56 protein-coding genes (2 of these 56 running past the window's edge) are annotated in these 54,601 nt (G+C 70.4%); 27 read left to right on the top strand and 29 right to left on the bottom strand.

Features of this window, described 5'->3' with window-relative positions; genetic code table 11:
- The 9 genes from ACIP6U_RS10045 to ACIP6U_RS10085 form a co-directional block, all read left to right on the top strand.
- Nucleotides 1-352 carry the 3' end of an NAD(P)/FAD-dependent oxidoreductase gene (locus tag ACIP6U_RS10045; protein WP_401714696.1) on the top strand. The gene continues 860 nt to the left of window position 1, outside the view, so 352 of the gene's 1,212 nt are visible here — the last part of the coding sequence; the start codon falls outside the window, past its left edge; the stop codon is at nt 350-352.
- 12 nt (nt 353-364) lie between these two features.
- Nucleotides 365-1,177, top strand: a complete 813-nt coding sequence (locus tag ACIP6U_RS10050) for an acetoacetate decarboxylase family protein (RefSeq protein ID WP_401714698.1) — start codon at nt 365-367, stop codon at nt 1,175-1,177.
- 98 nt (nt 1,178-1,275) lie between these two features.
- Complete coding sequence (locus ACIP6U_RS10055; RefSeq protein ID WP_401714700.1) at nt 1,276-2,736, top strand: aldehyde dehydrogenase; 1,461 nt, start codon at nt 1,276-1,278, stop codon at nt 2,734-2,736.
- Nucleotides 2,729-3,664: a 3,4-dihydroxyphenylacetate 2,3-dioxygenase gene (locus tag ACIP6U_RS10060; RefSeq protein WP_401714702.1), complete on the top strand. Its 936-nt coding sequence runs from the start codon at nt 2,729-2,731 to the stop codon at nt 3,662-3,664. The genes ACIP6U_RS10055 and ACIP6U_RS10060 overlap by 8 nt, the downstream gene beginning before the upstream one ends.
- 9 nt (nt 3,665-3,673) lie before the next feature.
- Nucleotides 3,674-4,519 (top strand): fumarylacetoacetate hydrolase family protein, encoded by an 846-nt coding sequence (locus ACIP6U_RS10065; RefSeq protein ID WP_401714703.1) that lies wholly within the window; start codon nt 3,674-3,676, stop codon nt 4,517-4,519.
- 28 nt (nt 4,520-4,547) lie between these two features.
- A complete protein-coding gene (locus ACIP6U_RS10070) occupies nt 4,548-5,144 on the top strand; it encodes a TetR/AcrR family transcriptional regulator (RefSeq protein WP_401714705.1) in 597 nt (198 codons plus the stop codon).
- A gap of 193 nt (nt 5,145-5,337) precedes the next feature.
- Complete coding sequence (locus ACIP6U_RS10075; RefSeq protein WP_401714706.1) at nt 5,338-6,798, top strand: APC family permease; 1,461 nt, start codon at nt 5,338-5,340, stop codon at nt 6,796-6,798.
- A 223-nt stretch (nt 6,799-7,021) separates the two neighbouring features.
- The gene (locus tag ACIP6U_RS10080) at nt 7,022-8,512 is read left to right on the top strand and encodes an aldehyde dehydrogenase (protein ID WP_401714708.1); all 1,491 of its coding nucleotides are present in this window, start codon (nt 7,022-7,024) and stop codon (nt 8,510-8,512) included.
- 20 nt (nt 8,513-8,532) lie between these two features.
- Nucleotides 8,533-9,288, top strand: coding sequence for a gamma-glutamyl-gamma-aminobutyrate hydrolase family protein (locus ACIP6U_RS10085; RefSeq protein ID WP_401714709.1), 756 nt, complete (start codon nt 8,533-8,535; stop codon nt 9,286-9,288).
- Between the two features lie 27 nt (nt 9,289-9,315).
- On the opposite strand, the gene ACIP6U_RS10090 is transcribed toward ACIP6U_RS10085, so the two are convergent.
- Both ACIP6U_RS10090 and ACIP6U_RS10095 read right to left on the bottom strand, forming a co-directional pair.
- Entirely contained in the window at nt 9,316-9,888 is a 573-nt protein-coding gene (locus tag ACIP6U_RS10090) for a MarR family winged helix-turn-helix transcriptional regulator (protein ID WP_401714710.1), read from the bottom strand.
- Nucleotides 9,889-10,040: 152 nt separating this feature from the next.
- The gene (locus ACIP6U_RS10095) at nt 10,041-11,189 is read right to left on the bottom strand and encodes an epoxide hydrolase family protein (RefSeq protein WP_401714712.1); all 1,149 of its coding nucleotides are present in this window, start codon (nt 11,187-11,189) and stop codon (nt 10,041-10,043) included.
- 63 nt (nt 11,190-11,252) lie between these two features.
- Here ACIP6U_RS10095 and ACIP6U_RS10100 point away from each other — a divergent pair, with 63 nt between their 5' ends.
- The 6 genes from ACIP6U_RS10100 (at nt 11,253) to ACIP6U_RS10125 (ending at nt 15,447) form a co-directional block, all read left to right on the top strand.
- Nucleotides 11,253-12,221, top strand: a complete 969-nt coding sequence (locus ACIP6U_RS10100; protein ID WP_401714713.1) for a helix-turn-helix transcriptional regulator — start codon at nt 11,253-11,255, stop codon at nt 12,219-12,221.
- 79 nt (nt 12,222-12,300) lie between these two features.
- Nucleotides 12,301-12,642 carry an ArsR/SmtB family transcription factor gene (locus ACIP6U_RS10105; protein ID WP_401714714.1) on the top strand — a complete coding sequence of 114 codons (342 nt, stop codon included), beginning with the start codon at nt 12,301-12,303 and terminating at the stop codon, nt 12,640-12,642.
- Between the two features lie 3 nt (nt 12,643-12,645).
- Entirely contained in the window at nt 12,646-13,146 is a 501-nt protein-coding gene (locus ACIP6U_RS10110) for an SRPBCC family protein (RefSeq protein ID WP_401714716.1), read from the top strand.
- Complete coding sequence (locus ACIP6U_RS10115; protein ID WP_401714718.1) at nt 13,146-13,814, top strand: dihydrofolate reductase family protein; 669 nt, start codon at nt 13,146-13,148, stop codon at nt 13,812-13,814. Before ACIP6U_RS10110 ends, ACIP6U_RS10115 begins: the two co-directional genes overlap by 1 nt.
- Nucleotides 13,815-13,911: 97 nt before the next feature.
- Entirely contained in the window at nt 13,912-14,754 is an 843-nt protein-coding gene (locus tag ACIP6U_RS10120) for a helix-turn-helix domain-containing protein (protein WP_401714720.1), read from the top strand.
- Nucleotides 14,755-14,835: 81 nt separating this feature from the next.
- Nucleotides 14,836-15,447: a dihydrofolate reductase family protein gene (locus ACIP6U_RS10125; RefSeq protein WP_401714722.1), complete on the top strand. Its 612-nt coding sequence runs from the start codon at nt 14,836-14,838 to the stop codon at nt 15,445-15,447.
- Between the two features lie 23 nt (nt 15,448-15,470).
- Here the strand turns inward: ACIP6U_RS10125 and ACIP6U_RS10130 are convergent, their stop codons facing one another.
- Nucleotides 15,471-17,000 carry a CoA transferase gene (locus tag ACIP6U_RS10130; protein WP_401714723.1) on the bottom strand — a complete coding sequence of 510 codons (1,530 nt, stop codon included), beginning with the start codon at nt 16,998-17,000 and terminating at the stop codon, nt 15,471-15,473.
- Between the two features lie 174 nt (nt 17,001-17,174).
- Here ACIP6U_RS10130 and ACIP6U_RS10135 point away from each other — a divergent pair, with 174 nt between their 5' ends.
- The 3 genes from ACIP6U_RS10135 to ACIP6U_RS10145 all read left to right on the top strand — a co-directional run bounded on the left by ACIP6U_RS10135 (nt 17,175) and on the right by ACIP6U_RS10145 (nt 20,651).
- Complete coding sequence (locus ACIP6U_RS10135; RefSeq protein ID WP_401714725.1) at nt 17,175-17,618, top strand: HEAT repeat domain-containing protein; 444 nt, start codon at nt 17,175-17,177, stop codon at nt 17,616-17,618.
- Between the two features lie 143 nt (nt 17,619-17,761).
- Nucleotides 17,762-18,310 carry a hypothetical protein gene (locus tag ACIP6U_RS10140; protein WP_401714727.1) on the top strand — a complete coding sequence of 183 codons (549 nt, stop codon included), beginning with the start codon at nt 17,762-17,764 and terminating at the stop codon, nt 18,308-18,310.
- Nucleotides 18,311-18,560: 250 nt separating this feature from the next.
- Nucleotides 18,561-20,651 (top strand): NPCBM/NEW2 domain-containing protein, encoded by a 2,091-nt coding sequence (locus tag ACIP6U_RS10145; RefSeq protein ID WP_401714729.1) that lies wholly within the window; start codon nt 18,561-18,563, stop codon nt 20,649-20,651.
- A gap of 72 nt (nt 20,652-20,723) precedes the next feature.
- Here ACIP6U_RS10145 and ACIP6U_RS10150 read toward each other — a convergent pair whose 3' ends face one another.
- The 4 genes from ACIP6U_RS10150 to ACIP6U_RS10165 form a co-directional block, all read right to left on the bottom strand.
- Entirely contained in the window at nt 20,724-22,232 is a 1,509-nt protein-coding gene (locus ACIP6U_RS10150; RefSeq protein ID WP_401714731.1) for a discoidin domain-containing protein, read from the bottom strand.
- 57 nt (nt 22,233-22,289) lie between these two features.
- The gene (locus ACIP6U_RS10155; RefSeq protein WP_401714733.1) at nt 22,290-23,168 is read right to left on the bottom strand and encodes a GyrI-like domain-containing protein; all 879 of its coding nucleotides are present in this window, start codon (nt 23,166-23,168) and stop codon (nt 22,290-22,292) included.
- Between the two features lie 63 nt (nt 23,169-23,231).
- The gene (locus tag ACIP6U_RS10160) at nt 23,232-24,044 is read right to left on the bottom strand and encodes a phytanoyl-CoA dioxygenase family protein (protein WP_401714735.1); all 813 of its coding nucleotides are present in this window, start codon (nt 24,042-24,044) and stop codon (nt 23,232-23,234) included.
- A gap of 157 nt (nt 24,045-24,201) precedes the next feature.
- Nucleotides 24,202-24,876, bottom strand: a complete 675-nt coding sequence (locus ACIP6U_RS10165) for a GntR family transcriptional regulator (protein WP_401714737.1) — start codon at nt 24,874-24,876, stop codon at nt 24,202-24,204.
- 88 nt (nt 24,877-24,964) lie between these two features.
- Here ACIP6U_RS10165 and ACIP6U_RS10170 point away from each other — a divergent pair, with 88 nt between their 5' ends.
- The gene (locus tag ACIP6U_RS10170; protein ID WP_401714739.1) at nt 24,965-25,702 is read left to right on the top strand and encodes an SDR family NAD(P)-dependent oxidoreductase; all 738 of its coding nucleotides are present in this window, start codon (nt 24,965-24,967) and stop codon (nt 25,700-25,702) included.
- Nucleotides 25,703-25,786: 84 nt separating this feature from the next.
- Here ACIP6U_RS10170 and ACIP6U_RS10175 read toward each other — a convergent pair whose 3' ends face one another.
- Both ACIP6U_RS10175 and ACIP6U_RS10180 read right to left on the bottom strand, forming a co-directional pair.
- A complete protein-coding gene (locus ACIP6U_RS10175; RefSeq protein WP_401715521.1) occupies nt 25,787-26,560 on the bottom strand; it encodes a glycoside hydrolase family 3 C-terminal domain-containing protein in 774 nt (257 codons plus the stop codon).
- Nucleotides 26,482-27,513 carry a glycoside hydrolase family 3 N-terminal domain-containing protein gene (locus ACIP6U_RS10180; RefSeq protein ID WP_401714741.1) on the bottom strand — a complete coding sequence of 344 codons (1,032 nt, stop codon included), beginning with the start codon at nt 27,511-27,513 and terminating at the stop codon, nt 26,482-26,484. The genes ACIP6U_RS10175 and ACIP6U_RS10180 overlap by 79 nt, the downstream gene beginning before the upstream one ends.
- Nucleotides 27,514-27,667: 154 nt before the next feature.
- On the opposite strand from ACIP6U_RS10180, the gene ACIP6U_RS10185 reads away from it, so the two are divergent.
- Nucleotides 27,668-28,147, top strand: coding sequence for a hypothetical protein (locus ACIP6U_RS10185; protein ID WP_401714742.1), 480 nt, complete (start codon nt 27,668-27,670; stop codon nt 28,145-28,147).
- Complete coding sequence (locus tag ACIP6U_RS10190) at nt 28,111-28,989, top strand: histidine kinase dimerization/phosphoacceptor domain-containing protein (protein ID WP_401714744.1); 879 nt, start codon at nt 28,111-28,113, stop codon at nt 28,987-28,989. Before ACIP6U_RS10185 ends, ACIP6U_RS10190 begins: the two co-directional genes overlap by 37 nt.
- Here ACIP6U_RS10190 and ACIP6U_RS10195 read toward each other — a convergent pair.
- The 10 genes from ACIP6U_RS10195 to ACIP6U_RS10240 all read right to left on the bottom strand — a co-directional run bounded on the left by ACIP6U_RS10195 (nt 28,986) and on the right by ACIP6U_RS10240 (nt 39,008).
- Complete coding sequence (locus ACIP6U_RS10195; protein WP_401714746.1) at nt 28,986-29,321, bottom strand: cupin domain-containing protein; 336 nt, start codon at nt 29,319-29,321, stop codon at nt 28,986-28,988. The genes ACIP6U_RS10190 and ACIP6U_RS10195 overlap by 4 nt on opposite strands.
- 9 nt (nt 29,322-29,330) lie before the next feature.
- A complete protein-coding gene (locus tag ACIP6U_RS10200; RefSeq protein ID WP_401714748.1) occupies nt 29,331-30,572 on the bottom strand; it encodes an MFS transporter in 1,242 nt (413 codons plus the stop codon).
- Entirely contained in the window at nt 30,572-31,579 is a 1,008-nt protein-coding gene (locus ACIP6U_RS10205) for an ABC transporter substrate-binding protein (protein WP_401714750.1), read from the bottom strand. The genes ACIP6U_RS10200 and ACIP6U_RS10205 overlap by 1 nt, the downstream gene beginning before the upstream one ends.
- Nucleotides 31,576-32,385, bottom strand: coding sequence for an ABC transporter ATP-binding protein (locus ACIP6U_RS10210; RefSeq protein WP_401714752.1), 810 nt, complete (start codon nt 32,383-32,385; stop codon nt 31,576-31,578). The genes ACIP6U_RS10205 and ACIP6U_RS10210 overlap by 4 nt, the downstream gene beginning before the upstream one ends.
- Complete coding sequence (locus tag ACIP6U_RS10215) at nt 32,385-33,422, bottom strand: FecCD family ABC transporter permease (RefSeq protein ID WP_401714754.1); 1,038 nt, start codon at nt 33,420-33,422, stop codon at nt 32,385-32,387. Before ACIP6U_RS10215 ends, ACIP6U_RS10210 begins: the two co-directional genes overlap by 1 nt.
- Nucleotides 33,423-33,591: 169 nt before the next feature.
- Nucleotides 33,592-34,923 (bottom strand): YcaO-like family protein, encoded by a 1,332-nt coding sequence (locus ACIP6U_RS10220; protein ID WP_401714756.1) that lies wholly within the window; start codon nt 34,921-34,923, stop codon nt 33,592-33,594.
- Nucleotides 34,924-34,935: 12 nt separating this feature from the next.
- A complete protein-coding gene (locus ACIP6U_RS10225; RefSeq protein WP_401714757.1) occupies nt 34,936-36,363 on the bottom strand; it encodes a YcaO-like family protein in 1,428 nt (475 codons plus the stop codon).
- Entirely contained in the window at nt 36,360-37,940 is a 1,581-nt protein-coding gene (locus tag ACIP6U_RS10230) for a CocE/NonD family hydrolase (protein ID WP_401714759.1), read from the bottom strand. The genes ACIP6U_RS10225 and ACIP6U_RS10230 overlap by 4 nt, the downstream gene beginning before the upstream one ends.
- Nucleotides 37,937-38,749, bottom strand: a complete 813-nt coding sequence (locus ACIP6U_RS10235; protein WP_401714761.1) for a hypothetical protein — start codon at nt 38,747-38,749, stop codon at nt 37,937-37,939. The genes ACIP6U_RS10230 and ACIP6U_RS10235 overlap by 4 nt, the downstream gene beginning before the upstream one ends.
- Nucleotides 38,750-38,819: 70 nt before the next feature.
- Complete coding sequence (locus tag ACIP6U_RS10240) at nt 38,820-39,008, bottom strand: streptamidine-related RiPP repeat protein (RefSeq protein WP_124003198.1); 189 nt, start codon at nt 39,006-39,008, stop codon at nt 38,820-38,822.
- A gap of 117 nt (nt 39,009-39,125) precedes the next feature.
- Here ACIP6U_RS10240 and ACIP6U_RS10245 point away from each other — a divergent pair, with 117 nt between their 5' ends.
- Together ACIP6U_RS10245 and ACIP6U_RS10250 are read left to right on the top strand one after the other, a co-directional pair.
- A complete protein-coding gene (locus ACIP6U_RS10245; protein ID WP_401714763.1) occupies nt 39,126-39,560 on the top strand; it encodes an ankyrin repeat domain-containing protein in 435 nt (144 codons plus the stop codon).
- A 226-nt stretch (nt 39,561-39,786) separates the two neighbouring features.
- Entirely contained in the window at nt 39,787-40,665 is an 879-nt protein-coding gene (locus tag ACIP6U_RS10250; protein ID WP_401714765.1) for a hypothetical protein, read from the top strand.
- Nucleotides 40,666-40,717: 52 nt separating this feature from the next.
- Here ACIP6U_RS10250 and ACIP6U_RS10255 read toward each other — a convergent pair whose 3' ends face one another.
- The gene (locus ACIP6U_RS10255) at nt 40,718-41,362 is read right to left on the bottom strand and encodes a response regulator (protein WP_401715523.1); all 645 of its coding nucleotides are present in this window, start codon (nt 41,360-41,362) and stop codon (nt 40,718-40,720) included.
- A 71-nt stretch (nt 41,363-41,433) separates the two neighbouring features.
- Nucleotides 41,434-42,792 (bottom strand): sensor domain-containing protein, encoded by a 1,359-nt coding sequence (locus ACIP6U_RS10260; protein ID WP_401714766.1) that lies wholly within the window; start codon nt 42,790-42,792, stop codon nt 41,434-41,436.
- Nucleotides 42,793-42,899: 107 nt separating this feature from the next.
- On the opposite strand from ACIP6U_RS10260, the gene ACIP6U_RS10265 reads away from it, so the two are divergent.
- Entirely contained in the window at nt 42,900-43,352 is a 453-nt protein-coding gene (locus tag ACIP6U_RS10265; RefSeq protein WP_401714767.1) for a nitroreductase family deazaflavin-dependent oxidoreductase, read from the top strand.
- Between the two features lie 3 nt (nt 43,353-43,355).
- Here ACIP6U_RS10265 and ACIP6U_RS10270 read toward each other — a convergent pair whose 3' ends face one another.
- From ACIP6U_RS10270 to ACIP6U_RS10280, 3 genes are all read right to left on the bottom strand, one after another.
- The gene (locus ACIP6U_RS10270; protein WP_401714769.1) at nt 43,356-43,754 is read right to left on the bottom strand and encodes a hypothetical protein; all 399 of its coding nucleotides are present in this window, start codon (nt 43,752-43,754) and stop codon (nt 43,356-43,358) included.
- A 53-nt stretch (nt 43,755-43,807) separates the two neighbouring features.
- Nucleotides 43,808-45,784, bottom strand: a complete 1,977-nt coding sequence (locus ACIP6U_RS10275) for a protein-arginine deiminase family protein (protein ID WP_401714771.1) — start codon at nt 45,782-45,784, stop codon at nt 43,808-43,810.
- Between the two features lie 253 nt (nt 45,785-46,037).
- Entirely contained in the window at nt 46,038-47,642 is a 1,605-nt protein-coding gene (locus tag ACIP6U_RS10280) for an MFS transporter (RefSeq protein WP_401714773.1), read from the bottom strand.
- Between the two features lie 47 nt (nt 47,643-47,689).
- Here ACIP6U_RS10280 and ACIP6U_RS10285 point away from each other — a divergent pair, with 47 nt between their 5' ends.
- Nucleotides 47,690-48,298, top strand: coding sequence for a helix-turn-helix domain-containing protein (locus ACIP6U_RS10285; RefSeq protein WP_401714775.1), 609 nt, complete (start codon nt 47,690-47,692; stop codon nt 48,296-48,298).
- 63 nt (nt 48,299-48,361) lie between these two features.
- Here the strand turns inward: ACIP6U_RS10285 and ACIP6U_RS10290 are convergent, their stop codons facing one another.
- The 3 genes from ACIP6U_RS10290 to ACIP6U_RS10300 are packed head-to-tail and all read right to left on the bottom strand — an operon-like array spanning nt 48,362 to nt 50,716.
- Nucleotides 48,362-49,012 (bottom strand): nucleoside/nucleotide kinase family protein, encoded by a 651-nt coding sequence (locus ACIP6U_RS10290; protein WP_401714776.1) that lies wholly within the window; start codon nt 49,010-49,012, stop codon nt 48,362-48,364.
- Nucleotides 49,009-49,956: a sugar phosphate isomerase/epimerase family protein gene (locus ACIP6U_RS10295; protein WP_401714778.1), complete on the bottom strand. Its 948-nt coding sequence runs from the start codon at nt 49,954-49,956 to the stop codon at nt 49,009-49,011. The genes ACIP6U_RS10290 and ACIP6U_RS10295 overlap by 4 nt, the downstream gene beginning before the upstream one ends.
- A 13-nt stretch (nt 49,957-49,969) precedes the next feature.
- On the bottom strand, nt 49,970-50,716 hold the full coding sequence (locus tag ACIP6U_RS10300) for an ATP-binding cassette domain-containing protein (RefSeq protein WP_401715525.1): 747 nt from the start codon (nt 50,714-50,716) through the stop codon (nt 49,970-49,972).
- 251 nt (nt 50,717-50,967) lie between these two features.
- Between ACIP6U_RS10300 and ACIP6U_RS10305 the strand changes: the two genes are divergently transcribed.
- Nucleotides 50,968-52,179 carry an RNA-guided endonuclease InsQ/TnpB family protein gene (locus tag ACIP6U_RS10305; protein ID WP_401714779.1) on the top strand — a complete coding sequence of 404 codons (1,212 nt, stop codon included), beginning with the start codon at nt 50,968-50,970 and terminating at the stop codon, nt 52,177-52,179.
- A 10-nt stretch (nt 52,180-52,189) separates the two neighbouring features.
- On the opposite strand, the gene ACIP6U_RS10310 is transcribed toward ACIP6U_RS10305, so the two are convergent.
- On the bottom strand, nt 52,190-53,221 hold the full coding sequence (locus ACIP6U_RS10310) for an ABC transporter permease (RefSeq protein ID WP_401714780.1): 1,032 nt from the start codon (nt 53,219-53,221) through the stop codon (nt 52,190-52,192).
- Nucleotides 53,222-53,255: 34 nt separating this feature from the next.
- Complete coding sequence (locus ACIP6U_RS10315) at nt 53,256-54,293, bottom strand: substrate-binding domain-containing protein (protein ID WP_401714782.1); 1,038 nt, start codon at nt 54,291-54,293, stop codon at nt 53,256-53,258.
- Between the two features lie 167 nt (nt 54,294-54,460).
- Here ACIP6U_RS10315 and ACIP6U_RS10320 point away from each other — a divergent pair, with 167 nt between their 5' ends.
- Nucleotides 54,461-54,601 carry the 5' portion of an ROK family protein gene (locus tag ACIP6U_RS10320; protein WP_401714784.1) on the top strand. Its footprint extends 1,065 nt past the window's final position, so the window shows 141 of its 1,206 coding nt (coding positions 1-141); it begins with the start codon at nt 54,461-54,463; its stop codon lies beyond the right edge, outside the window.

The raw sequence follows: 54,601 nt of genomic DNA on the forward strand, positions 1-54,601 counted from the left end.
CGGGGTACCGCGCCGGGTCGAGCACTGGTCCATCCCGACAGACAGCGCCAAGCACGCGGCCAGGAGCCTGGTGGCCCATCTCAGCTGCTCCCAGGGCGAGTTGGCGGCCTTCGCGCCGCTGCCCACCTTCTGGAGCGACCAGCACGACTTCCGCCTGCAGTCCTTCGGTTCGCCCCTGCTCGGCCTCGGTGACGTCCGGGTCCTGGACGGCGATCCGGACGGAGACGTCATCGTCGGCTACCACCGCGAGGGCCTGCTCGTCGGCGTCGTCGCGCTCGGCGCTCCCACGACGGCCGCGCGGGCCGCCCGCTACCGCACCGCGCTGCTCCAACAGCCCGCCCTCACCGCGTAAGGAACCAACGTCATGGCCAGCGTCCGTGGTTACTTCCACCCCAAGACAGCGAGCGGTTCGTCGTCGCTGATCCCCGCGCCGCCCTGGCGCTACTCGGGCGACCTGCTCACCGTCGAGTACCGCACGGATCCCGCACGGGTGCGTGAACTGCTGCCGGAGCCGCTGGAGTTGGCGGACGAGGACCCGGGTGCGGTCGCCCTGATCTGGGCCGACTGGCAGTCCTGCGCGCAGGCGGGGGACGAACTTCTCGACCCCGTACGGGCCCAGTACAAGGAGACGTTCGCGGTCGTGCGCTGCTCGTTCCGGGGCCGTACGTACTCGCGGTGCGTGTACATCTGGGTCGACAAGGACTTCGCGATCGCGCGCGGGCTGCACCAGGGGTATCCGAAGAAGCTCGGGTCCATTCATCAGACGCGGCCGCATCCTTATGGGCCAGCGCCCCGCATAGAGGCGGGCGCCCGCTTCGGCGCGACTCTCGCCGCGGCCGACCGGCGGCTCGCCGAGGCCGTGGTGACCCTGCGCGAGCCCGCGGAGACGAACGGGTTCGTGAACGCCCACCCCATGGCCCATCACCGCTGGCTCCCCTCCATAGAGAAGGGCAAGGGCCTGGCACTCGACGAACTGATCGAGACGGGCGCGGCCGACTTCGAGGGCGGTCAACCGTGGGTCGGGGACGCCGAGTTGGCGCTGTTCGAGGCACCCACTGAGGAGTTGGATCGGCTGGAGGTTCGTGAGCCGATTGCCGCGTATTACCGGCAGGTCGGGGTGGTTTGGGATGGTGGGCGGCTTCTGGAAGCAGGTACGTCCGGAGCGTCTGCCGGGTGAGGCGTGTGGGCGGGTGCGGCGCCATTGTGGCTTGTCGCGCAGTACCCCGCGCCCCTAGGTGAGTGACCTCTCTCCCTGTTCAAGAAGGAGCCCTTCCCATGTCTGAGAAAATCGTCGTCGCCGGAGTCCCCGTCGACACCCGGCACTTCATCGGCGGCCGACGCGTCGCCTCCGCCTCGACCTTCGACGACGTCTCCCCCATCGACGGCCGCGTCCTCGGCCCGATCGCCCGCGGCGGCCCCGTCGAGGCCGAAGCCGCGGTCGCCGCCGCCCGCGAGGCGTTCCCCGCCTGGGCCGCCACCCCTCGTGCCGAGCGCGCCCGCATCCTGCACGCCATAGCCGACGGCGTGGAGAAGCACATCGAGGAGCTCGCGATCGTCGAGACCCACGACAACGGCGCTCTGCTGCGCTCCCACCGCCGGGGCGTCATGCCCCGTGTCGCGCACAACTTCCGGTTCTTCGCCGACTGGTTGCTCGGCCTCGGACACGAGGACTTCGACACCCGCGGCCACACCAACCACGTCAGCTGGGATCCGGCCGGCCCGAGCGTGCTGATCACGCCGTGGAACGCCCCCTTGATGCTGGCCACTTGGAAGGTCGCCCCGGCGCTCGCGGCCGGGAACACCGTCGTCCTCAAGCCCGCCGAGTGGTCGCCGCTGACCGCCTCACTGCTCGCCGACATCGCCACCGAGGCCGGACTGCCCGCCGGTGTCCTCAACGTCGTGCAGGGCTACGGCGCGGAGATCGGCGACGCACTCACCTCGCACCCGGACGTACGCCGCATCAGCTTCACCGGCTCGGTACCCACCGCCAAGCGGATCGCCGCGTCGGCCGCCGCCAACCTCACCCCGCTCAGCCTCGAACTCGGTGGCAAGTCACCGCTGTTGGTCTTCGCGGACGCGGACCTCGATCTCGCGGTCGACCTCGCCGTCGAGCAGTACGACAACGCCGGACAGGTGTGTCTGGCCGCCACCCGCATCCTCGTAGAAGAGTCGGTCGCCGAGGAGTTCACTCGACGGTTCACGGCGAAGGCCGCCGCCCTGGTCCAGGGCGATCCGCGGGACGAGGCGACCGACATCGGGCCGAACATCCATCCCCGCCAGCTGGAGAAGATCGACGGGTTCGTGCGGCGCGCGGTCGAGGCGGGTGCGCGCGCGGTCATCGGCGGGCACCCCGCGGACGGCCAGTTCTACGCGCCGACCCTGCTCGCCGACGTCGCCCAGGACTCGGAGATCGTCCAGGAGGAGGTCTTCGGACCGGTCCTGACCCTCCAGACCTTCACCACCGAGGACGAGGCCGTCCGACTCGCCAACGACACGCGCTTCGGCCTGGCCGCCACGCTCGCCACCGGCGACCACGAGCGAGCCGACCGCGTCACCGCCCGGCTCGTCGCCGGCACGGTCTGGGTCAACTGCTTCTTCGTACGCGACCTCCAGGCCCCCTTCGGCGGCTCGCGCCTGTCCGGTGTCGGCCGCGAGGGCGGCACCTGGAGCTTCGACTTCTACTGCGACCTCAAGAACACCGTCACCGCCCCCAACGGATGGAACAACCATGGGTGAGATCGTCGGGGCCGGCCTGCTGGCTCATGTGCCCACCATCGTCCTGCCCGAGGCCGACCGCCTCGAACTCAACGAGGGCAAGGAGATCACCCTCGTCACCGGCCTCCGTCAGCTCCGCGAGGACGTCTTCGCACGCGACGACTACGACACCGTCGTCGTCCTCGACTCGCACTGGGCGACCACCGTCGAGTTCGTCGTCGCCGCCCAGCGGCGCCGCGCTGGCCTGTTCACCTCCGAGGAGCTGCCGCGCGGCATGTGCCGCATGCCCTACGACTACCCGGGCGACCCCGAACTCGCCCACAACATCGCCGAGTTCGCCGACCGGCACGGCACCTGGATCACCCCGATCGAGGACGACCACCTGCCGGTGTACTACGCCACCATCAACCTCTGGAAGTTCCTCGGCGAAGGGCTGCCGGACAAGCGGTGGGTGACCATCGGCGTCTGTCAGACCGGGGACATGGAGGACCATCTGCGCCTGGGCCGCGCGCTCGCCGACGGCATCGCGGCCACCCCCGGCCGCCGGGTCCTGCTCATCGCCTCCGGTGCCCTCTCGCACACCTTCTGGCCGCTGCGCGAGATACGCGACCACGAGGCCAGCGACCCCGCGCACATTCGTACCCCCGAGGCCCGCGAGGCCGACTACGAGCGGATCGCGTGGTTCAAGGAGGGCCGGCACGACAAGGTCCTCGACACCATGGACGAGTTCTGGAAGCACAAGCCCGAGGCGAAGTTTTTCCACTACCTGATGATGGCCGGCGCCCTGGGCGAACAGGCCTGCACCGCCCGGGCCCGTCAGTACGGGGAGTACGAGAACTCCGTCGGCACCGGCCAGGTCCACCTCTGGTTCGACCGGCCGGCCGAGGGCTGGACCGGTGACGACCTGCCCGCACCTGCCTCCCCTCGTACCCCGCACAGCCGCGCCTAGGAGAACCTCATGCCCGAGTACCGCCGCATTCTGCTGGACGGCGCCACCGTCGAGGTCACCGTCGACGGCGACGAACTCGTCGCCGGGGACGGCCGACGCGTCAAGACCGAGGAGGCGCTGCACCTGCCTCCGGTCGTGCCGTCCAAGGTGATCGCCGTCCACCTCAACCACCGCAGCCGCGTCGACGAGTTCCGCATCCAACTGCCCGACACACCCACGTACTTCCACAAGCCGACCTCCTCCCTCAACTCCCACAAGGGCGCGATCGTCCGCCCCGAGGGCTGCAAGTGGCTCAACTACGAGGGCGAGGTCGCCATCGTCATCGGGAGGACCGCGCGGAACATCTCCCCGGCCGAGGCGGGCGACCACATCGCCGGCTACACCATCGCCAACGACTACGGCCTGCACGACTTCCGCGACACCGACGCCGGCTCCATGCTCCGCGTCAAGGGCTCCGACACCCTCTGCCCGCTCGGCCCCGGTCTCGTCACCGACTGGGACTTCCACGGCAAGCGGCTGCGCACCTACGTCAACGGCCACGTCGTACAGGACGGTTCGACCGACGAGATGAAGTGGGACATGCACTACCTCGTCGCCGACATCGCCCGCACCATCACCCTGTACCCCGGGGACGTGCTGCTGTCCGGCACGCCCGCCAACTCCCGTCCCGTCCAGCCGGGGGACGTCGTCGAGGTCGAGGTCGAGGGGCTGGGCAGACTCACCAACCACGTCGTCACCGGGCCCACCGCCATCCGTGCCGACGTCGGCGCCCAGCCGACCGAGTCCGAGGAGGTCCTGTCCACCGCGCTCGGCGGTGACTGGGAGTTCCGGGGCGTTCGTGCGCCGCGTCGCTGACGGCCCCGGCGCAGGTAGGGTCGCCTGCATGACCGAGCCCGCCGACCGCCCCCGCAAGCGCGTCACCTACGGCGCGGGCCGCGAGGCGCTGCTGGACGCCGCGGTGCGCGTGGTGGCACGCGGCGGACTGCGCAGACTCACCTACCGCGCCGTCGCGGAGGAGGCGGGGGTCACCCACGGGCTCGTGGTGCACCACTTCGGGACGCGTGACGCGCTCATCGAGGCGGCGCTCACCCACGCCATCCGCTCCTCCCTCAGCAGCAGCGACCTCGAACCCGGCACCGGAAAGCCCGAGGACTTCTCGCTCGGCCTGACCGAGATGGTGGCGTCGAGGCCGGACCTCCAGGCCTTCCAGTACGAACTGCTCCTGGAGTCCCGGCGCAGGCCGGAGCTGCTGTCCCACCTCCGTGCGCTCTACGACGAGTACTTCGCCGCCACCCGGCGCGAGCTGACCCAGATGCTGCCCGGACCGGTCGACGAGGGCCTGTCCCGGATGGTGTTCGCCACCCTGGAGGGCCTGGTCCTGCACCAGCTCGTCTTCGGCGAGCGCGAAATCATCGAGGACGCCCTCGACGAGCTGCGGCGCGTCCTGCGGTTGCTCGCGCGGGAGCGCGACGGGCACTGAACGCCCCGCCCTCACCTACGGATCACGGCCCCTCCCCCACTGGTCACGACTCCCCTGATCACAGCCGCGTAAGAAATCCGTGTCGGACACGGATTCTCCGTGCCACCCCCTTGCCAAACGGATAGTTCCGCCCCACGATGAGGCAACTCGTTTGGCCTGAAACGACCCTTCCCTTTCATGGCAGGTGATCCGAGTGGACAGTCAGGCGGTCGCATCCCAGCGGTCCGTGCGGGACGAACCCACGGCAGGCACGCTCAAACCCAACGCGCTCGGCGTGCTGGGCATCCTCTTCCTCGTTCTGTCCGCCCAGGCGCCGCTCACCGGCATCGCCGGAGCGGTCCCGATCTCCGTCGGTATCGGCAACGGTCCCGGCACGGCCGGCGCGTATCTGCTGGTCGGCCTGGTGACCCTGCTCTTCTCGGTCGGCTTCGTCACCATGGGCCGGCACGTCGTGGACGCCGGCGCGTTCTACACGTACATCGGCACGGGCCTCGGCCGGACCGCCGGGGCTGGCAGCGCGAGCGTGGCGCTCTTCGCGTACTGCGCCATCCAGGCCGCCATGTACGGGCTGTACGGCTCCATCGTCAGCGGTCTGGTCGACGCGCACACGGGCCTCGACCTGCCGTGGTGGGTGTGGTCGCTGGTGACCATGGCCGTCGTGCAGGCGCTCGGCGCCACCGGGATCGACATGGGCGCCAAGCTGCTGGCCGTGTTCGTCCTGGCGGAGTTCAGCATCCTGCTGGTCTTCAGCCTCGTCACCCTCTTCAAGGGCGGCGGTCCGGAAGGCCTCGGCTTCTCGCGGTCCTTCTCACCGAGCGCCGTGACCCAGGGCGCGCCGGGCGTGGCCGTGATGTTCGCCGTCGCGTCCATGTTCGGCTTCGAGGCCACCGCGATCTACGGCGAGGAGGCGCGCGAGCCGAAGAAGACCGTCCCTCGGGCCACGTACCTCGCGGTCGTGGTGGTCGTGGGCTTCTTCGCGCTGACCTCGTGGATGCTGGTTTCCGCGTACGGCCCGTCCAAGGCCGTCGACGCGGCGGGCAAGGCGCTGTCCAGCGGGGACTCGACGGCGTTCGTCTTCGCGCCGATCGCCGCGCAGTTCGGCGGCTGGGTCAACGACGTCCTGCCCGTCCTGCTGGCCACCTCCCTTTTCGCCGGCCTGCTCACCTTCCACAACTCGGCCAACCGCTACCTGTTCTCGCTGGGCCGCGACGGGCTGCTGCCCCGCCGCCTGTGCACCCTCAACACCCGGCACGCGCCCTGGACCGCGGGATGTGTGCAGACCTTCGTCGCGGTGGCCCTGGTGGTGCCGTTCGCGGTCGCGGGCAAGGACCCGGTCCTGACGCTCTTCTCCTGGTTCAGCGGGGTCGCCGTCCTGGCGATGATGCTGCTCTACCTGCTGACCTCGGTGTCCGTGGTGGTCTTCTTCCGCCGCGAGCGGCTGGAGGTGCGGCTGTGGAACACGCTGATCGCCCCGGTTCTGGCCACGATCGCGGTCGCGGGTGCCGTCTGGCTCATCCTCGCCAACTTCACCACCCTCATCGGCGGCGAGCGCGGCACCGCCGTGTGGCTCGCCCTGTCGGTCCCGGTGGTCATGGCGCTGGGCGTCGTTGCGGCGCGGTTGACCGGCCGGGCACCGGCGACCGCCGACGGCTGACCGGTTTCCCTCCCCAGACGGCTGACCGGTTCCCCTCTGCGGACGGCTGACCGGTTCCCCTCTGCGGACGGCCGACCGCTTTCCCTCTGCCGACGGCTGACCGATACCCGCTCCCCCGGTGCGCGTGCGACGACACGACGAGCGCGCACCGGCGGGACGGACGGCACCCGCCGCGGGCACGTGATCCGCACTCCCCCACCCGATGACGAAGTGGAGATCCCCCATGCCGGCCGTCACGCATGACGAATGGCTCCGCCGCGCCAAGGCGTTCCAGGTGCGCGGCGCCCATCACATCGACGGCGCCGACGAACCCGGAGCGGGCGGCACCTTCCGGGTCGTCTCGCCCCGCGACGGACAGGTGGTCGCCGACGTCGCCGACGGCGGCCCCGCCGAGGTGGACGCGGCCGTGGCCGCCGCCCGCCGCGCCTTCGACACCGGCCCGTGGCCGCGCCTGGCCCCCGCCGAACGCGGCCGGGTCCTGCTCCGCCTCGCCGAACTCCTCGAAGAACAACGGGAGTCGCTCGCCCTCGCGGTGAGCCTGGAGATGGGCAAGCCGATCACGGACGCCCACGACATCGAGCTGCGCGCGGCCATCAACACCTTCCGCTGGTACGGGCAGTTGACCGACAAGCTGACGGACGAGTCCCCGCACACCGCATCCGACGCGCTCGCCCTCGTCACCCGCGAACCCGCCGGTGTCGTGGGAGCCGTCGTCCCCTGGAACTTCCCCCTGACGCTGGCGAGTTGGAAGGTGGCACCGGCACTCGCGGCCGGCTGCACGGTCGTACTCAAGCCGTCCGAGAACTCACCGCTGTCCGCCCTGCTGCTCGGCCGGCTCGCGACGGAGGCCGGGTTGCCGCCGGGCGTCCTCAACGTGGTCACCGGGGACGGGCCAACTGCCGGTCGCTCGCTGGGACTTCACCCTGACGTGGACGTCCTCGCCTTCACCGGCTCCACCGCAGTCGGCCGGCACTTCCTGCGCTACTCCGCCGACTCCAACCTCAAGCGGGTCTGGCTGGAGCTGGGCGGGAAGTCGCCCAACATCATCCTCCCGGACGCCCCCGACCTGGAGAAGGCCGCCGCCACGGCCGCATGGGGCATCTTCTTCAACCAGGGCGAGATGTGCACTGCTCCCTCCCGGCTGCTCGTGCACTCCTCCGTCGCCGAGCAGGTCACCGAGGCCGTCGTCGCACAGGCCCGGGAGCTGCGGGTGGGCGATCCCCTGGACCCGGCGACCGAGATGGGCGCGCTGGTCGGCGAGGGGCACCTGGAGCGCGTACTGGGCCATGTGCGGCGCGGTGTCGACGAGGGCGCCCGGCTGAGGGCGGGTGGCGCGCGCACCCGTGCCGACAGTGGTGGCAGCTTCGTCGAGCCGACCGTGTTCGACCGGGTCGAGGCGGGCGGAGGGCTGGCCCGCGAGGAGATCTTCGGGCCCGTCCTGTCCATCATCTCCTTCAACACCCTTGAGGAAGCGGTGGAGTTGGCCAACGCCACCGAGTACGGCCTGGCCGCCGGTCTGTGGACCTCCGACCTGAGTACCGCCCACCGGGTCTCCCGGGCTCTCAAGGCGGGCACGGTCTGGGTGAACTGCTACGAGGAGGGTGATCTGACCGTGCCCTTCGGCGGGATGAAGCAGTCGGGCAACGGCCGCGACAAGTCCGCGCACGCCCTGGAGAAGTACACCGAGCTCAAGACGACCTGGATCCAGCTGTGACCGTGCTACCGGATGCAGGTGTGACCGTCGCGCCGGATCCAAGTCTGACCGCCCCGGCGCGTCCGTTGATCGCCCTGCCCGCCCGCTTCTCCGCCACCACCTCCGCGCTGCGGTACGCGGCCGAGGTCAACGCCCGGGCCCTCGTGGAGGCGGTGTGGCGGGCCGGCGGCGAACCCGCGACCATCCACCCGCACGCCCCCGACGGCACCGCCGACCCCGCGGAGGTCGCCGCCCGCCTCGCCCGGTTCGACGGGGTGCTGCTGCCCGGCGGTGGGGACCTCGCACCGTACCGCTACGGAGTGGGCGCGACCCACGAGAGCGTGTACGACGTCGACGACCGTCAGGACGGCTTCGATCTCGAAGTCGCCCGGCAGGCACTGAAGTCGGGGCTGCCGCTGCTGGCCGTCTGCCGTGGACTCCAGGTCGTCAACGTGGCGCTCGGCGGCACCCTGGAGCAGGACATGGGAGGCCCGGACCGCGAACACCGGCACGTCGTGCACCCCGTGGCCCTGGAGCCGGGATCGCTCCTCGCGCGGGCGACGGGAGCGGAGAAGGTGGACGCCTCCTGCTATCACCACCAGCGCGTCGACCGCCTGGGCGGCGGACTCCGGGTGACCGCTCGGGCCGCCGACGGAACCGTCGAGGGGCTCGAACTCCCCGGCGCCCGCGGCTGGTTCGCGGCGGTGCAGTGGCATCCCGAGGACACCGCGCATGTGGAGGAGGCGCAGCAGGGCTTGTTCGGAGCTCTCGTGCGGGAGGCTCGGCGGGCCAGCTGACCCGCTGAGGCTCAGGCCCGCTGAGACTCAGGCCCTGGGTCGGCGTCCGCTGCGGCGAGGCGCCGGCGCGGCCCCGTCCAGCAGGGACTGTCGGCGCTCCTCACCGTGGTCCTCGATCTGGAGCACGACACGTCGCAGCATGTCCGCGAGGCCGCGGCACTCGTCGTCGGTGAGCTGTCCGGTGACGAAGGCCTCCTCCTCGTTGAACTCCGGGAACAGCCGCTGCATCAGCTGCTCGCCCTCGTCCGTGAGACTCAGCAGAACCAGCCTGCCGTCCGACGGATGACCGGCCCGCTTGAGCAGCCCGCGCGACTCCAGCGTGCGCGCCACACCCGTCAGCGTCCCCTTGGAGATCCCCACTTCTTCCGCGACATGCCGGGTCTCCGACTCGTCCCAGACCCAGACGACCCACAGGACGACGAAGGCGGTCCAGGTCAGGTCGGAGCCCCGCAGCACGGAGTTCTCCAGATGCTGGCGCGCCGCCGCCGCGGCCCGGTGGATGTTGGCGACCGCCGCCATCTGATCCCGGCGTATCGGGAAACCGCCGAGCCTCTGCGCGGCGAGTTTCTCGGCTTCGGTAATGGATCGATGGCCGGGCACGGGCGCTCCCTCTCTCACTGACACAGGTCGTTCGGGATCAAATTGTACGGAGCCCTGCCCCAGGGTTCACCAGGGCAGGGGACTCCATGGTCCGGCGGTCGGTCCTTGCGGCAGGGCGTCCTGCCGCAAGGACCGACCGCCAACCGCAGGTGTCAGGCGCCGAGCGTCCGGAAGAAGGCGCGGACGTCGGCGACGAACGCCTCCGGCTGCTCTAGTGCGAGGAAGTTGCCGCCGTGCTCCAGCTCGCTCCAGTAGGTGACGTTGTGGTCCCGCTCGGCGAAGCGGCGGATGGCGATGTCGGTGTGCAGGGCGACGACGACACCGGTCGGGACGGTGCCGCGCGGCTTCGGGGCCCAGGCGCCGGCGTCGTGACCTGCCTCGTAGTACAGGTTCGCCGAGGAGCCCGCCGTGCCGCTGAACCAGTAGACGCTGATGTTGGTCAGCAGCCGGTCGCGGCCCACGGCGTCCTCGGGGAGTTCGGCGGCGGGGTCGGTCCACTCCTTGAACTTCTCGGCGATCCAGGCGAGTTGGCCGACCGGCGAGTCGTGCAGGCCGAAGGCGAGGGTCTGCGGGCGGGTGGACTGGATGGCGTTGAAGCCCATCTTGTCCTGCTGGAAGTTCTCCAGCCGGGCCAGCCGCTCGGTCTCGGGCCCGGTCAGGCCTTCGAACTCGGCAGGGTCCCCGGAGGGGAAGGTGACCAGGCCGTTGACGTGAATGCCGACGATCCGCTCGGGTGCCTGACGCCCCATCTCGCCGGCTATCCAGGCGCCGCCGCCCGTGCCGTGAACGCCGTAGGAGGTGTAGCCGAGCCGGTCCATCAGCCCGACGAACGCGCCCGCGATGCGGCCGTTGTTCCAGCCGGCCTCGCCGAGCGGACCGGAGAAGCCGGTGCCGGGCGTGGAGGTCACGATGACGTGGAAGTCCTGCGTCAGCGGGCGGATGACCTCGACGAACTCGACGAACGAGCAGGGCCAGTCGTGCACCAGGAGCAGCGGGAGCGCCTCCGCGTTCTGCGAACGGGCGTGCAGGAAGTGGATGTTCTGGCCGTCGATCTCGGTGGTGAACTGGGGGAACTCATTGAGTTCCGCCTCCGCCTTGCGCCAGTCGAAACCGTCGGCCCAGTACGCGGCCAGGGTCTTGAGGTAGTCGGTGGGCACACCCCGGCTCCAGCCTGCGTCGGGGATCTCACTGCCCCAGCGGGTACGTGCGAGCCGGCCACGCAGGTCGTCGAGTTCGTCCTGCGCGACGGCGATGCGGTAGGGGCGGATCCGGTCGTCGGTGTTGCTGCTGCTGGTCTCCATGGGTAAGACAGTATTCTCGATATAGGCACGGTACGTTCCTAATAGCACCTCAGGCTGGACTTCATGCTGGATACCTCCGCACGTTTGCTGCGTCTGCTCTCCCTGTTGCAGACCCGGCGGGACTGGCCGGGATCCGAACTGGCCGAGCGACTGGGAGTGAGCGGCCGTACCGTCCGCAACGACATCGACCGACTGCGCGAACTCGGCTACCCCGTGGACGCCACACGCGGAGCCACCGGCGGCTACCGGCTGGGCGCCGGCGCGGCGATGCCCCCGCTGCTGCTCGACGACGAGGAGGCGGTCGCGGTGACGATCGCGCTGCGCACCGCGACGCAGGGCGCCGTCCCCGGCACCGAGGAGACCTCACTTCAGGCGCTGGCCAAGCTGGAGCAGGTGCTGCCCTCGCGGCTGCGCCGACGGGTGCGGACACTCCAGGCCTACACCGTGGCCGTGCCGGCCGACCGCCCGGCGCCGACCGTCTCCGCGGACGTGCTCACCGCCGTGGTCTCCGCCTGCCGCGACCGGGAACGGCTGCGCTTCGACTACCTGGACCACGCCGGGTCGCCCACCCGCCGTGTGGTGGAGCCGTATCGGGCGGTGAACTGGGGACGGCGCTGGTACCTGGTGGCGTGGGACGTCGAGCGCGAGGACTGGCGGACCTTCAGGATCGACCGGATCCAGCCCCGCACCCCGACCGGACCGCGCTTCCCCCCGCGCGAACCGCCCGGCGGCGACATCACGGCGTACGTCTCCCGACGGGTGTCCAGTGCGGCCTGGCGCCACCACGCGCGGGTGACCGTCCATGCGCCGGCGACAGCGGTGATCGAGCAGATCAACCCCGCGGTCGGCACTGTCGAAGCGCTCGACGCCGACAGCTGCGTCCTGATCACCGGTGCGGACACGGTGCAGACCCTCGCCGTCCACCTGGGCATGCTCGACTTCGACTTCACCGTCACCGAGCCCGCGGAACTGGTCACGTATCTCCGTCGGCTGGCCGACCGTTACGCCCGCTCCACTCCCCCCGATCGCTGAGCGGATCCACCTCGCCGTCCTCGCTCGGCTCGTTCCCGAACGGCTTGACGTATGCCTATATGGGAATATGATCGTGGCCATGGCACGAGCAGCCACGACGTCAGACGTCTTCAACGCGATCGCCGAGCCGCAGCGCCGGGACATCCTGGCGCTGCTGCGGCGGGGCGAACGGCCGGTGACCGATCTGGCCCAGGAGCTGGGGATGACCCAGCCGGGGGCGTCCAAGCATCTACGGGTGCTCCGGGAAGTGGGGCTGGTGAAGGTCCGCGGGGCGGGCAGGCAGCGCCTCTACGGCCTGGACGCCCGCGGGCTGCGGCCGGTCCATGAGTGGGTCGGCGGATTCGAGGAGTTCTGGAACGACAGTTTCGACCGCCTTGACACCTATGTGCAGGACCTCAAGCAGGCACGGCAGGAGGAATGACCGATGGCATCAGGAAGGCAGGAAACGGGCGCGGTGACGGCCGACCGGGAGATCGTGGTCTCCCGGGTCATCGACGCCCCTCGGGAGCTGGTGTTCGAGGCGTTCACCGAGGTTCGGCACCTGGCGCGGTGGTGGGGTCCGGAGGGGTTCACCACCACCACGCGGTCCTTCGAGTTCCGCGCCGGCGGGGTGTGGGACTTCGTGATGCACGGACCGGACGGGACCGACTACCAGGAGTGGATCTCCTGGACCGAGATCGCCCCGCCGGAGCGGATCGCGCTCCTGCACGGTGAGTCCCGCGACGACCCGAACGCCTTCCGGTCGGTCCTCACGTTCGCGCTGGACGGCGCCGCGACCCGGATCGAGTTGCGCACGGTGTTCCCCACCAAGGAACTGCGCGACGAGGCGGTCGAGAAGTACCACGCGATCGAGGGCGGGCAGCAGACCCTGAGCGGTCTGGCCGCCTACGTCGCCGACCTCGTGCGGAAGGGGGCGCAGGGCTGATGGCCGGGAAGGTGTTCTTCAGCGTGTCGATGTCGCTGGACGGGTTCGTCGCGCCCGAGCCCGTGCCCGCCCAGGGCGAGCTCTTCGCGCCCGACAGGCAGGACGACCCGGATGTCCGGCGCTGGATGGCGCAGTGGGCGGAGTTGCAGCAGTGGGTGTTCCCGCTGCGGTTCTTCCGGGAGAACCTGAAGCTGGGCGAGGGCGGCGAGGAGGGCCTCGACAACGACATGGCAAGGACGACGTTCGAGCGCACCGGCGCGAGCGTCATGGGCAAGCGCATGTTCGACCTCGGCGAGCAGTCGTGGCCGGAGGAGGCGCCCTTCCACACCCCGGTCCTCGTCGTGACGCACACCAAGCGTGACCCGTGGGAGCGGCCCGGCGGCACCACGTTCCACTTCGTCGACGACGGCATCGAGACCGCGCTCGACCAGGCCCGCGCGGCGGCCGGCGACCGCGACGTCCGCATCGCCGGCGGCGGCACGACGATCCTGGAGTATCTGAACGCCGGCCTGGTCGACGAGTTCTCGATCACGCTGTCGCCGGTGCTTTTCGGCGCCGGTACCCGCCTGTTCGACGGCATCGACGCGTCCAAGGTCGCGCTGGAGCCGGTCCGTTCGCAGGCGTCGGCACGGGTGACGCATCTGACGTACGCCGTGCACTCACGGTAGTCGCCCCACCGCTTCACCCGGCGCCCCGGCAGCGCGGCCCAGGCCTGCGACGACCCCGACCTCGCGGACGGAGCGGTCGGCTGGCCACACTGGGGCCATGGAATACGTCGGCAGGGTGCCCGCGCCGCCGCTGGACCGGTTCATCGACGACATCTACTGCCTGACCGGGGTGCCGGACCACCGGCTGATGAGCGTCCCGCCGATGCCGTCGGCGCACTTGTTCCTGCACCTGGACGGGCCCGTCCGGCTGTGGGACTCCGACCCTTCGACGCCGTCGGCCGTGTTCACGGACGGGTGGTTCATGGGCGTATGGACCAGGCGTTTCCTCTTCGAGTACCCCGCGCATGTGCGGCTCCTCGGCGTGCACTTCAAGCCCTGGGGCATGGCGCCGTTCATCGACATGCCCGCGTCGGAGCTGCGCGACCGGTGGGTGCCGGTCGATGCCGTCTGGCAACGGTCCATGGACCGGATGCGCGACTGGGTCGGCGAGTTCACGTCGGCCGCCGAGATGTTGCGGGTGCTGGAGGAGGAACTGCGATCGCGACTCGCCGACGCCCCGGCACGCGGCCTCGACCTGGTCCAGTACACGGGCGGGCGGCTGGAGGTCACGCACGGCACGATCCCGGTCGGTGCGCTGGCCGAGGCCGCCGGGGTGAGCGGCAACCACCTGGCCAACCTCTTCAAGGCACATGTCGGGGTCACCCCGAAACGGGTGGCGCGGATCTACCGCTTCGCGCGGCTGATGGTGTCCGTGGACGCCCTGGGCCCGGTCGACTGGGCCGAACTTGCCCAGACGGCGGGCTACTTCGACCACGCCCACTTCAGCAGGGAGTTCAAGGACTTCACCGGACACACCCCGACGGAGTACCTGGCCCTGCGCCGCCGGTTCCCCGTCGAGCGGCGGGATCCGCAGGACATCGGGCCGATGCCCGCCGATTGATTTCTTACATGCCCGGATCCCCGCGAAGCGCGAGCATGGCGGCGAACGCGCAAGGAGACATCAAGACATGGAGGACGACCCGTGGGCACGGTGATCATGCAGAGCGTGGTGTCGGTGGACGGCTTCATCGCCGACGACAAGGGCGATGTCAGGTCCCTCCACGAGTGGTACTTCAGCGGGGACGTCCCGATCGTCGTAGGCGAGGAGGGGCCGTACGACCATTCCGGAACCGGAAACGGCATCAGGGTCTCGCACGCGTCGGCGGACTACGTCCGGTCGGTGTGGGAGTCGATCGGCACGATCGTGATGGGACGCAACCTGTTCGACCAGGTCAACGGCTGGGAGGGCAGTCCACCCGCGGGCGATCACGTGGTCGTGGTGTCCCACCGGCCCAAGCCCGAGGGTTGGCACCCCGAGGCGTCCTACCACTTCGTCGACGGAGTGACGGCCGCGATCGCCAAGGCCCAGGAACTCGCCGGTGACCGGATCGTCGCCGTGAACGCCGGCGATGCGGGCGCCCAGATCCTCGCGGCCGGCCTCGTGGACGAGGTGGCCATGGACCTGGTCCCGGTGGTGTTCGGGTCGGGTATTCGCTTCTTCGGCGGGATCGACGGGCAGCAGCTGCTGGAGGACCCGCACGTGGTCATCCAGGGCGAAAGGGTCCTGCACCTGAGGTTCAAGGTGCGCCGCTAGAGATCGACGACGGTTGCGGCAGGTCAGTTGTCGCGGGCGAGCCAGACAGGAGCGCTGCTGCCGCGGGGAACCAGGACATCACGGAAGCGGCCGGGGGTTTTGGACAGGATCACCTGGTCGGTGACGCCCTGGTAGTGGCCGCAGGGGGTGTCGGCGGTGAAGGTGTCGGGGTCGAGGTAGGCGTGCGGGGAACCGGGGTCCGGGTCGAGGGCGGTCCGGTGGGCGTGCGTGCGGTCGAAGAGGCCGAGACTGAGGATCCAGGTGGCGATGCGGGTGAGGTTGAGGGTGACGCGGTAGCTGCCGCCCTCGGTGGCGCGGCGCATCAGGGCGGCGAGTGCGCCGGTGGTGGCCAGCCATGAGAGGACGTAGTCGTTGACCACGTTGATGTACGGGAGGGCCGGCTTGCTGGTCGGCCGGGCGGCGATGCCGTCCTCGCCCTCCATGAGCATGATGCCGGTGAGAGCTCCGGCGGTCTGGTCAAAGCCGACGCGGTGGGCCCATGGACCGGTCTCGCCCGCGAGGGTGATGCTGATGTGGACGATGCCGGGGCGCACGGCCGCGACCGCCTCGGCGCTCAGGCCGATCTTCTCCAGGTAGCCGGGGCGGCGGTTGGCGTAGAAGAAGTCGGCGTCGCGCAGCAGGTCGTGGATCTTCGTATGTCCCTCGGCGCTGTAGGGGTCGAGTGTGGTGGAGCGGACGCCGACGTTGGCGGTGTTGTAGGTGGAGTCGTGCTCCAGTTCGTCGGGGCGCCAGATGTTCAGCACGTCGGCGCCGTGTTGGGCCAGGTCCCGGCCAATGCCGGCGCCGGCGATGACGTGGCCCATCCCCAGGGCGCGTACTCCGGAGAGCGGTTGGTCGGCTGCGGCAGGGAGGGGTTCGGGCCGGCTGTCGCCGATCTTCTCGATCCTGATGAGTGGTTCCCGGGCGATGTACTCGTACGCCGGATGCCGCAGGAACTCCTCGGTGGTGCGCAGCATCGGCATGACCACGCCTGCCTCGTCACCGGCCTGCTCCAGGTCGGCGGCGTCCCACTGGGCGACGGCGTCCGCGACGGCCTGGTCCTCGGGCCAGGTCCGCAGCAGCTTGTAGACGGCGTTCCTGATCTTCGGGTAGGGGTTGAGCGGCATGACCCAACGGCCGTCGCGGGTCCGGTAGAAGCCGAAGCTGAGGGGGCTGGCCGGATCCGCGGAGTTGCCGCCCGGGTAGCCGTTCAGCAGCTCCCACTTCTTGTCGTAGAAGGGGCAGAGCCGGTGCGGGGCTTTGCGCAGGTCCATCGTGATGTCCTGGCCCTCGCCGCCGCGCAGCCGCCAGAGCGCGGCCAGGGCGACGGACTTGGCGGTCAGGCCCAGCGCGGGGACGGCGCCCAGGCGCATGACGCTCGGGACGATCGGATCGCTGCCGATGAACGTGATCCTTCCGCCGCTGTCCTCCGGACGCAGGCCGACCGGGACGAGGACGTCACGCAGGGCGCGGTGGATGTCGAAGCCTGCGTCGCTGGTCAGCGGATGGGCGATGGCCTCGTGGATGCGGGCGGTGAGTTCGGCGGCGGTCATGGTTGCGGCGACCTCTGCTTCGTGGTGGGAGTGGCGGCGTTACGGCTCTGTGCCAGGCGGTACGGCTCTGTGGCACGCATTCCCAAATGCTGACGAATCTATCGTTATGAGTGCGTTCGGCGTGCGTCGGCACAACCCCTTGTCGGTTCGGCAGTCCTACTTCCCGGGGTGCGGATGACGACAGGACACCAGGTCGCCTTCTTCCTGAGGGAGTTGGAGACGGGCGAAACATGCCGCAAGGCGGCAGCGGCGAAGGGCCTCGGCAAGCTCGGCGGCGCCGAGCACGCCGCGGTGCTCGTACGGGCGGCTGCCGACTCCGACGTCGTGGAGGCCTATGGGCGGTTGCTCAGCGATCCTGACCATCACGTGCGCATCAACGCGTTGGAGGCGCTCTACGAGCTGGACGTGCCTGGTGATGTTTCCGCGCTCGTCCGGCTGTTGGGGGATCCAACACAGCGCATCTCGGATCTCGCTTCGACCATGGTCTGGGGCTCCCTGAAGGACCCGGACGTCAAGGCGGAGTTGGCCCGTACCGCCCAGTGGGGCGAGCACAACTGTTGTTCCTGCTTGCGCGATCGGGTGATGAGCGACTGCTGGATCCGGCCACGCGCCGGCTGAGCGACGAACAGGCCGGCGCGTCGGCCGCCGCCGCCCTCGGGTCTGTCGGAGGCACGGTTGCCACGAGGCTTCTGCGGGCTGTCCTGACCGACCCGAGGGCGGCGGCCGGCACACTCACGGCAGCGGCCACGACGTACGCGGAGATGGGGAGACGGGACGCCGTGCGGCTGCTGCTCCCCCTGCTGGACCATGCCGCACCCGGCGTGTATCAGGGTGCGCTGCGCGGCCTGGGCACCCTGACCGAGACCGGGTTCCGGCCGGGGGAACAAGCGGCGGTCGCCCGGGAGTTGGTGACCCGTCTCCGCCCTGACCTGTACCTGGTCGTGGTGGCGAAGAAGGTCCTCGCGGGCTCGGCGGAAGCTCTGCCCGGCATGCGAGAACTGGTCGACCGGACTTCCTCCCCCATTCTCCGAGCCGCCGCGTTGTCGCTCCTGGACCCGCACAAGGCGACGGACGCCGACACCCCGCACGATCTGCCGCTCTTCGTCCGGCACTTGGACGACACGGACAGGTGGGTGAGCATGGCCGCCGCAGCGGGCCTCGCCCACTCGGTGCAGGAGACGGGCACCCTCCCGGTGGACGAGGAGAGGGTGCGCGCCCGGCTCGCCGTCCTGGCCTCGGACCCCGCGGGTCCCGTCCGCGAGGCGGCGACCGAGGCTATTCGGGTCCTGGAAGACCACCGGAACAGCTGACGGCACAGGGGTGCCGGCGGCGGCAGCCGTCGTACCTCCGGCCACATTCCGCCTCACACACGGCCGTTGGGTACCGAACGACCCGCGCCCACCTAACTCCTAATTTAGGAATTAATATTGACGCGCGTCGGCGACCGCTGCAAGATCCTGGGCACCAACCCGCAGACGATCGGGCGCTGACTGGCAGCGGTACCTCGGGCACACGACCGGGACGGGCCTGCACGCGTGATCGGACAGTGAAGGACCCGCTGTGAAACGACATCTCACCGTCCTGTTTGCCCTCCTGATCTCCTTGCTTGCCGTGCAGGCGCCCGCCCATGCCGCCCCTGCGGCGAGCAGTTCCGGCCGTGCCGACGCCACGGCAGCCGCCTCGAAGCAGTCGCTCGGCCAGACGCCCTACATGGGCTGGAACACCTACTACGCGCTGGGCGGCGATCCGACCGAGGCGGAGATCAGATCAGTGGCCGACTTCCTGGTCAGCAGCGGTCTGCGTGACTCCGGCTACCAGTACGTCTGGATCGACGGCAACTGGGCGGCGCCGACCCCGCGCAGCGCGGCCGGTGATCTGGTACCGAACCCGGCCCAGTTCCCGAACGGGCTGAAGCCGCTGGTCGACTACATCCACAGCAAGGGCCTCAAGGCGGGCATCTACACGGACGCCGGCCCCTACATCCCGGGCAAGTGCGGCCTCGGCAGCCACGGTTACTACCAGCGCGACGCGAACCAGTTCGCCGCCTGGAAGTTCGACGCCGTCAAGGTGGACTACCTCTGCGGGATCGCCGCGGACCTCGACCCCAAGACCGTCTACACCGAGTTCGCCAAGGCGCTGCGGAACAACTCCAGCGGACGCCCCATGATCTTCAACCTCTGCAACCCGGTGACCTCTCCGGACTGGGGCAACTACCCGGAGTCACAGCAGTCGACGAACTCCTGGTCCTACGCGCCCGCGATCGCGCAGTCCTGGCGGACGTACACCGACGTCGGTTTCGTCGGCGAGATCAAGTTCAAGGACGTCCTGCGGAACTACGACGCGAACGCGCGGCATCCCGAGGTCGCCGGGCCGGGGCACTTCAACGACCCGGACTACCTCGGACCCGAACTGGGGATGAGCGACGAGGAGTTCCGTACGCAGATGACGCTCTGGTCGGTGGCGGCCGCGCCGCTGGTGATCGGCAGCGACGTCCGTAAGCTCAGCAAGACCTCGCTCGGCATCCTTGAGGACCGGGACGTCCTCGCGATCAACCAGGACTCCGCCGGCGTCCAGGCCGTCCGCGTCGGTCCTGCCGGTACGACGGAGACCTGGGTCAAGCGGCTGGCCAACGGGAACCGGGCCGTGGTGCTGCTGAACCGGGGGGACACCCCGGCGACGCTGACCACGACCGCCAAGTCGGTCGGGCTGTCCGGGGGGCGGTTCACCCTGAAGAACGCCTGGACCAACCAGGTCACCGAGAGCGGTGGAACCATCAGTGCGGCCGTCCCGGCTCACGGCTCGGCCCTGCTCCGGGTCGGCCGGGCGACGGGCAAGCCCGGTGTGCCGCACGTCGTCGCCGGCCTGCCGCAGGTGACGAAGGTCGGCAGCGACGCGGTCACGGCGGGCGTGGCCCCGGTGGCCGCCGGCGGCGATGAGGCTCAGGTAGAGGTCAACGTCCGTAACGACGGGACGCGTTCGGTGAACGACCCGCGGGTCGAGCTGAAGGTGCCCGCCGGGTGGACGGTCCGTGCGGCCGGCAGGACACCGAAGGTGCTGAAGCCGAACCGCTCCGCGAACGTGGCCTTCACCGTGACCCTCCCGGCCACCGCCGCACCCGGCAGCGCCGATCTGACCGCCACCACCTCGTACGAGGTGCCTGGCAAGGGGCGGCTGCGTCAGCAGACGACCACGGCGTTGGTCGTGGCACCGGCGGCACCGACCGGCGACGTCGTCCTGTCCCACCACGACTGGATCAGCGCCACCAGTGGATGGATGAGCCCGACGGTCGACCGGAGCGTCGGAGGCTGGACGCCGATCAGCATGCTCGGACAGGAGTACCCGACCGGCATCGGAGTCGCCTCGCCGTCCACGATCCGCTACTACCTCGGCGACCGGTGCACCCGGCTGACCACGACCGTCGGCATCGACGACGCGGTGCGCAACGTCGGCCCGGAGGGCGGCACTTCGACCTTCCAGGTCATCGGTGACGGCAAGGTGCTGTACGACAGCGGTGTGCTCGGCCGCGACGACGTCCGCCAGGCCGACATCGACTTGACCGGCGTCCGCGTGCTCGACCTGGTGGTCGGCGACGCCGGCGACGGCGGCTACAACGACCGCGCCAACTGGGCGGGCCTGAACGCCAGTTGCTGATTCGGCTCCGCCGCACCCACGTGAAAACTCACGTGGGTGCGGCGGATTCGCTGTGCGGTTGTCGGGACAGGGCTAGGGCGTGACGGTGATGTTCGTCAGGCCCTTGCGGGCATTGGTGACGGTGTTCGAGGAATACACGACGTTGGGGTTGGCCGCGCACTTGGAGGCCGACGACACGTAGATCGCGTACTCGCCCACACCGCCGAGGTCGGACTTGTTGTTGCGCCAGACGTTGCCGCAGCCGTAGCCGTCGAGCAGGTTGTGGGTCTCGTAGCCGTTGGCGAAGGTGCCCGGCGAGGAGAAGGTGCCCGTGTTGTTCTCGATGAGGTAGTTGTTGCCCTTGGCGTCGATCCACGAATCGCCGGAGTTCTGGCCGGTGATGCCCGTTCCGTTGAAGGTGTTGCCGCGGATCACCCCGCCCGTGGCGCCCTCCTTGATGTCGATGCCCTCCGCGGCCACGTTCGGGCCGATGCGGTTGCCGATCACCTGCACGCGGTGGGAGGCGTCCACACCCGTGGAGTCGGCGTAGCAGGCGAAGTTGGAGTTCGAGGAACCGATGTAGACGCCTTCTCCGTATCCCGGCTGGACGAGACCGGTCTTCTCGACCGTCGAGTTGCGGATCACGCCGTCGGCCGAGGAGCGGCGGAAGTGCACTCCTTCCTCGTCGATGTCGTGGACGTACACGTTGTCGATGACGACCTTGGTCGCGGTGTCGAAGACGATGCCCTTCTTGGACTCGGCCACGGTGAAGCCGGACAGATTCCAGTTGCTCGCCTTGAACAACCACAGGCCGTAGCCGGAGTCGTAGCCGTCGGCGGGGGCGGGGCAGCTTCCGGTGGGCTCGCCGGCCGGCCCGTCGTTGATGAGCACGGCGTTGCGCGGACCGATGAGGGTGATGGGCTGGGACGCGGTGCCGGACCGCTGGGCCACGAACGAACCCCGGTAGGTGCCGGCGGCGAGGTTGATGGTCTGCCCCGGACCGGCCGCGGCGAGAGCGGACTTGAGCTGGGCGGCCGTGGAGACGTTCACCACGGGGCCGCTGGGCGGAGGGTCGGTCGGCGGATCGGTGGGTGTGGTGCCGCCGTCGGCGTACGCCTCGACCTCGAAGAGCGAGTATCCCCAGGCCGTGGCCCGCTTGGTTCCCTGGACGCGCAGATAGCGACCGGTACCGGTGACGGACACGTCGTCGGTTCCCCCGTCACCGGCGGTCGTGCTGTACAGCTGCCGCCAGGTGCTGCCGTTGTCGGACAGTTCGAGGCGATAGCCGGAGGCGTAGGCGGCCTCCCACTTCAGCACCACCCGGGAGACCGAGGTGTTCGCGCCCAGGTCGACCTGGAGCCACTGGCTGTCGGAACCCTCCAGGCTTGCCCAGCGGGTGGCGGCCGAGCCGTCGACGGCTCGGCCGCCGCCGAGTTCGCCGGTCTCGGACGAGGAGACGGTCACCGGGCGATCGAGCGCCAGGTTCGGGGCGGCTGCGGGGAGAGCGGAGACCGAGGAGGCCTCGCCGATACCGACTAAGAGGCCGCCGGTCAGGGTTGCCGCGCAGAGGGCGGCCCAGGGTTTTGTGAGTGAGGGGGGCATGACATGGATGGTGGGCGGCGGGGAAGCGAGCGTCAAGACGTATGTTAGGAAACTTTACTATCTAACGTCGGCCCGCCCCTCCGGCTCCACCGGGAGCCACAGTTCGGCGTCGGCTTCGCCGGTCCGCGGGGAGAAGCGGGTGCGCAGGATCTCCGGGCCGCTGCGGGTGCGGTACGGGTTCGACGGGAACCACTCGGTGAAGACGTCACGCCACAGGTTCTGGATGGCGTGCGGAGCCGGCCCGGAGGTGGTGAAGACCACCCAGGCGCCGGCCGGGACGACCAACGTGGTTGAACCCTCGTAGGCGGACACGGAGGTGATCACGCCTTGGTAGTAGTCGAGTTCGGTGCCCTCGGCGCGGCTCGGGTCCAGATCGTCGCAGACCGCGACGATGCCCTCCGGTTCCTGGTCGGACAGCAGTTCCAAGCGCTTCAGGGTCTGCGGGTCGATCCCACGGACGAATTCCATGATCGCCTTGTTCGGTCCTGTATGCACCAGCGGTACTCGCACCTTGAGCCCGACGACGGTGAAGTCCGTCTTGTCCACGACGCGGTATCGCATGCTGCCGCTGCCTTCGACGGTGAGCCGGAAGGCCATCCGGGACTGGGAGTTGAGCGCGGCGCCGGTACGCCGGGCCTCGCCGGGTCCGATGCCGTGCATGGCACGGAACGCCCGAGCGAACGCCTCGCCGGATCCGTAGCCGTAGCGCACCGCGATCTCCAGCAGGGTGTCGCGCCCCGCGAGTACCTCGGCGCCCGCGAGGGTGAGCCGGCGGCGCCGGATGTACTCCGACAGCGGCATGCCGGCGAGCGCGGAGAACATCCGGCGCAGGTGGTACTCCGAGGTGGCCGCGAGGCGTGCCAGTTCCTCCACGTCGACAGCCTGGTCGAGATGGTCCTCGATGTGCTCCATGGCCCGGTTGAGACGCTCCAGCACCCTCGTCCTCTTTCCTGTTCCCTTCCACGACCTCACCTGGCCGGCGATGGTCGTGGAGCACGTCTATCCGGCTCCGCGGTCGGTGCCGGCCCCGTCCGGACCGGGGGTCTCCTGCCCCAAGCCCCGACGGATCGCGATCTCCACGGGTGAGTACGCTCCGTCGGCCCGGTCCAGCTCGTACGGCGCGGCCGGCATCAGTGGCGGTTGGGCCATGAAGCGCGGCCGTACCCCATGGTGCGGTTGCGCCGCGTGCAAGAGGAACGGATGGCACAGGAAGACGTCGCCCGGGGACCCGGTGGCGAGAGCGAGCGGCCGGTGGTCGGACGCGGCGACCAGATCGGGGGCGAGGGTCAGCCCGCTCGCCCCGTCCTCCCCGTACTTCTCCAGCACTTTCGGCGCGTCGAGGTGTGAGCCGACCCGGATCCGGGTCGGGGCGTCCTCCACACCGACCTCGCTGAACAGGAACAGCATCAGCAGCGCCCGGCCCGCGGAGCGCAGGTTGGTGAAGTACCAGCTCTCGCCCTCCGGCAGATAGCTGCCCTCGATGTGCCAGCCCGCGTCGTCCGGCTCGTCCTCGTGCGGGAAGCGCAGCGGGAACGTACCCAGCGAGTAGCGCGGCTCCCAGCGTCCCGCGCCGACGAGCAGGTCGTACGCGTGATGCAGGGACGGGGAGTTGGGCGCGGCGGCGAACGGCCCTTGCGCCATGCCGGTCACCCAGTGCACGGGCTGTGTCCACGTCGAAGGGTCGTCCGGGTCGCAGCCCGTCTCCCGCCACAGCAGCCGGGCGCAGTCCGCGGCCACGCGCGGCGCGACGGCGCTCTCCAACTTCACGTAGCCGTCGCGGAGGAAGCGGCTCACCAAGATCGTGTCGTCCATGCCCTCATCGTGCGACGGCAGCGGCTCCGATCACCCGACATTCCCCGCACCGCCTTTGTCGGGTGATCGCGAGCTGCTTCCCGCCTCTCCGTGAGCCTCAACTGCCGTTCCCTGAAGGGCGGACGGCTGAGGGGAGGCGGGTGCGGCGGTGTGCGGCTCACGACGTGGCGCGTGAGGCCACGATCAACGTGGTGGTCAGCTCGATGTGGGCCGCCAGTGCGGCCACGGCGGAGTCCGCGTCGCCGTCGAGCGTGTGCCGGCAGATCGTGGCGTGCTCCTGTGCGGGGTCGCGGGCGGCGTCGAACGGGTCGATCGCTTCCTGCCAACGGCGGTAGAGGCAGGCGCTGTTCCGCAGTGCAGTCGCGATCGCGTAGAGCCGTGGGCTGCCGGCCCCGGCGAGCAGCGCGTCGTGGAAGTCCGCGTGGGCGGCTTCCCACGCCGGGGTGACGCGGGTCGGGGCGGACGCGTCGCGGCGAGGTGTGTCCGCGAGAGTGAAGTGGGTCGCGACGATCCGGGCACGCCACGCTCGGTCGCCCCGCTCGATGCCCCGCCGCAGGGCCAGGCACTCGATGTCCGTCCGTGTCCGGGTCAGGTCGAGCAGGTCGTCGACGGAGATCGGCATGACCTGGAAACCGACCTGCGGATTGGCCAGTACGAGTCCCTGTTCGGCCAGCCGGCTGAGCACCTCCCGGATCAGCCCGACGCTGGCGTCGTACGCCTGGCACAGCGGCGTGAACTTGAGCCGCTCGCCCGGTGCGAAACGCCCGGCGAGGATGTCGGCCCGCAACCGGGTGTGCACCTCGTCGGTACGGGTCTTCGCACTGGTGGACATGCGGAGCAGGATACACAGATTCGATACAGGCCAAGATATTCGAATATCCATTGACACCTCGAACACCTTGAGTTCAGACTTCCGGCTCATGACCTCTACGACGAAGCGCACTGTCGTCATCACCGGTGGTGGCACCGGCATCGGCGCCGCCACCGCGGAACTGTTCGCCAAAGCCGGCCACGACGTCACGATCACAGGCCGCCGTGCCGACGTACTCGCCACCACCGCCGAGCGGTTGGGCGTGGCCCACGTCGCGTTCGACGCGGCCGACCCGGCCGCCGTGCAGGCGGCGCTCGACCAATTGCCGGACGCCGTCGACGTGTTGGTCAACAACGCCGGCGGCAACACCGACCGGCGCCGCCCGCCGGCCGCCGAGGGCGACCTCGCCGGCGTGGCCGACGCGTGGCGGGCCAACTTCGAGGCCAACGTGCTCACCACGGTCCTCGTCACCGAGGCGCTCAAGCCGCGGCTGACGGACGGGGCGCGCGTCGTCACCGTCGGATCGATCGCGGCCAAGCAGGGATCCGGTTCGTACGGCGCGGCCAAGTCCGCCCTGGAGGCATGGAACGTCGGCCTCGCGAAGACGCTGGGTTCCCGCGGGATCACCGCCAACGTGGTGGCGCCGGGCGTCACCGCGGATACCGAGTTCTTCGCCGGCACCGTGTCGGAGGAGTGGATCGCGGCACGCGTCTCCACCGCGTTCAACCGCCGGCCCGGCACCCCGGAGGAGGTCGCGGAGGCGATCTTCTTCCTCGGCCGACCCGACTCCGGCCATCTGACCGGCCAGGTGATCCACCTCAACGGCGGCGCCCACGCCGCGAGATGACCACTTGCCGCACCGGTCCGTCGTACGGGTCGCCGACGGCGGGAGCGCGTCGGCGACCCTTTCGGACGCTGCCGAGGAGGACCGTCAGGCCGTCACCTCCAGCTGTCCGGTCAGTTCGATCGAGCGGCAGGAGCGGCCTACGAGCACGTCGAACAGGCCCGGTTCGACGGTGGTCCGCATCCGCTGGTCCACCAGGGCGAGTTCGCGCGGGGAGAGGGTCATCGCGACCGTGGTCCTCTCGCCCGGGGCGAGGTCGACCTTGGCGTAACCGCGCAGCATGCGTTCGGGCAGGGACACCGACGCGAGGCGGTCGCGCAGGTAGAGCTGGACCACCTCCTGGCCGCGCCGGTCACCGGTGTTGGTGACGTCCACCCGGACCACCGTGCTCTGGTCCGCCCGGATGCGGGGGCGGGAGATCCGCAGGCGGGCGTAGGAGAAGGTGGTGTAGCTGAGACCGAAGCCGAACTCGTACAGCGGCGAGGCGCTGAGTCCGACATAGTCGCCTGCCTGGGCCCGCATGCGCTTCTGGTCGTAGGTGAGCGGCAGTTGACCGACTCCGCGTGGCACAGTCACCGGCAGCCGTCCGCTCGGACTGACCCTGCCGAACAGCACCTCGGCGACGGCCCTCCCGCCGAACTCCCCCGGCAGGAACGCCTCGACGATCGCCGGCACGTGCTCGGCGGCCCAGTTCACCGCGAGGGCGCGACCGTTGACGAGAACGAGCACGACGGGCGCGCCGGTGGCGTGGACGGCCTTCAGCAACTCCTCCTGCACGCCGGTCAGTTCGAGATCCGCCGCATCCCTCGACTCGCCGTCCGTACTGTCCGCACGGGTGAAGGATGTAGGCCGCTCCCCCAGGACGAGGACAGCGACGTCCGCGGCGCGGGCAGCGCGCGTTCACCGATCTCGACCGAACTCCCCTCCAGGCCGCCGACGTTGGGCGTCTGCGCCGGGAAGTGGCAGAGGGAGGCGGCGGCCCGGCCGGACCCGGCGGGGTCGGTGCCCTGCACCCCCTGCACGACGGCCGCGACCAGGCTCGCCCCATGGAAGGGGTCCTCCCCGAAGAACTCGCACACCCGCCCCAGCCGCGGGTCGCGGGTCAGTTCGGCGGGCAGGGTGTTCAGCACGTGGACGCCGACGCTGCGGGCCTCGGCGGCGACGCAGGCGTACACCTGCCGTACGAGGGCGGGGTTCCAGGTGGCGCCCATGCCGGGGCCCTCGGGGAAGATCGTCGCGCCGGGGGCGCTGAAGCCGTTGGTGCCCTCGGCGATCTGGAGCAGCGGGATGCCCAGACGGGTGCGGGCGGCGAACTCCTGGAGACGGTTGGTGAGTTCGGCCTGCTGCCGGGGAGTACGGGGGTGTTCGACCGCGATCATGCCGCTCACGGTCTCGTTCATCAGCCCGAGGAAGCCGCCGCCCGGACCGAGGAAGTCCCGCCAGGTCCCGGCGACGAAACGGGCCCGGTCCTCGTCGCTGGTGACCGGGGAGCCGGGCGGGACCAGACCGGCGGGCAGCACCTGGGGGATGTTCAGCTGCGCGATCTTCTCGGGGAGGGTCATGCGGGCGAGGAGGGGTCTGACTCCGGGGTGCCAGCGGGATTCTTCGTCGGTGGCCGCGGAGCCGGTCGCCGTGGCGGCGGAGCCGGTCGCCGTGGCAACGGCCGCCGCGCCAGTGGTAGCAGCTACGGCGGTGGTGGCCTGGGCGGTCCGGGCCGGCCCCGCTGCGGTCGCGCCTGCCGCGGCGACGACCGCCGAACCGAGCAGGCGGCGACGGCTGAGTTCGCTCCGGGCGGGCTCGGTGCTGTCGGTCATGACGTCCTCCTGTGCGGGTTTCGTCCGGCGAGCGTAGGAATCGGGTCCGTCGCCGGGACACGGCCGGAGGTGGCTGACGGCATCGACCAAAGTCGTACTCACCGAAGACCTTGCGCCGATGCGCACGCGCAGGGCGTCGCCGCAGGCTGGGACCATGAACACAGAGCGGACATCAGGAACGGGACCGTCAGGACCGGGACCGTCAGGAGCGGGTACGTCGGGAGCCGGACAGACCCGGGGCGACTACGTGGGCGCCACCGCGGCCGAGCTGCGCGCGAAGACCGGCGCCGACCGGATCTCGGCCGGCATCAGCCAGAAGGTGCTCTTCCAGCGCCGCGGGATCATCACCCTCGACCAGGACCGGCTGGTGCTGGGCGGGTGGGGCGAGGGCACCGACCTGAGTCTGCGCCGCGCCGAGATCACGAAGGTCGAGACACGGTTCACGGAGCTGTACGGCCGTTTCATCGGCGGTCTGCTGAACGCCGGCAAGCCGTTGATCCTGGACACGACCACGGTCGGCGAGATCTACCTGCTGATCGACCGCAAGGAGTTCATGGAGACGACCCGGGACCGGCAGTGGGAACGACAGATCACCGCATGGCTGACGACCCCGGCCCCGAACTCCCGGGCCTGAGCCGGATCCCCGCCGAGCCGACCGGCGGTCCCCGCACCGCGCGGGACCTGGTGGTCGACGCCCTGTGCGTGCTGCTGGCGGCGGCCCTCGCGGCGGTGGGGATCTGGCTGGACCCGACGTCGGACCGGATCCCGGTCGCCGTGGACGTCGTGGCGGGGGTGGCCGGAAGTGCTGCCCTGCTGTGGCGACGGCGGTTCCCGGTCCCCGTGGCGGTCGGCCTGATCGCGCTGTCCGTCGTCCTGCCCGTCGTCGGCGCCGCGAGCGCGATCGCGCTGTTCACAGTCGCGGTGCACCGCAGGGCGGCGGTCGCCGGCGCGGTCACCGTGCCGGCGGTGCTGTCCACGCCGTCGGAGTACCTGCTGTGGCCGGGCACGGCCGGCCCCGCCGGGACACTTGGCGCCTCCGCCGGATCCGCGGCGCTCTGTCTGGCGCTGACCGGCTGGGGCGCGGTCGTCCGATCCCGCCGTCAACTGGTGCTGGCCTGGGCGGATCGGGCCCGGCAGGCCGAGACCGAGCAGCGGCTGCGGGTCGAGCGGGTCCGCAGGGCCGAGCGCGAGCGGATCGCCCGCGAGATGCACGACGTACTCGCCCACCGGCTGTCCCTGCTGAGCCTGCACGCGGGCATGCTGGAGTACCGGCGGGCTCTGCCGTCGGAGAAACTGGCCGGGACGGCGGCGGTGATCCGGTCCGGCGCCCACCAGTCGCTGAACGACCTGCGGGAGATCATCGGCCTGCTGCGCGCCCCGGACATCGGGAGCGACCGCCCGCACGCAGGTGGCGTTGTTGGCGTACGACGCACGCGCCGACCGCTGAGACGCCCGGGGCACACGGGGCACACCTAACCCTTGGGCGAGCGCGAACCGTACGCAGGCCCGAACACCACGAGCAGCACCAGGTCTTCGGTCACTTCTGTGAATCGGTGCTCTTCACCGGCCGGCACGAAGATCACCGCCCCGGGGCCCACCTCGTCCGTCCGGCCGGGTGTTTCGATCTTGGCGCGTCCGGCTGTGACGACATAGATCTCGTCCTCGGTGTGCGGGCTCTGGGTGTCTCGCCCGCCGACCGGGATGCAGTACGTCCCCACCGACAGATCCGACGTCCGTAGCTGTTCGATCCAGTCGTTGCCCGCTTCGCCGGGATACCTCCACACGCCTGCGCCCTTGATGATCTCCATGACGGGACCCTAGTACCGGGCTGGTGCGGCGTGGTTCTCCTTTTCCATGTTCACCTCTCGCCGCCGAAGGGGAGTTGTGAGCCCTGCGGAGAGTGAGAGCAGTGCCCCGAGGCAGGCCGTCAGGAGGGCGGTGCGGACACCCACGGCGTCGGCGAGCAGGCCCGAGACGGCCGCGCCGAGAGGCTGGCCGCCCCAGGCGATCATGCGGGCGGTGGTGTTGACCCGGCCCTGGAGGTGCTCGGGGGTGAGCTGCTGGCGGATGACGATGCCGTTCAGGCTGACCAGGGCGTTGGCGCTCTGCCAGCAGGCGAGGGCGGCCAGCCCCGTCACCAGTCCCGGCGAGGCGGCCCAGCAGGCGAGGAAGACGGTGTTGGCGGCGAGCCCGCCGAGGGTGATCCAGCCGAGGGGCACGGTCTTCTGCAGGCGCGGCAGGGCGGTCGCGGCGGCGAGTGCGCCCAGCGCGGCGGCTGCCCAGAACAGGCCGATGCGCTCGTCGTCCGGGGCCATCCCGAAGGTGCGCACGGCGGTCACGACGATCAGCCCGACGACGGCTCCTTCGGTGAAGCTGTTGCCGATGCCCAGAAGGGTGAGGGGCCGGATGAGGGGGTGCCGACGTATGTAGCGGAGGCCTTCCGCGATGTCGGCGAGGGTGTCCCGGGCGGACGCGCGGGTCTTGGCGCGAGCCCTTGGTTCCAAAGGGAGTTGAGCCAGAAGGAGTGCGGCGGCTGCGTAGCTCAGAGCGTCGAGCGTGATCGCCGTGGGTGGGGCGAGGGTGGCGACGAGCAGTCCGGCGGCGGAGGGTCCGAGGAGGCCGATCAGGGTGCTGGCGCTCATCATGCGGCCGGTCGCGCGGGCCAGGCCGTCGCGACCGACCAGGGTGGCGAGCGCGCCGAACGCGGCGGCGTCGAAGAAGACGAAGACCGCGGAGACCGCCGGGCCGGTCAACAGCAGTTGGGCCGTGGTGAGCAGGCCGAGTGCCGAGGCGGCGGGGATCGCCGCGATGAGGACCGCGCTGGACCAGCTGCACCAGGTCATGGTGCGGCGGCGGTCCCAGCGGTCGGCGAGTGCGCCCGCCGGCAGACCGAGCACGAGGTACGGCAGCGCCTCCAGGGCGGTGAGCAGGCCGCTGAGCGTGGCGCTGCCGGTGCGCTGGTAGAGCAGCACCGGCAGCGCCACGGCGGTGACCGTGGAACCGGCCCAGGACACCACGCGCGCGGTGAGGAAGAGACCGAAGCCGGTCCGGACGGTCATCAGAAGGCGTCGGGGTGGAGGGACTTGGCGAGGGTGACGGTGCCGTCGACCGCGCGCAGTTCGGAGAAGTCGGCGGCGGGTACGGCGATGAGACGGCCGTGTCGTACGGCGCTGGTGGCGGCGAGGTGGGTCTTCAGCCACTGCGCGGAGGCGGCGCGGTCGGCGGCTCCGGTGTAGTGGTAGATGAGGACGTCGGGGTTCTTCTTGGCGAGGGCCTCGACGGACAGCGGTGCGAAGTTGCTGCCCTTGGGCACGGCGTCGTCCAGAAGGTTGCGCCCACCGGCGCGACGGACGACGTCGGAGTAGAGGCCGCCGGCGAGGGCGTAGAGCTGCTTGTCGACGATCTGGACCATGGCGGCCGTGGTGGCGGGCCGTCCGGTGAGGGCCTTGTCCACCGCCGCCAGCCGCTCCCGGGTCTCGGCCGCGGCCCGAAGTGCCGCGGGTCGGGCGTCGAGGAGAGTACCGAGCGCGGTGAGGTCGGTGGTCGTGGCGGCGAGGGTGGCGGTGCCGGTGGTCTTCGGGCAGAAGGCGCTGTCGATGTAGACGGGGACGCCCAGTCGGGCGAGTTCGGTGATGGTGGGCAGCTTCTTGCCGTCGAACTGGTACTCGCCGTCGGCGACGATGAAATCGGGGCGGGCCGCCAGCAGCGCCTCCCGGCCGATCTCGCCGGGCGCGAGCACTTTCACCTTCCGGTAGTCGGTGGCGTAGGCAGGCTTGGGCGGGGATTGGTTGGTCCAGGTCTGGCCCGCGATCCGGTCCTTGAGGCCGAGCCTGAGCAGGAGTTCGGTGTTGGACGGGAAGAACGAGACGATGCGCTCGGGTGCCTTCTCCACCCGTACCGTGCGGCCACAGTTGGTGACCTGTGCCGGGTAGTCCGTGCCGCCCGACGGACGGGCGGCGGCCTTGGCGGCACCGGTCGTGTCCGTGCTCGCGGGCGAGGCGCAGGCAGTGAGGACGAGGGCCGCGCAGGAGAGGGCCGGCAGGCCTCTGAAATGTCGACGGGTCATTGGTCTGCTCCGTGATGGCTAGGGCGCATGGCATGGGTGGGAAGAGGCGCGAAACTCAGCTGGGGACGTCCGGTGAGCGGATGCGCGCCGAGCACGGCGTCGACCTGGAAGACCGCGTCGAGCAGTTCACGGGTGAACACCTCGTGGGGTGTGCCGGAGGTGACGAGGTGTCCGGCGCGCAGCACGTGGACGCGATCGCAGTAGGCGGCGGCGAGGTTGAGGTCGTGCAGCGCGGCGAGCGTGGTCACCCCGAGATCGCGCACCAGCTCCATGAGGTCCAGTTGGGTGCCGATGTCCAGGTGGTTGGTGGGTTCGTCCAGGACGAGCAGCTGCCCTTCCTGGGCCAACGCCCGGGCCAGCAGGACGCGTTGCTTCTCACCGCCGGAAAGCGAGACGTACTGCCGGCCGGCCAGGTGCGCCATGCCCACCCGGTCCAGTGCGTCGGCCACGACAGCGCGGTCCTCGCTGCTCTCGCCCGACCACGGCGCGCGGTGCGGAGTGCGTCCGGCGGCAGCGACCTCGCCCACGGTGAAGTCGAAGGCGGCCGGGTTCTCCTGGGCCACCACGGACGTACGGCGTGCGGCGGCCTGCGGAGTCAGACTCCGCCACACGTCGTCCCCGCCGACCAGGACAGCCCCGGACGCGGGGCGCATCGACCGGTAGACAGCACGCAGCAGTGTCGACTTGCCGCTTCCGTTGGGTCCGACGACACCGATGATCTCCCCCGGGGCCGCGTGCAAGGAGGCCTGCCGCACGATCCGTACGCCCGCGATGTCGAGATCGACCGCTTCGAGGCGGACTTCCATCAGGCCTCCCGTCCCGGGACCGAGCGGTCGCGTCGCAGCAGCCACAGGAAGAACGGGGCCCCGGCGACCGCGGTGAGGATGCCGAGGGGCAGCTCCATCGGGGCGGCGACGGTACGGGCCGCGAGGTCGGCCAGCAGCAGGAACAGGGCGCCGGCCAGGGCAGTCGCCGGCAGCAGTGACCGGTGGTCGGAGCCGATCAGCAGCCGCACGCTGTGCGGTACGACGAGCCCGACGAACGAGATGCCGCCTGCCACCGAGATGACCGCCGCCGTCAACAGGGCGGACACGGCGAGGAGTTGAAGGCGCAGCACGTGAACTCGTACACCCAGAAAGGCCGCCGTCTCCTCCCCCATGGCCAGGGCGTTCAGCGACCGGCCGTGCAGCAGCAGCCAGGCCGTGCAGGCCACGACGAGCGCGGCCGGCAGACCCAGATCGGGCCACCGCGCGCCCGCGACCGAGCCGAGCAGCCAGAACAGCACCCCGGAGAGCTGGTCGGGGCGGGCTCTCAGTTGCAGGTAACTGGTCGCGCCCTGAAGCAGATACGACAGGGCGACCCCCGCCAGCACGAGCCGGACCGGTGCCGTCGTGCCCCGGCTGCGGCTCAGCGCGACGACCAGCGCGAGCGTCCCGCAGGCCCCGGCGAAGGCAGCGGCCGGCACCCCGATCTCCAGCGGGCCGAGCAGTCCGACGGGCCCGAGCGTGAGCACGGCGACCGCGGCCAGCGAGGCGCCGGAGGTGACGCCCAGTACGTACGGGTCGGCGAGTGGATTTCGTACGACGGTCTGGAGCACCGCCCCGGCGACCGCGAGACCCGCTCCCGCGACCATCGCCAGCAGGATGCGGGGCATCCTGGAGCCCCAGATGATCTCGTCGTCGATGCCGCTGATCCCCAACGGGCGGCCGCCGCCGGTCACATGGGAGGCCACATCGCGCCACACCTCTCCGAACGGCAGCGACGCCGCGCCGAGGGCGACGGACGCGAGCGCGGCGACGGGCAGCGCGATCAGCAGGCACAGCAGAAGCAGCCGTGCGGACATCACACGGGCAGCTCGCGGTCGCGCGGCGCCTTTCCGGTCCGGAACGGTGACCCGTGCGGCCCGCAGAGCGGGGCGGACGGGCCGCGCCGGAACAGGGGCCGACGGTGGGCCGTCGGCGGCGGCCGGTGGCGGGACGATCACGGGTGGTTCCTTCACCAGGGTGGGCGGTTCAGTGAGGCAGCGGCAGCACACGACGTGGCGCCTCGCCCAGGGCGGCGGCGAGTCGGGTGCCGCCCAGGAAGGGCAGCCCGGCCGCGGTGTTGGAGTACAGGCCGGGGACGACGACCCGGACGACGTGCAGGCCCGCGGCGCGGACATCGGGGGTCGTGACGTCGACGGCGACGACCTGATGTCCTGCCGTACCGATACGGGACACGAGGGCGTCGAGGCTGACCGCGGCGGGTTCCGGTCCTGCCTCCGGGTCCGTCAACGCGCCTTCCTTGAGGGCGAGTTCCAGCTCCTGCTCGAAGGCGTCCTGGATGCGCGGGTCCAGGTGGAGCTGGAGGTGGCAGCCATAGTCGACGACATCGCGAAGGTCGGTGCGGTAGGCGTCGCCGAAGCCGTAATCCCGTGCGGGGCGCCAGGGTTTGAGGGGGCTGCGCGGGTCGGCGGCGGCCCGCATGTAGGGGCCGGTGGGGTCGTCGTAGTCGGCGGTGAAGAGCTGGAGTTGGAGGGCCTCGCCATAGGCCTTGAGGAGGCCGGCCTCCTCGTCGGCGCGGGCGGCGACACCCAGGGTGAGGTAGCCGGTGACGGTGTCGTGGACCAGTGCCCCGGTGACCGAGAGCCCGAACGGGCGGCCGAAGGTGAGGAATCGGGTGTTCAGCCGGTCGCGGGGGCCGCGGGCGAGGTGGTCGAGCCAGTCCGGTGGCCGGACGGCGCGCAGGCCGGCTCTGCCGTGCCAGGCGATGGTCATGGCGTCCCGCTCGACGACCTCGCACAGGGCGCCGAGGCACGCGTCCTCGTAGGTGGCTCCGGCGGCGAGGCCCGCCTGGATGACGGGGTTGGTGCGCGGGCCGCGCGGCTCGACGTCGGCGGAGACGTACGAGACCCAGACCAGGGACGCGGGTACGAGCACGGGCCCGCCGTCGGCGAGGTCGGTGCCCTCGGTCCACTCCACGACCAGGTCGCGCGTGAAGGGGGTGAGAGGGAACAAGGGGTCCGCGTACTGCTCCGGGCCGTACAGCGCGAGGGAGTCGGGGTCGATCGCCCGCAGGCCTCTCCCCCGCAACTCCTCGTAGGAGGCGCGGATGAGCCGGTCGGGCACCAGGTTGCCGCAGTACCGCTCCGCGGCCTCGCCGAGCGCGGCGCCCAGGGCGGCGTCGGGGTCCGCGAAGGCGTAGCCCGCGCCGGCGGAGTCGGCGGGCCAGGGGCAGAAGCGGGTGGTGTCGCTCAGTCGGGAGGCGATGAGCTGGAAACCCGCGGGGAAGTGCTCGGGTATGGGTGGGCGGGCCAGGCGGAGCACGATTCCGGTACGTGGGTCGGTCAGCAACGGGTACGGCATGCGGAGTCCTCGTCAGGCCAGCGGCAGGGGGTGGGGGTACAGCTCGTCCTCGCTCAACGGGCGCGATGCGAGGCCGAGTTGCGGCGGAATCCGGTACAGCCGCTCTCCGCCCAGGTACGGAAAGGCGGGAGGGGCGTTGCCGACCAGTCCCGGTACGACGACGCGGACGACCGAGAGTCCGGCCGCCGCGACGTCCGGAGTCGTCAGGTCGACGCTGTAGGCCCGCAGCCCCTCGGCAGCGAGCCGCTCCAGATACACCTCGTGCGGATCCGTCTCGGCGACGGCCGGAATGTCATGGAAGGCCACACGCGCCGGTCCGCGCAGCCGGTCGAGCGGTTGTCCCTGCATGCGGGGGTCGAGGTAGAGCTGGGCGATGGCGGGGAGGTCGGTCAGGTCGCGGTAGTCGGTGCGGAACGCGTCCCGGTAGGTGCGGTCGGCGCGGAAGGGCCGGAAGACATGGCCTTCCAGCGTGCCGGCGGCGACGGCCTCCCACACCTCACTGCCCGGTTCGGCGAGTTGCCGGGTGAGTGAGTACAGCCCGTACGCCTCCACCAGGGCCTTCTCCGCGGCGAGTTGGGGCTCGGCCCGGCAGGCGCTGCCGAAGGCGACCATGCGCCGCTGCCGGTCCTCCAGGAAGGCCGCGACGACGGGTACGCCGAACTCGGACGGGATGTGCAGCAGCCGCACGGACGGGCCCGGCCCCTCGCCGGGGGCGGGCCCTCCGAGGCGCGCGGTGACGGCTGCCGCGTCTGAGATCGCGGCGGCTTCGGCCCCCGTACTCCACCAGACGGTCGTGGCATCGCGCTCCAACAGCTCTTCGAGGGCGAAGCGTTCGGCGTGGGCACGGTTCTCGCCGGCGGCGATGCCGGAGTAGACGAGGGAGTGGGTGGCGGGTTCTTCTGCGCGTGGGCCGTGGAAGTAGTCGAGCCAGACCAGTGAGGCGGGGACGAACACCTCGCCGCCGTCGTGCAGATCACAGCCCGGGGTCCAGGCGACGGGCAGATCACGGGTGAAGGGCGTGAACGGGAAGCCAGGGGTGGCGTATTGGGCCGCCGAGTAGAGGGCGAGCGTGTCCGGATCGAGCGCCCGCAGACCGAGCCTGGTCAGTTCGTGATAGGAACCCCAGCGCGCAGCGACCGGCACGGCGTTGCCGCAGTAGCGTTCGACGGCTTCGCCGACGGCGGCGCGGCGGGCGCGCTCCTCGTCACCGGCCGAGGCACCGAAACCGAAGCGGTCGGCGAGCCACGGCGCGAACACATCGGTACGGGCCACACTGGCGCCGTAACCGACCCACATCCGGGGCAGTCCCGGGCGGCGCCGCTGCCGTTCCAGTCGGGTGATGAGGCCGGTCCGCGCGTCGAGCAGGACTGATTCCGCGAAGCCCGCCGGAGCCACGCCCTGGCCGACACCCGTACCGCTCCCCCTTGTTGTGATGCTCACTCGGTCGACTCCTCGTGCGTGGTGCGGGGCAGGATCAGGCGGGTCCCGTCGACCGGCCGGGTGCGTACGGCCTGCTCGGCGACGGCGTACGCGGTACCTGTGCAGCGGTCCTCCCCCGTGCCGAGCGAACGGGCCAGCCGGGGGACGTCGCTGCTGGTGACCTCCAGTTGGAGACGGGACCCGGCGGGCACGGTGACGGCCACCGGGCCGAGTTCGATCGCGTGGGGGCCGGGGGTTCGCGTACGAGCCGTGTCGAGACTTCCGTGGGCGAGCTCCAGCCAGTAGCCGTCGGCGGTGACCTCGGTCCAGCGAACGATCCAGTCCGTGGCCGGTGCGCTGGAGGCGGCATCGAGCACGACGACCGGCCTCCCGGCGATCGTGATCGGATCGTGGAGCGGGGCGCTCGTGAACCGGACGGCGTCACGTCGAGCGGCCAGGGGCGCCCGGTCGACGCCCGGCTGCCGCGAGGGGTAGGGGTCGGCGGGGTCGTAGCGGAACCGCGCCTCGCCACCGGTCAGGGGGTGGCGCGGGACCAGTGTCCCGTCGGGGTGCGCGTGCCAGACGGCGTCGACGGTCGGCGGTGGCCATGACGGGCCCGTCCACCACCGGTGCGTGCCGACGGTGAACACCTCGGCCTCGCTCGCGCCGTGCCCGCTACCACCCAACACCCGTGACAGCCAGTCCACTTGGCGTGCGCCCAGGTCGATGCGCGAGGCGGGCCCGTGGTCCCGGTCCCCGATTCGTGTTCCGGGTGCGTAGGCCAGATCGTGCCCCCACGGGCCGATGACCAGTGCACGCGAAGGACGCGGATCGAGGGCCGCGCCCGCACGGTGGAAGTGTTCGAGGACCTCGTCGACCAGGAGGTCGTACCAGCCGCCGATGTGCAGGGCCGCCGCCGGCAGCCGTTCCAGCTCGGCGAGTTCCGGGCCCTCCGCCCGGTGGTCGGGGCCGTCTCTGATGACCTGGGCCCAGCCGGGAAGGCTCGCGCCGAGTCGGTCGGCGAGTTCCATGACGGGCAGATGGTCGAGCAGGTCCGGGCATTCCTTGAAGACATGGGCGGTCAGGCCGTCACGGCTGGTCCGTCCGTCGGCGCGCTCCAGCCACCAGGCGGCGTGCTCGGCGAGCCGCAGGATCCCGCTGCGCTCGAACTTGGTGCGGCCCAGCGCCATCGACGGGCCCATGCTCACCACCGCCCGCACCGTGTCCGGGCGCTCGGCGGCGAGGGCCCAAGCGGTGTGTCCGGCATAGGAACCGCCGTAGGTGACGAGCCGTCCGTCGCTCCACGGCTGCTTGAGGACCCAGTCGGCGAGGGCCGCGCCGTCGCCACGCTCGTTGCGGTACGGCAGCCACGTGCCGTCGGAGTCGTACCGGCCGCGTACGTCCTGGACCACGTAGGCGAAACCCCGGTTCCGCCAGCCCGCGCCCTCGGCGAGGTGTCCGCTGCGGCCGTACGGCGTGCGGGTCACCACGGCCGGTACCGGCCAGGTGTGCGGCGGCGGGAGGTGGATGTCGACGGCGAGCGGAGTGCCGTCCCAACCCGGCACGCGTTCGTTGGCCCGCACGGGCGGCACGCTCATCGCACGGCCCCCGCGGGCATGGTGACCGGCAGCGGCAGAACACGGTGCCGGTCGACAGTGGCGTTCGCGGAGTCCACGACAAGCTGCACATCACGGGCGGCCGGCATACCGGACTCGTGCCACCGCAGTACGTCCTCCACCAACAGCCCGGCCAGGACGGCCGCCGCGGCAGCCCCGGGCCACGGCACCGGCGGGAGGTTGTCCCCGTCCAAGTGGGCCCAGTACGCGGCCAGTTCGTCGGGCAGGTCGGCGGCGGCCAGCAGACGACCGCGGGTGTCGGCGTAGGACACGGTCCGCCCGGGGACGGACATGGGGCCGAGGACGAAGCGCAGCCCTTCGGCATGGCAGCGGTGCCAGGCCGTCGAGTGGAGCGCGCACCAGGCGTCCACCCGCTGCCAGTGCGCGTCGGGCAGCCATCCGGCGCAGCAGACCACGGCGTCAGCGGCCCGCACGATGTCCTCGTCGACCGGGCCGGTGGTCATGCGCGCGGTGGGAGGGAGCAGGGCGGCGATCGCGTGGGCTATTGGGTTGTCACCCTCGATGTGGATACTCAACACCCTTGAAATCGAAGGCTCTTGAGCGGTGGTCAGTATCCCGCGCTCGTTGAGCGCGCTGAGTAGGGCCCGACCGTGCTCGCTCTCCAGGGCTGGATCGGCCTGTTCGCCCTCGGTCCCGTAGGCGAACCGCTGGGCGGCGGTGAGGAGTTCCTGCGGACCGCGGATCCGGGTGAATCGTCCGTCCGGCGAACTGTGCCGCCACCTTCCGTCGAGGCCCTCGTACAGATGGTGTCCGGGTGCGATGCGATCCATGGGAAGTGCCTTCCAGGAGGGGCCGCCCGCCCCGTGACCAGGTCACGGGGCGGGCGGCGTCGGTGACAGCTCAGGCGGTCCAGGCGAACGGGTTGTGGACCAGCGCATTGGTCCCCGGACCCTGCGGCGCGGCCAGGGACCCGTCGGCCTCCAGTTCTTCGAACGCGAACGGGTTGTGGACCAGCGCGTTGGTGCCCGGGCCCTGCGGCGCCGCGAGCGAACCGTCGGACTTGAGCTCCTCAAAGGCGAGCGACAGCATGCGTTTCCCCTTCTTTTTGAAAACGGTTGTCGTTTTCAAGGGAGAGATTAGGCAGACTCCGCGTGCGGCTGCAAGGCCCATCGGCAAGATCGCGCTCGGTCGCTAATCTCAGCCCTCATGAACCATCGGCAGCGAAAGAAGCTCTCCCGGCGCCTGTTCAACGCGATACCGGTAGGTGACACCACAGCCGTGCAGGCGGCCCTGCGGGCTGGGGCCGACCCTGAGCAAGTCGACGGCGAAGGCACCACTCCTCTGTACGCCGCATCCGTGCAAGGTCAGGCCGAGATCGCCCGCCTGCTTCTGGCAGCCGGTGCCTCCCCCGGCATCGAGAGCAGCGGACTCGGCGCGGAGGGGACGCCGTTGTGCGCAGCCGCATGCTGGGGGCACACCGAGACCGTGCGCGAACTGTTGGCGTACGGCGCCGATCCGAATGCGCGTGAAGATCACGGCACCGGGTGGTCCCCCTTGGAGTGGGCGGACAATGGCCGCCACCTCGCAACTGTCGCTGTCCTCACCGCGGCCGGCGCCGTCACCGGCGGACGAGCGATGTAGCAGCGGCGTTCATCATCGCCTTGGACGGTCGGTGGCGGGCGGAGGCGGCGAAGCGAGGCCCGTCCGTTCCGCTCGGGTGGGGTGTGGCTGGCCACACCCCAGATGGATGGCGTACCGCAGTGACCTGGGGATCGACGGCGCGACATCGTGATCGGCATGACGAGGGGCCCGCCCACCACCTGGTTCGGGCGCTGCCCCGATGCCCGATCGAGCTGAAGGATCCTCCATGCGCGCTCACAAGGCCCCGTCGCAATCGGCGGAGGTGCCCGGTCGGGCACTGACCGCGCTCGGCGCTCTCGCCGTGGCACTCGGCGCCGCCTTCGTCCTGGCCCCGGGCAGGCTGGCGGCGAAGGGTTCGGAGAGCGGGTTCGCCGAACAGCACAACCTGGTCGATGCCCTGCGGCCGGCGTTCGTCGAGTACTGGAGGTCCGGAGACCGGGCATTCCCCGCGGACCTGCAACGAGTTGTCGACTACTGGTTCCGCTTCCACGTCGTCAAGGCCGTACTCGCTGCGGCTCTGCTCATCGTGTTCGTCGTACTCGGCGTCCTGCTCTGGAAGGCGTTCCTGAGGTCCAATGGGCCCGTGGCCCGAGGCAGGGTCGCTCTCGCTTCCGCCGCTTTCGTCGTCAGCGTGCTCGCGCTGGTGTCACTGGCGGCGGTGATGGCGAATGTGCAGGGTGCGATAGCCCCCTTCTCTTCGTTGACCTCGATGCTTCCGCTTGGCGCTCCTGGCGGCCAACTCACCGGTGCGGTCGAGCAGATCAGGCAGGGCCTCGCCAACTACCCGGACACGGGAGGGCAGAACGCGGTCGCCCTTCGGGTGATGGTCGACGACTTCGGCCTCTACCACGAGGTGATTGCCGTGCTGGCGTCCATCGTGGCCGTTGCCCTGATCGCTCTGAGCGTGATGGCGTGGAGGCGGTTCGCCGCGGCAGGCGCGTCCGGTGACGGCGCGGCCGAGGGGCGAACGCGGCGCACGATGGGGTGGTTCGGTGTGCTCTCGGTCCTGTTGGCGCTGGCAGTGATCGTCGTCGCGGTGGCCAACATGAGTACCGCGGCGGACCCGGCGCCGGCCCTTCTCGACTTCTACAAGGGCGGCTGGTGACGGGCCGCGTGGCGGATCAGCCGGACGGACCGGACCGACGGCATCGACCGGATCAGGATCCGAGGTAGGCGAGGACGGCGAGGACCCGTCGGTGCTGGGTGTCGTCGGGCGGTAGGCCGAGCTTGGCGAAGACGTTGCCGATGTGCTTCTCCACCGCGCTGTTGGAGAGCGCCAGTTGCCGGGCGATGGCCGTGTTGGAGTGACCTTCGGCCATCAGGGACAAGAGCTGCCGCTCGCGTACGGTCAGTGTCTCCAGCGGGGCCTTACGCCGTTGCCCTGCCAGGAGTTGGGCGACGACCTGGGGGTCCAGCACCGTCGCGCCACGGGCGACCCGGTCCAAGGCGTCCAGGAACTCCTCGACTTTGGCGACCCGGTCCTTCAGCAGGTAGCCGACCGCGCCGGAGCCGTCCGCGAGCAACTCGGCGGCGTAGGACTCCTCCACGTACTGGCTGAGCACGAGTACGGGGCTGCCGGGCAGTTGTGCGCGGGCGCTGATCGCCGCGCGCAGGCCCTCGTCCGTATGGGTCGGCGGCATGCGTACGTCGACGACCGACACGTCCGGGCGGTGGGTGAGCACCGCTTCGACCAAGGCGGGACCGTCACCGACGACGGCAACTACCTGGTGGCCGTCGTCGGTGAGCAGGCGGACGAGGCCTTCGCGCAGCAGGACCGCGTCGTCGGCCAGGACGATCCGCAGCGGCCTGCGGGGCCCGTGGTCCTGTGGTGCTTCCGCGGCCGGACCGGGAGCTGTTCTGGGCGAGCCCGGGGTCAGGGACATGGGAGCTCTCCGGTGATCGTCGTCGGGCCGCCGACCGGGCTGGCTATCCGCAGCCGGCCGCCGACCGCGTGAAGCCTGTCGTCGAGGCCCCGCAGGCCGTGCCCTTTGGCCACAGCCGCGCCGCCCAGGCCGTCGTCCGTCACCCAGACCCGCAGGACGCCCTCGCCGTGGAGCATTCCGATGGTGCATCGGTGGGCGCGGCTGTGTTTGGCGACATTGGTCAGGGCCTCGGCGACCACGAAGTACGCGGCCGTCTCGACCGCGGGTTCCGGCCGACGCTCCAGGGGGCCGAGGTCGAGGTCGGCGGGTACGACACAGCGGGCGCCCAGCGCGGAGAGGGCCGCGTGCAGGCCCCGGTCGGCGAGGATCGGCGGGGCGATGCCGCGTGACAGGGCCCGCAGCTCCTCCAGCGTCTCCTGCGCCTGGGCGATCGCGTCGGCGAGTGCCTCCCGGGCGGTTTCCGGTCTGCTGTCGAAGTGGTGCTGGGCACGGCCGAGTTCCATCGACAGGCGGACCAGGCGCTGCTGGGGGCCGTCGTGAATGTCGCGTTCGAGGCGGCGCAGGGCCGCCGCCTCGGCCGTCACCGCGGCGACGGTCTGTGCGCGAGCGGTGTCGCGCTCCTGCTCAAGTCCCTTGATCCTGCGGTGCAGTGCCGACAGGTCGGACAGCAGCGCCTTCCCCAGCCCGGCCTGAACGCCGACGCACGCGCGCGTCACCAACGGCAGGGTGGCCAGCATGAAGAGACCCAAGGCGACGGCGAAGGCGACGCGTTCGTCCGGCGAAGTCAGCCCCAGACTCAAGGAGATGTGGGATTCCGAACCGCCCAGGTAGAGGTTCATCGGCCGCATCGACCCAGGCGTGGCGTACGGGTTGCGCACGGGACACGTGACGGCGGCAACGCCGATGAACCACCACAATGCCGTTACGACCGAGGTGACCACGACGACGGGGAGCACCAGCACCGTGTGTGCCAGGTCCAGCCACAACCCCGGGTCCGACGTTGCGGCTCCCTCCCCTGACCGCCGACGCGCGCCCTGCGCCTCGTCGCCCCGGGAGCGCACCAAGGCGATCCGCCACCGCTCCAAGTCGGCGGGCCTCCGCGCCAGTTCCGGGGCACCGGTCCTGACCGGGGACCGGCTCGGGAGCAGCAGGCCGGCCGTGCCGAGACACAGAGCGCCGAGCACCAGCAGCAGGCCGAACAGGGCAGTCAGCGGTGCGGTCAGCAGGTACAGCGAGTCCAGAAACGTACGGCGTCCCAAGCGCACCGCGAACCGGCCACCCGACCGCCACCGCCCCGTGGCCACACCCACGTTCACGCCCGTGACCACGGAAGACATCGAGTCAGCCATGTGTCCAGCCTAATCGCGATCGGAGCGGGAAAGGCGGTCTCCCCTTCGCACGGGGCTTGTGCTGGACTACCCCCACATGATCCGTACACGACGATGGGGTGAATGCGATGCCTCTCGAGGGCGAGTACGACCCGAGTCCGATGGGGTGGATCCGTGAACAGGTCGAGTTGTACGAGAGTTCGAGTGGCACACAGGGCACAACGCTCTGGGACACGGGCCTGCCGGTCGTCATCGTCACGATGCGCGGCGCGAAGAGCGGCAGGATCCGCAAGATTCCGCTGATGCGCGTGGAGCACGAGGGGCGGTACGCGGCGGTGGCCTCGAAGGCCGGCTTCCCGCGCCACCCGGTCTGGTTCTTCAACCTCAAGGCCGGACCGCGGGTCGATCTCCAAGACGGCCCCGAACTACAGAGCATGACGGCCCGTGAGCTCACCGGGGACGAGAGGGCCCAGTGGTGGCAGCGCGCGGTCGCCGCGTATCCGCCGTACGCCGAGTACCAGGAGAAGACCGACCGCGTGATCCCCGTCTTCGTGCTCGAACCCGAGCACTTGACCGCGTGAGACCTACCAGTACGTGGCCGGTCCCGTCAGGACCCAGCCGGTGTCGGTGGGTCTGACCCGGAAGCCCAGCGCCACCTCGATGATCTGCGCGCGGTAGGTGATCTTGACGTAGACGCTGCTGCCGGTGTGGCCCCAGACGAAGTCGGCGAGTTCGAGTTCGCCGAGCCAGGACAGGTCCTGCTCCCATTCGTCGGCAGCAGGACCGTCGCTCGCCTCGTCCTCGTCATCCTCGGCGTTCGCCCCGACGGAACCGGACCACAGCGCCTTGAGCACATGCCGCATCGAGTGGTGGTCGATGGCCTGTTCTGCCTCGGAGATCTTCCCGGCTCGCAGCAGGCTGAAGTAGTCGCGAACGACCGCTTCGATGTCCCTCGTGGCAGGGGGCTCCGTCCAGATCTTCACCGCGCGATCATACGAATTCCGGGGATGCCGACCCCCCCGAGTTCCCGTCGCTGTCAGTCGCGCCACCAGCGGGCATCGGCGCCCAAGACGTCGCGCAGGGTGTTGGTGGCGCAGTGGATCTCGCCCTCGGAGACATGGGGACTGATCAGGTCGTCGACGTAGGTCACCCGATAGCCGGTGCTGCCGAAGGCCGCGGTGATGGCCTCGGCGAAGACGTCCTTGCCGTTCACGACGGGACCGTACGGCGTGGGTGCGACGTATCGACCGTTGTTGAGGACGAGACCGTTGACCGTGCCGGGAATCTCCGCCACCGCGTCTCTCATTGCGGCCAGTTGCTGCTCCTTGGCCTCCTTCTCCGGGCCGTCGTCCATGCCGCGGATCTCGGTCTCCAGCATTCCGTAATCCATCGAGCGGGCCGTGTAGAGGGCGGGGACGCGCACGATGTCGGCGTCCGTGAGACCGGCCTTCGAGCGGAGCACGGCGAGATTGGCGTCGATCCGGTCGGCGGCCCGCTCGTTGGTGCCGGTGAACTGGGCGTCGGCCAGGAACTGGTCGACGGTGCGTTGGTCGATCCGCTCGTCGTACGGCCACTCCAGCGTGGGCAGTTGGCCGTGCAGAAGGTCGCCTCCGTGCCCCTTCGCCCGGACGTCGCGGAGGAGGGCCAGACCTGCGCGGGGGTCTGCGACCACGGCCCGCCAGCCCAGTCGGCTGCCAGGGGCGGGCAGGAACTGCACGAACTCGTCGACGTGGCCGATGGTCAGCCATGAGGTGTCCAGGGAGATCGGGTCCTGCATGCCCTGTGCCCGCAGGAAGGTCAGCATCTCCGGAGCGGGTCCGGTCGGGCCAGGAGTGAGACCGTCTCCGCCGATGACGACCCGGCCGTGCGGGTTGCCTGGCGTCGGCGGCATGGTCTCCAGGTTGCCCATCGAGTCGTAGCTGTTGTTCTCGTTCACGTCCGGGACATGGGTGAGGTGGACGGCCGCCACGTCGTGGCCGGCGAGTTCGGTGAACGCGGTGCGGGCGGCCACGCGACGGTCGTCGTTGACGGAGGTGATGAGCACCCGCATGCCGTGGGGACGGCCGTCGGGACCCGGGACGGCGGTGTAGGCGAGCTCGAAGATGTCCTGAGCCCATGCGTCGCCCTTGGTGTCGAGGGCAACGGAGGGGCCCTGCACTCCCCCGGCCGGCAGCGCGGCGTCCAGTTCCTTCACGAAGGCGTCGGTGTAGGTGTCCCCGTCGCTGGTGGCGGCTCTCAACACCTGCTGTACGGGAGCGGTGTTGAGCTGCGTGAGCACCGGGGACTGACGGATCCGCAGGTGCGCCGAGGAGCTCTTGCCGTCCGCGGAGACGGTGAGGGTGATGGTCGATCGACCGTTCCAGGTCGTGGTGTCCCTGAGTATGTCGCGGCCCTCGACCGCGAGTTCCACTCCGTCCCTCAACTCCTGGGCGGTGAGGACCGTTTGCGGCCCGACCACCTCCCAACCGCGCGGGGCGGTTCCGCCGGGCCGGTGGACGAAGAGCCGGATGCGGTCCGTGACCGCCGCGGGCACGGTGATGCGGCCTGTGGCGGAGTCGGGCGCGCCGGCCCAGGGGCGGGTGCGGAACCGGGCCAGGTCGGCCTCGTCGGCGGCTCCGTCGACCACGTTGTCCGCGGCGTCGTTGCAGGCGGCCAGGTCGCGGTCGGTCTTGTTCTGCTCCCAGCGATGCGAGCGGACCAAAGCGGCCCATTCCGCCTCGGCCTTCTCGCGGTCCGGGTCCGCCTCCAGTTCGGCCCTCCTCTTGTAGAACGCGTCGTCGTTGGCGGCCTCCCGGTCGACGGCGTCCCCGACCAGGCTCCGCGCCCGATCCCGACAACGACCGGTGTCGTCGTCGACGTTGGGCAGGAAGAGCAACTCGGGCCCGGCGCCCGCCGGCTGATGTGCCGTCAGTCCGGCCACGGGCATACCACTGGCGGAGGCGGGCAGGGTCAGGCCGAGGATGCCGACGCTGACGGCACCGACCATCGCGATACCGCGGGTGTGGATCTTCATGCGCCGGATCCTCACAGGCCCGTGTTCGATTCTCGTCAGAGACCTGTTTGGCACATCTCAGGGAAGGTCGGCGGAGCCGACGGCGCCTGACCGCACGCACGGCGGGGAGTCGTCGGCCAAAACCCGGCAGCTTTCGCCGGCATGGGGCTGTCCTTTCAATTGAGGCTCGGCGCGCTCGCGCGGATCCCCAGGGGTGACGCTCACCATCGCTGGGGACCGCGGCGCGAAAACGCGGGGTGGAGAAGTTCGGGCGTCAGCCGGTGGTGACGGTTTCGGGGACCTCGGTGTCGCTGCCGTCCATGGCGAGGGCGGCCGTTTTCGGACCGCGCAGGGAGATGTAGACGAGCAGGGCGCCCAAGAGGGCGACGCCTGCCCACATGGCCTGTTGCCAGCCCTGGATGAAGGACTGTTGGGCCGCGTGGAGCAGCTCCTGCTGATGCGTGCCGGTGCTGGGTGCCACCTCGACCGCGTTGGCGATGCCGTCGCGCGCCACGTCCGCGGCGCTCTGGGGGATGCCGTTGAGCTTGTCGTCGATGGCGTTGCGGTAACCGGCGGAGACCAGTGCGCCGAGCAGGGCGACGCCTAGGGCGGTACCGAACTCGCGGGTCACGTCGTTGAGTGCGGAGGCGACGCCCTGCTTCTCGCGGGAGAGGGAGCCGGTGATGGCCTCGGTGGAGGGGGTCATCGACAGGCCCATGCCGACACCCATGGCGAGCATGCCGGGCAGGACGGTCAGGTAGCCGTGGTAGCCGCCGTCGGCCGAGACGAACAGCGCCATGAGCGCGAGGCCGGCGGCGGTCAGCGCGATGCCCGCCGCCATGGTCGGGCGGGGGCCGATCCGTGCGGCCAGCTTCGCGGCGGCGCCGGAGGCGGCCATCATCATCACGGCCATGGGCATCAGCGCGAGCGTGGACAGCAGTCCGGACCAGCCGAGCACGGCCTGGAAGAACGGGAAGAGGACCACGGCGATGCCTGCCTGGACACCGAAGACCACCAGCAGCGTGATCGAGCCGCCGGCCAGGCCACGCTCGCGGAACAGGCGCACGTCCAGCAGAGCCGCGTCGCGGCGGTGCAACTCCCATGCCACGAAGCCGATGGCGCCGATCACTCCTACGGCAAGGCTGAACAGCGTCAAGGGTGCGGTCCAGCCGTGCTCCGGGCCCTCTTGCAGAACGAAGATGAGACCGACCGCGGCGACGGACGACAACAACGCGCCGACGGTGTCGAAGGAATGAACAGAGCGCTCGCGGGAGTTGGGGACCGACTTCAGTGTCATGGCCAGGGCCACGACGACCAGGATCACGGGCAGGACGAACAGCCAGCGCCAGTCGGCGACGTCGACGAGGAGGGCGGAGAGGAACATGCCCAGAATGCCACCGCCTCCGGCGACGCCGGTCCACACGCCGATGGCCTTGCCGCGCTGCTCCTGAGGGAAGGTGGAGGTGATGACGGCCAGAGTGATGGGCATGATCATCGCGGCGCCGATGCCGCCGGCCACGCGCGCGGCGAGCATCACCTCGGCGGTCGGGGCCACGCCCGCCACGACGTTCGCGGCGCCGAAGATACCCAGACCGGCGACCAGCATGGGCTTGCGGCCGAGCCGGTCGCCAATGGCGCCGAGCGGGAGCAGCAGGGCGGCCAGCGCGAGGGTGTAGATGTTGATGATCCACAGAACCGTGCTCTGCGAGGCATCGAACTCGACGGCCAGGTGGGTCTGGGCGACGTTCAGCCCGGACACCGATGCGACTACGGCCATCAGTGCCAGGGAGACGGCGATCAGGATCGTGCGGAGCTGCTGCGCGTCCGGCGTGCCGACGCCGCTTCCGGGAATCGCCGGTGAATTCTTGTTCGCACTCATGGGTCAACCATGAAGTCTCCTTGCCTCATGGGCATACCATCTTGCGTATGACGCAAAATGACGGTGAGCTGGACAGCCTCGTACGCAAACGGATCCGGGCCCTGCGCGTGGCGCAGGGATGGTCCCTGGAGGAACTGGCCACTCGCGCCCATGTCAGCCAGTCCACGCTCTCCCGCATCGAGAACGGTCAGCGTCGGCTCGCACTGGATCAGCTGGTCACCCTTGCCCGCGCGCTGGACACGTCCCTGGACCAGCTGGTGGAGACCGCCAGCGACGACGTCGTCACCAACCCGATGATCGACGGTGCCCATGGGCTGATGCGGTGGCCGGTCAAGGGCAACCCGGGCATGAGCGTCGTACGACAGCGGATCACCGAACCGCCCCCGGACAATCCCGCACGGATGCGCGCTCACCCCGGCCGGGAGTGGCTCGTCGTGCTGTCCGGTACCGCGACCCTCATGCTCGGCCACCGCCGCTACCGCGTGGAGACCAACCAGGCCGCGGAGTTCCCCACCATGCTCCCGCACGCCATCGGTGCCGAGGGCGGCCCCTGCGAGATCATGGGCATCTTCGATCGCGACGCCCGCCGGGGCCACCAACGCGACAGCGACGGCAAGAGTGTCGGCGGCGACGACGCGCACGACGCCGACGCGTGAACACCCGCCAGTCGGCCCGAGAGCATCTTCGAGCCGACCACCTCGGACGCGCCGTATGGCCGGCTAAGGCCGGACGGCCGCGTCCAGTGCCGTGGGTGGTACGACCAGGTCCGCCCGGTCGCGGGTGGCGATGACGACATCGGCGTTGCGCTGGTCGGTGCCCAAGACCCAGGCGAGGGCGGCGTCTTGGGGCTTGCCGAACTTCACGTGGCGGGCGACGAGTCGCCGGACGCGTTCCTGTTCGTCCAGGTCGCAGAACCACACCTCGTCCAGAAGCGGGCGGAGTCGCGGCCAGGGATCGGCGTCCAGCAGAAGGTAGTTGCCCTCGGTCACGACCAGGCGGGCGGTGGGGAGTACGGGGATGGCGCCGGCGATCGGCTGTTCCAGGACGCGCTCGAAGCCCGGTGCGTACACCACGTCGTCGGTCTCCTCCCGCAGCCGCCGCAGGAGCGCCGCGTAACCGAGGGCGTCGAAGGTGTCCGGCGCGCCCTTGCGGTCACGTCGGCCGAGACGGTCGAGTTCGGTGTCGGCGAGGTGGAAGCCGTCCATCGGGACGTGCGCGACCCAAGGCTGCCCCTCGCCGTTGAGCTCGCGCACGAGGTGCTCGGCGAGCGTCGTCTTGCCCGCCCCGGGAGCACCGGCGATGCCGAGGACGGCCCGCCGGCCGGGACGGACGAGGGACCCCGCGCGGCGCAGCAGGTCGTCGAAGGTCATGCGCGCACGCCGCTCGCCGCCAGCTGCTGGGCGATGAAGCCGCGGGCGTGGCGGGCGAGGTCGTCGCCGTCGGACCAGAGGTTGCGCCAGATGGCGAGGTCGGCGGAGAGGCCCGGTGCCACCACGGCCGAGGAGAACGACTCGAAGGTGATGGGGCCTTGGTAGCCGATGTCGGCGAGGGCGTGGAAGAAGGCGGTGAAGTCCAGGTGACCCGCGCCGAGATAGCCGCGGTGGTTCTCGCCTATGTGGACGTACCCGAGGCGGTCGCCGACGTCGCGCACGGGTCGTACGAGATCGTCCTCTTCGATGTTCATGTGGTAAGTGTCCAGGTGGATGAGGACATTGTCCTCACCGATGTCGTCGGCGAGGGTGAGGGCGTCGCGGGCGGTGTTGACGACGTTCGTCTCGTAGCGGTTGCAGATCTCCAGGCCCAGGGTCATGCCGAGGGGGCGGGCCTCCTGGGCGAGGCGGCGCAGGACGGAGACGACATTGGCGCGGCCGGCGCTGGTCAGCGGGGCACCGTACTTGCCGAGCGCGCTGTAGAGGGCGCCGGTGAAGTGGGTGCCGCCGAGGCCGTGGGTGACGGCGAGGGAGTCGTGCAACAGCTTCTCGCCGCGCTCGACGACGGCCGGGTCGGTGCTGGAGACGTCGGCGTCGAAGGCGAGTCCGCGCGAGCACGCGACCTGGAGGCCGGCCGCCGTGAGTTCCTTGCGGGCCGCGTCGACGTCGAGGCTGACGGAGTCGTGCAGGGACAGCTCCAGCAGGTCGAAGCCGGCTGCCTTGGTCCGCGCGACGGCATGGCTCACCGAGGCGGGCGAGGTGTCGCCGGCCCAGACCAGCGCGTGCACGCCGATCGGGTTGGTGGGGGTCGCGGGCGCGGCGGTCGAAGCAGGGGCAACGGCGGTCGAGGGTGCGGCCGTTGCGGGCGAGGGTGCGGCGGTCATGGAAGTGAACTCCTCAGTCAATGCGGGCCCCCGTGATGAGGGCGACGATCTCATCGCCGGTGGTCTCGGCCGTGCGGCGGCCGCCGACGCAGCGGCCCGCGCGCATCACCCACACCTGGTCGCTGAGCCGCATGACCTGCGCGAAGTTGTGGCTGATCAGAAGGACGGTGTGGCCGTCGTCGCGGAGCTTGAGGATGAGGTCCTCGACCTTGGCGGTCTCCTGGACACCGAGAGCCGCGGTGGGCTCGTCCATGATGACCAGCCGTGAACTGAAGCCCGCGGCACGGCAGATGGCCACCGCCTGGCGCTGCCCGCCGGACAACCGGCGCACCCGCGAGCCGACCGCGGGCACGTTGACCGCGAGCGTGGAGACCATCTCCCGGGCCCGCTTCTGCATGGCCCGCCGGTCCAGGAGCGCGATCGGGCCGAAGCGGCGCACCAACTCCCGGTTGAGGAACAGGTTCTGCCACACCGTCAGATCCTCGACCAGGGCGAGGTTCTGGTGGACCGTCTCGATACCGGCCGCGCGCGCGTCCTCGGGCGAGTGGAAGTCGACGGGCGTGCCGTCGTAGAGGACACGGCCGCTGTCCGGGCGGTGGATCCCGGAGACGCAGCGCACCAGGGTGGACTTGCCGGCGCCGTTGTCGCCGACGAGGGCGGTGATCTCGCCGGGGCGCAGGGTGAGCGAAACGTCGGCCAGGGCACGGACGTTGCCGAAGGACAGCGACACGTTCTCGCAGGCGATCAGTGGCTCGGCCATCGCGGTGGACTTAGCGGGTCCGGCGGCCTTGTCGAAGGCTGCGGAGGATCCGGCGGGCGCGGAGGACTCGAAGGACTGCGGCTCGTTCATCGGATCTCTCCTTGGTGGATACCCCGGTCTTGAGGCCGGGGAGGAAATGAAGTTCCTGCGGAGCAGGGCTGGGGGAGCCGGTTAGCCGCCAGGGCGGACCGGCGTGCGCCGTCCACCGGCCGACGACTGTCGCTCACAAGGAATCCGATAGTGTGTGAGCCATGAAGCGGCAGGTCAAGCGAGCTTTCAAGTACCGCTTTTACCCCACCGGCGAGCAGGCGGCAGAACTGTCCCGCACGTTCGGTTGCGTCCGCCTCGTCTACAACAAGGCGCTGGAGGAACGCACGCGGGCCTGGTACTGCGAACAGCGCCGCATCTCCTACGTGCAGTCGTCCGCCGCGCTGACGGAGTGGAAGAAGACCGAGAAGCTCGCATTCCTGACGGAGGTGTCCTCGGTCCCGCTTCAGCAGGCGCTGCGCCATCTCCAGACGGCGTTCGGAAACTTCTTCGCCAAACGCGCGAGGTACCCGCGCTACAAGTCCCGGAAGAAGTCGCGGGCGTCGGCCGAATACACACGCAGTGCCTTCACGTGGCGCGACGGACGGCTGACGTTGGCGAAGATGGCCGACCCCCTGGACATCCGCTGGTCGCGTCCGCTGCCCGAAAGCGCGGAGCCGACCACGGCGACCGTGTCCCGCGACGCGGCGGGACGCTGGTTCGTGTCCCTCCTGTGCCAGGACACCATCGCCCCGGCCACCGCCACCACAGGGGCCGTCGGCCTGGACTTCGGGATCGCCTCCCTCGTGACGCTGTCCACGGGGGAAAAGGTCGCCAACCCGAAGCACGAGCGGCGCGATCGCGCCCGGCTGGCCCGTGCCCAGCGTGAGCTGTCGCGGAAGGCGAAGGGCTCGGCGAACCGCGAGAAAGCCCGTCGCGAGGTCGCCAAGGTCTATGCGCGGATCGCCGACCGGCGCCGCGACTTCCTCCACAAGCTGTCGACTCGACTCGTCCGTGAGAACCAAACGGTCGTGATCGAGGACCTCACCGTCCGCAACCTGCTGAAGAACGGCACGCTCGCGCGCGCCATCTCCGACGCGTCCTGGACGGAACTGCGCACGATGCTGGAGTACAAGTGCGCCTGGTACGGGCGCGAACTCGTCGTAATCGACCGCTTCTTCGCCAGCAGCAAGCTGTGCGGGAACTGCGGCACGGTCCGCGAGAAGCTGCCGCTCAACGTCCGCGAGTGGACGTGCGACAACTGCGGTGTCGTGCACGACCGCGATGCGAACGCGGCACGCAACATCCTGGCCGCCGGGCTGGCGGCGTCTGCCTGCGGAGACGGTGTAAGACCTCAACGGGAGTCCTCCCGGACGGGGCAGTCGTCGGTGAAACAGGAAACCCAGCGGGCGACCGCTGGAATCCCCCACCTTTAGGGGTAGGAAGTCAACGCTGGAACCTCGTCAGGAATGCGGCCAGCACCACGACGATGCCGACGGACAGCGGCTGGTAGAACTGCGAGACGCCCAGCAGGGTGAGCCCGTTGACCAGGGCGGTCAGCAGCAGGGCACCGATCACCGGGCCGACGATCGTGGCCCGCCCGCCGAAGAGGCTGACCCCGCCGAGCACCACCGCGGCAACGGAGTTGAGCAGGAACGAGGTGTTGGCGGCGGGTTCGGCGGCGCCGACGCGGGCCACCAGCAGGACGGACCCGAGTCCGGCCAGGGCACCGGAGACCACGTACACCGCGATCTTGACGCGTGCCGTGCTGATGCCCATCGCGGACGCCGACTCGGGCGCACCGCCGGTGGCGAGTACGTGGGTGCCGAACCGGGTGTGGAACAGGGCGACATGGGCGACGAGAGCCACGCCCGCGGCGATCAGGAACGTCCAGCCGAGCACGCCGATCCCGCCGGTGGACAGCTTCAGCAGCGTCGTGTTCACGATCGTCACGGGCTTGCCGTCGGAGAGGATCAGTGCGAGTCCGGAGGCCGCCGACAGGGTGCCGAGCGTGACGATGAAGTCGGTGATCTTTCCTCGCGCCACGATCACACCGTTCGCCACGCCGACCGCCGCGGAGGCGACCACGGCCAGCACACAGGACAGACCGAGCCCCCAGCCGGCCTGGTAGGCCTGTCCGAAGGCGACCGCGCCGAGTGTCATCGTCGAGGCGATCGACAGGTCGATGCCGGCCGTGGCGATCACGAAGGTCTGCCCGACGGCCAGGATGATCAGGATGGCCGCGGACACCAGCATCGACTCCACGTTCCCGGTGCTCAGGAACGTGGAGTCGGCGCTCTGGAAGACGATCACCAGGACGACGAGCCCGACCAGCGCGGCCCATTCGGCCCAGAAGCCGACGTCACGCGCACGCGCCGCCCAGGCCCGGGGGCCCGATCCCTGGTCCGGGGCCTGCTTGGCCACCTCGGCGCCCTTGCCCTCTTCGCCCTCTTTGGCCGCGAGCGTTGCCTCACTCATGGTGTTTCCTTCTTCCGGCGGGAGGGCCGCCGGATCACTTGGCGAGCGTCTTGAACGGATCGTCATAGCTGCCGAACGGCTTCGGAGTGCTGGCCAGTGCCTTGTCCGCGTCGGCCTTGGTGACGAGTTCCACCGGAGCCGCGACGTTCTTGGGCAGCGTCTTGCCCTTCGCCGCCGCCTGGCAGGCCTCCACGCCCATCTGCCCGATGGCGTACGGGTATTGGGCCACGGTCGCGTCCAGCGTCCCGGCCTTGACGGCGCTCAGCGCGTCCTTGATGCCGTCGACGCTGATGATGTGCACCTTGCCGGTCTTCCCCGCGTTCGCGACGGCCCTGGCGACGCCGAGCCCCATGTCGTCGTTGGCGACGAAGAAGCCCTTGAGGTCCGGGTGGGCGCGCAGCAGGTCGGTGGCTGCGGTCAGCGCGGTCTGCCGGTCCCAGTCGGCGGCGACGGTCTGCACGACCTTGATGCCGGAGCCGACACCTTCCTTGAAGCCGGTGACCCGGGCGCCGCTGGTGACGTCACCGGCGATACCGCCGATCACCGCGACGTTGCCGCCCTGGGGCAGCAGCTTCGCCATCTGGGCGCCCGCGGTCTTTCCGGCGGCCGTGTTGTCCGTGCCGATGTAGGTGGCCGGGGTCGCGCCGGCCGCCTTGGCGGCCTTCGCGTCGATGGGGCTGTCGATGTTGACGACGGTCTTCTTCGACTGGGCGACCTTGGCCAGGCCCTGCACGAGGTTGGTGGCGGAGATCGGGTTCACGATGTAGCACCCGAAGTCCTGGCCGGCGAGGCCGGTCAGCTTGTCCGCCTGCCCCGTGGTGTCGGTGATCGAGTTGGCGGCCTGCACCGTGACATCGACCCCGCCGGTCTTCGCCTGGGCGTCGATGCCCTGTTGCATGCTCTGGAAGAACGGGTTGTCCAGTCCCTTGATCACCGCGGCGAACTTGGTGCTGCCGGAGGAGCCGGAGCCCGACGAGTCGCCGGAGCCGCAGGCGCTGAGTGCGAGCACTCCGGTGACGGCGAGGGCGATGCCGGATACGGCGGTGCGGCGCGCGGTGAACGTGCCGAACACGGCCCCACTTCTGACGGCTCTGTGCTGTGTGCGCATGGGGTGTCCCTTTCCCACTGGATACGCCTGACGGTACGACCCCTTCCGGAGGCTGACAATACTTCTTTCGACTTTTTCAGTCATAAGAAGAGAGACTTTCACTTAGTCACCGTCATAGCTAGAGTGTCCAGGTGGATACGACGAACACCGCCGCCCGGGCCGAGACCAGTCCGGGCGGGATACTGGCCCTGTTCCGTGACGTGGCCGACGGCCTCACGAAGACCGACGTCGTACAGCAGACGGGCCTGTCGCGCACCACGGTCAACCAGCGG

The organism is Streptomyces sp. NPDC088794, assembly GCF_044750545.1.
Taxonomy (GTDB): domain Bacteria; phylum Actinomycetota; class Actinomycetes; order Streptomycetales; family Streptomycetaceae; genus Streptomyces.

Excerpts from the sequence above, each read along its gene's own strand:
- ACIP6U_RS10105 (WP_401714714.1), top strand. The coding sequence starts at position 12,301 with ATGGCACGAGCAGCCACGACGTCAGACGTCTTCAACGCGATCGCCGAG.
- ACIP6U_RS10300 (WP_401715525.1), bottom strand. The coding sequence starts at position 50,716 with ATGGCCGAGCCACTGATCGCCTGCGAGAACGTGTCGCTGTCCTTCGGC.
- ACIP6U_RS10250 (WP_401714765.1), top strand. The coding sequence starts at position 39,787 with ATGCGCGCTCACAAGGCCCCGTCGCAATCGGCGGAGGTGCCCGGTCGG.
- ACIP6U_RS10305 (WP_401714779.1), top strand. The coding sequence starts at position 50,968 with ATGAAGCGGCAGGTCAAGCGAGCTTTCAAGTACCGCTTTTACCCCACC.
- ACIP6U_RS10130 (WP_401714723.1), bottom strand. The coding sequence starts at position 17,000 with ATGACCGCCGCCGAACTCACCGCCCGCATCCACGAGGCCATCGCCCAT.
- ACIP6U_RS10260 (WP_401714766.1), bottom strand. The coding sequence starts at position 42,792 with ATGGCTGACTCGATGTCTTCCGTGGTCACGGGCGTGAACGTGGGTGTG.
- ACIP6U_RS10310 (WP_401714780.1), bottom strand. The coding sequence starts at position 53,221 with ATGAGTGAGGCAACGCTCGCGGCCAAAGAGGGCGAAGAGGGCAAGGGC.
- ACIP6U_RS10060 (WP_401714702.1), top strand. The coding sequence starts at position 2,729 with ATGGGTGAGATCGTCGGGGCCGGCCTGCTGGCTCATGTGCCCACCATC.
- ACIP6U_RS10095 (WP_401714712.1), bottom strand. The coding sequence starts at position 11,189 with ATGGAGACCAGCAGCAGCAACACCGACGACCGGATCCGCCCCTACCGC.
- ACIP6U_RS10065 (WP_401714703.1), top strand. The coding sequence starts at position 3,674 with ATGCCCGAGTACCGCCGCATTCTGCTGGACGGCGCCACCGTCGAGGTC.
- ACIP6U_RS10140 (WP_401714727.1), top strand. The coding sequence starts at position 17,762 with ATGGGGAGACGGGACGCCGTGCGGCTGCTGCTCCCCCTGCTGGACCAT.
- ACIP6U_RS10160 (WP_401714735.1), bottom strand. The coding sequence starts at position 24,044 with ATGGACGACACGATCTTGGTGAGCCGCTTCCTCCGCGACGGCTACGTG.
- ACIP6U_RS10100 (WP_401714713.1), top strand. The coding sequence starts at position 11,253 with ATGCTGGATACCTCCGCACGTTTGCTGCGTCTGCTCTCCCTGTTGCAG.
- ACIP6U_RS10280 (WP_401714773.1), bottom strand. The coding sequence starts at position 47,642 with ATGAGTGCGAACAAGAATTCACCGGCGATTCCCGGAAGCGGCGTCGGC.
- ACIP6U_RS10170 (WP_401714739.1), top strand. The coding sequence starts at position 24,965 with ATGACCTCTACGACGAAGCGCACTGTCGTCATCACCGGTGGTGGCACC.
- ACIP6U_RS10285 (WP_401714775.1), top strand. The coding sequence starts at position 47,690 with ATGACGCAAAATGACGGTGAGCTGGACAGCCTCGTACGCAAACGGATC.
- ACIP6U_RS10215 (WP_401714754.1), bottom strand. The coding sequence starts at position 33,422 with ATGTCCGCACGGCTGCTTCTGCTGTGCCTGCTGATCGCGCTGCCCGTC.
- ACIP6U_RS10185 (WP_401714742.1), top strand. The coding sequence starts at position 27,668 with ATGAACACAGAGCGGACATCAGGAACGGGACCGTCAGGACCGGGACCG.
- ACIP6U_RS10135 (WP_401714725.1), top strand. The coding sequence starts at position 17,175 with ATGACGACAGGACACCAGGTCGCCTTCTTCCTGAGGGAGTTGGAGACG.
- ACIP6U_RS10115 (WP_401714718.1), top strand. The coding sequence starts at position 13,146 with ATGGCCGGGAAGGTGTTCTTCAGCGTGTCGATGTCGCTGGACGGGTTC.
- ACIP6U_RS10295 (WP_401714778.1), bottom strand. The coding sequence starts at position 49,956 with ATGACCGCCGCACCCTCGCCCGCAACGGCCGCACCCTCGACCGCCGTT.
- ACIP6U_RS10195 (WP_401714746.1), bottom strand. The coding sequence starts at position 29,321 with ATGGAGATCATCAAGGGCGCAGGCGTGTGGAGGTATCCCGGCGAAGCG.
- ACIP6U_RS10110 (WP_401714716.1), top strand. The coding sequence starts at position 12,646 with ATGGCATCAGGAAGGCAGGAAACGGGCGCGGTGACGGCCGACCGGGAG.
- ACIP6U_RS10055 (WP_401714700.1), top strand. The coding sequence starts at position 1,276 with ATGTCTGAGAAAATCGTCGTCGCCGGAGTCCCCGTCGACACCCGGCAC.
- ACIP6U_RS10150 (WP_401714731.1), bottom strand. The coding sequence starts at position 22,232 with ATGCCCCCCTCACTCACAAAACCCTGGGCCGCCCTCTGCGCGGCAACC.
- ACIP6U_RS10240 (WP_124003198.1), bottom strand. The coding sequence starts at position 39,008 with ATGCTGTCGCTCGCCTTTGAGGAGCTCAAGTCCGACGGTTCGCTCGCG.
- ACIP6U_RS10265 (WP_401714767.1), top strand. The coding sequence starts at position 42,900 with ATGCCTCTCGAGGGCGAGTACGACCCGAGTCCGATGGGGTGGATCCGT.
- ACIP6U_RS10165 (WP_401714737.1), bottom strand. The coding sequence starts at position 24,876 with ATGTCCACCAGTGCGAAGACCCGTACCGACGAGGTGCACACCCGGTTG.
- ACIP6U_RS10120 (WP_401714720.1), top strand. The coding sequence starts at position 13,912 with ATGGAATACGTCGGCAGGGTGCCCGCGCCGCCGCTGGACCGGTTCATC.
- ACIP6U_RS10245 (WP_401714763.1), top strand. The coding sequence starts at position 39,126 with ATGAACCATCGGCAGCGAAAGAAGCTCTCCCGGCGCCTGTTCAACGCG.
- ACIP6U_RS10275 (WP_401714771.1), bottom strand. The coding sequence starts at position 45,784 with ATGAAGATCCACACCCGCGGTATCGCGATGGTCGGTGCCGTCAGCGTC.
- ACIP6U_RS10080 (WP_401714708.1), top strand. The coding sequence starts at position 7,022 with ATGCCGGCCGTCACGCATGACGAATGGCTCCGCCGCGCCAAGGCGTTC.
- ACIP6U_RS10200 (WP_401714748.1), bottom strand. The coding sequence starts at position 30,572 with ATGACCGTCCGGACCGGCTTCGGTCTCTTCCTCACCGCGCGCGTGGTG.
- ACIP6U_RS10290 (WP_401714776.1), bottom strand. The coding sequence starts at position 49,012 with ATGACCTTCGACGACCTGCTGCGCCGCGCGGGGTCCCTCGTCCGTCCC.
- ACIP6U_RS10220 (WP_401714756.1), bottom strand. The coding sequence starts at position 34,923 with ATGCCGTACCCGTTGCTGACCGACCCACGTACCGGAATCGTGCTCCGC.
- ACIP6U_RS10205 (WP_401714750.1), bottom strand. The coding sequence starts at position 31,579 with ATGACCCGTCGACATTTCAGAGGCCTGCCGGCCCTCTCCTGCGCGGCC.
- ACIP6U_RS10190 (WP_401714744.1), top strand. The coding sequence starts at position 28,111 with ATGGCTGACGACCCCGGCCCCGAACTCCCGGGCCTGAGCCGGATCCCC.
- ACIP6U_RS10050 (WP_401714698.1), top strand. The coding sequence starts at position 365 with ATGGCCAGCGTCCGTGGTTACTTCCACCCCAAGACAGCGAGCGGTTCG.
- ACIP6U_RS10070 (WP_401714705.1), top strand. The coding sequence starts at position 4,548 with ATGACCGAGCCCGCCGACCGCCCCCGCAAGCGCGTCACCTACGGCGCG.
- ACIP6U_RS10180 (WP_401714741.1), bottom strand. The coding sequence starts at position 27,513 with ATGACCGACAGCACCGAGCCCGCCCGGAGCGAACTCAGCCGTCGCCGC.
- ACIP6U_RS10235 (WP_401714761.1), bottom strand. The coding sequence starts at position 38,749 with ATGGATCGCATCGCACCCGGACACCATCTGTACGAGGGCCTCGACGGA.
- ACIP6U_RS10210 (WP_401714752.1), bottom strand. The coding sequence starts at position 32,385 with ATGGAAGTCCGCCTCGAAGCGGTCGATCTCGACATCGCGGGCGTACGG.
- ACIP6U_RS10230 (WP_401714759.1), bottom strand. The coding sequence starts at position 37,940 with ATGAGCGTGCCGCCCGTGCGGGCCAACGAACGCGTGCCGGGTTGGGAC.